57 protein-coding genes and 4 pseudogenes (2 of these 61 cut by a window edge) are annotated in these 55221 nt (G+C 70.3%); 35 read left to right on the forward strand and 26 right to left on the reverse strand.

Features of this window, described 5'->3' with window-relative positions; translation table 11 throughout:
- Both ACFYYF_RS13085 and ACFYYF_RS13090 read left to right on the forward strand, forming a co-directional pair.
- Window positions 1-173, forward strand: partial view of an HSP90 family protein gene (locus tag ACFYYF_RS13085; RefSeq protein WP_388774658.1) — the end only. 1675 nt of this gene lie to the left of the window's left edge; the window shows 173 of its 1848 coding nt (coding positions 1676-1848); its start codon lies off the left edge, out of view; the stop codon is at window positions 171-173.
- A 2-nt stretch (window positions 174-175) separates the two neighbouring features.
- The gene (locus tag ACFYYF_RS13090; RefSeq protein WP_388774661.1) at window positions 176-3100 is read left to right on the forward strand and encodes a hypothetical protein; all 2925 of its coding nucleotides are present in this window, start codon (window positions 176-178) and stop codon (window positions 3098-3100) included.
- Between the two features lie 135 nt (window positions 3101-3235).
- Here the strand turns inward: ACFYYF_RS13090 and ACFYYF_RS13095 are convergent, their stop codons facing one another.
- Together ACFYYF_RS13095 and ACFYYF_RS13100 are read right to left on the reverse strand one after the other, a co-directional pair.
- Window positions 3236-3595, reverse strand: a complete 360-nt coding sequence (locus ACFYYF_RS13095; RefSeq protein WP_388774663.1) for a hypothetical protein — start codon at window positions 3593-3595, stop codon at window positions 3236-3238.
- A 132-nt stretch (window positions 3596-3727) separates the two neighbouring features.
- Window positions 3728-4399, reverse strand: a complete 672-nt coding sequence (locus tag ACFYYF_RS13100; RefSeq protein WP_388774667.1) for a hypothetical protein — start codon at window positions 4397-4399, stop codon at window positions 3728-3730.
- A gap of 326 nt (window positions 4400-4725) precedes the next feature.
- Here ACFYYF_RS13100 and ACFYYF_RS13105 point away from each other — a divergent pair, with 326 nt between their 5' ends.
- Window positions 4726-5274, forward strand: a complete 549-nt coding sequence (locus ACFYYF_RS13105) for an FABP family protein (protein WP_388774669.1) — start codon at window positions 4726-4728, stop codon at window positions 5272-5274.
- A gap of 178 nt (window positions 5275-5452) precedes the next feature.
- Window positions 5453-6349: an NAD-dependent protein deacetylase gene (locus tag ACFYYF_RS13110; protein ID WP_388774671.1), complete on the forward strand. Its 897-nt coding sequence runs from the start codon at window positions 5453-5455 to the stop codon at window positions 6347-6349.
- A gap of 72 nt (window positions 6350-6421) precedes the next feature.
- Here the strand turns inward: ACFYYF_RS13110 and ACFYYF_RS13115 are convergent, their stop codons facing one another.
- Entirely contained in the window at window positions 6422-6643 is a 222-nt protein-coding gene (locus ACFYYF_RS13115; RefSeq protein ID WP_388774672.1) for a hypothetical protein, read from the reverse strand.
- Between the two features lie 190 nt (window positions 6644-6833).
- Between ACFYYF_RS13115 and ACFYYF_RS13120 the strand changes: the two genes are divergently transcribed.
- Window positions 6834-7088 (forward strand): lipopolysaccharide assembly protein LapA domain-containing protein, encoded by a 255-nt coding sequence (locus ACFYYF_RS13120; RefSeq protein WP_361688988.1) that lies wholly within the window; start codon window positions 6834-6836, stop codon window positions 7086-7088.
- A 90-nt stretch (window positions 7089-7178) separates the two neighbouring features.
- On the opposite strand, the gene ACFYYF_RS13125 is transcribed toward ACFYYF_RS13120, so the two are convergent.
- Window positions 7179-7727: a DUF1062 domain-containing protein gene (locus tag ACFYYF_RS13125; RefSeq protein ID WP_388774674.1), complete on the reverse strand. Its 549-nt coding sequence runs from the start codon at window positions 7725-7727 to the stop codon at window positions 7179-7181.
- A gap of 384 nt (window positions 7728-8111) precedes the next feature.
- Between ACFYYF_RS13125 and ACFYYF_RS13130 the strand changes: the two genes are divergently transcribed.
- From ACFYYF_RS13130 to ACFYYF_RS13155, 6 genes are all read left to right on the forward strand, one after another.
- Window positions 8112-10181, forward strand: a complete 2070-nt coding sequence (locus tag ACFYYF_RS13130) for an ATP-binding cassette domain-containing protein (RefSeq protein ID WP_388774676.1) — start codon at window positions 8112-8114, stop codon at window positions 10179-10181.
- Window positions 10182-10287: 106 nt separating this feature from the next.
- Window positions 10288-10953 (forward strand): DUF1707 domain-containing protein, encoded by a 666-nt coding sequence (locus tag ACFYYF_RS13135; RefSeq protein WP_388774679.1) that lies wholly within the window; start codon window positions 10288-10290, stop codon window positions 10951-10953.
- Between the two features lie 99 nt (window positions 10954-11052).
- Window positions 11053-12315, forward strand: a complete 1263-nt coding sequence (locus ACFYYF_RS13140; protein WP_388774682.1) for an MFS transporter — start codon at window positions 11053-11055, stop codon at window positions 12313-12315.
- A 293-nt stretch (window positions 12316-12608) separates the two neighbouring features.
- Window positions 12609-13100 (forward strand): sortase, encoded by a 492-nt coding sequence (locus tag ACFYYF_RS13145; RefSeq protein WP_365481369.1) that lies wholly within the window; start codon window positions 12609-12611, stop codon window positions 13098-13100.
- A 91-nt stretch (window positions 13101-13191) separates the two neighbouring features.
- A complete protein-coding gene (locus ACFYYF_RS13150) occupies window positions 13192-13884 on the forward strand; it encodes a class F sortase (protein ID WP_388774685.1) in 693 nt (230 codons plus the stop codon).
- A gap of 136 nt (window positions 13885-14020) precedes the next feature.
- Window positions 14021-14512, forward strand: coding sequence for a methyltransferase family protein (locus tag ACFYYF_RS13155; protein WP_388774687.1), 492 nt, complete (start codon window positions 14021-14023; stop codon window positions 14510-14512).
- Between the two features lie 92 nt (window positions 14513-14604).
- Here ACFYYF_RS13155 and ACFYYF_RS13160 read toward each other — a convergent pair whose 3' ends face one another.
- Window positions 14605-14808 carry a siderophore-interacting protein gene (locus tag ACFYYF_RS13160; RefSeq protein ID WP_388774689.1) on the reverse strand — a complete coding sequence of 68 codons (204 nt, stop codon included), beginning with the start codon at window positions 14806-14808 and terminating at the stop codon, window positions 14605-14607.
- A gap of 219 nt (window positions 14809-15027) precedes the next feature.
- Here ACFYYF_RS13160 and ACFYYF_RS13165 point away from each other — a divergent pair, with 219 nt between their 5' ends.
- Window positions 15028-16239 carry a GAF domain-containing protein gene (locus tag ACFYYF_RS13165; protein WP_388774692.1) on the forward strand — a complete coding sequence of 404 codons (1212 nt, stop codon included), beginning with the start codon at window positions 15028-15030 and terminating at the stop codon, window positions 16237-16239.
- A gap of 222 nt (window positions 16240-16461) precedes the next feature.
- Complete coding sequence (locus tag ACFYYF_RS13170) at window positions 16462-16743, forward strand: ANTAR domain-containing protein (RefSeq protein ID WP_388774695.1); 282 nt, start codon at window positions 16462-16464, stop codon at window positions 16741-16743.
- Between the two features lie 121 nt (window positions 16744-16864).
- Here the strand turns inward: ACFYYF_RS13170 and ACFYYF_RS13175 are convergent, their stop codons facing one another.
- The 3 genes from ACFYYF_RS13175 to ACFYYF_RS13185 form a co-directional block, all read right to left on the reverse strand.
- On the reverse strand, window positions 16865-17542 hold the full coding sequence (locus tag ACFYYF_RS13175; protein WP_388774698.1) for a GAP family protein: 678 nt from the start codon (window positions 17540-17542) through the stop codon (window positions 16865-16867).
- Window positions 17543-17702: 160 nt separating this feature from the next.
- Window positions 17703-20000 (reverse strand): SpoIIE family protein phosphatase, encoded by a 2298-nt coding sequence (locus ACFYYF_RS13180; protein WP_388774701.1) that lies wholly within the window; start codon window positions 19998-20000, stop codon window positions 17703-17705.
- Window positions 20001-20427: 427 nt separating this feature from the next.
- Window positions 20428-20724 (reverse strand): winged helix-turn-helix transcriptional regulator, encoded by a 297-nt coding sequence (locus ACFYYF_RS13185; protein ID WP_388775694.1) that lies wholly within the window; start codon window positions 20722-20724, stop codon window positions 20428-20430.
- Between the two features lie 153 nt (window positions 20725-20877).
- Between ACFYYF_RS13185 and ACFYYF_RS13190 the strand changes: the two genes are divergently transcribed.
- From ACFYYF_RS13190 to ACFYYF_RS13210, 5 genes are all read left to right on the forward strand, one after another.
- Window positions 20878-21450 carry a carboxymuconolactone decarboxylase family protein gene (locus ACFYYF_RS13190; protein WP_388774703.1) on the forward strand — a complete coding sequence of 191 codons (573 nt, stop codon included), beginning with the start codon at window positions 20878-20880 and terminating at the stop codon, window positions 21448-21450.
- Window positions 21447-22385, forward strand: coding sequence for a PhzF family phenazine biosynthesis protein (locus tag ACFYYF_RS13195; protein WP_388774705.1), 939 nt, complete (start codon window positions 21447-21449; stop codon window positions 22383-22385). Before ACFYYF_RS13190 ends, ACFYYF_RS13195 begins: the two co-directional genes overlap by 4 nt.
- Before the next feature lie 285 nt (window positions 22386-22670).
- Window positions 22671-24428 carry a hypothetical protein gene (locus tag ACFYYF_RS13200; RefSeq protein ID WP_388774708.1) on the forward strand — a complete coding sequence of 586 codons (1758 nt, stop codon included), beginning with the start codon at window positions 22671-22673 and terminating at the stop codon, window positions 24426-24428.
- A gap of 292 nt (window positions 24429-24720) precedes the next feature.
- Window positions 24721-25620 (forward strand): GyrI-like domain-containing protein, encoded by a 900-nt coding sequence (locus ACFYYF_RS13205; RefSeq protein WP_388774710.1) that lies wholly within the window; start codon window positions 24721-24723, stop codon window positions 25618-25620.
- Between the two features lie 196 nt (window positions 25621-25816).
- A complete protein-coding gene (locus ACFYYF_RS13210) occupies window positions 25817-25987 on the forward strand; it encodes a hydrophobic protein (protein ID WP_355774985.1) in 171 nt (56 codons plus the stop codon).
- A 277-nt stretch (window positions 25988-26264) separates the two neighbouring features.
- Here ACFYYF_RS13210 and ACFYYF_RS13215 read toward each other — a convergent pair whose 3' ends face one another.
- Complete coding sequence (locus ACFYYF_RS13215) at window positions 26265-26711, reverse strand: anthrone oxygenase family protein (RefSeq protein WP_388774713.1); 447 nt, start codon at window positions 26709-26711, stop codon at window positions 26265-26267.
- 91 nt (window positions 26712-26802) lie between these two features.
- Here ACFYYF_RS13215 and ACFYYF_RS13220 point away from each other — a divergent pair, with 91 nt between their 5' ends.
- Window positions 26803-27381 (forward strand): TetR/AcrR family transcriptional regulator, encoded by a 579-nt coding sequence (locus tag ACFYYF_RS13220; RefSeq protein ID WP_365481397.1) that lies wholly within the window; start codon window positions 26803-26805, stop codon window positions 27379-27381.
- A 339-nt stretch (window positions 27382-27720) separates the two neighbouring features.
- Window positions 27721-28629, forward strand: coding sequence for an oxygenase MpaB family protein (locus tag ACFYYF_RS13225; RefSeq protein WP_388774716.1), 909 nt, complete (start codon window positions 27721-27723; stop codon window positions 28627-28629).
- 69 nt (window positions 28630-28698) lie between these two features.
- Here the strand turns inward: ACFYYF_RS13225 and ACFYYF_RS13230 are convergent, their stop codons facing one another.
- Entirely contained in the window at window positions 28699-29223 is a 525-nt protein-coding gene (locus tag ACFYYF_RS13230) for a GNAT family N-acetyltransferase (RefSeq protein WP_388774719.1), read from the reverse strand.
- 72 nt (window positions 29224-29295) lie between these two features.
- Here ACFYYF_RS13230 and ACFYYF_RS13235 point away from each other — a divergent pair, with 72 nt between their 5' ends.
- The 3 genes from ACFYYF_RS13235 (at window position 29296) to ACFYYF_RS13245 (ending at window position 31106) form a co-directional block, all read left to right on the forward strand.
- Complete coding sequence (locus ACFYYF_RS13235; protein ID WP_388774722.1) at window positions 29296-29892, forward strand: TetR/AcrR family transcriptional regulator; 597 nt, start codon at window positions 29296-29298, stop codon at window positions 29890-29892.
- Between the two features lie 190 nt (window positions 29893-30082).
- The gene (locus ACFYYF_RS13240; protein ID WP_388774724.1) at window positions 30083-30544 is read left to right on the forward strand and encodes an SRPBCC family protein; all 462 of its coding nucleotides are present in this window, start codon (window positions 30083-30085) and stop codon (window positions 30542-30544) included.
- Window positions 30545-30698: 154 nt separating this feature from the next.
- Window positions 30699-31106, forward strand: coding sequence for a hypothetical protein (locus ACFYYF_RS13245; protein ID WP_388774727.1), 408 nt, complete (start codon window positions 30699-30701; stop codon window positions 31104-31106).
- Window positions 31107-31297: 191 nt separating this feature from the next.
- Here ACFYYF_RS13245 and ACFYYF_RS13250 read toward each other — a convergent pair whose 3' ends face one another.
- Together ACFYYF_RS13250 and ACFYYF_RS13255 are read right to left on the reverse strand one after the other, a co-directional pair.
- Window positions 31298-32314 carry a hypothetical protein gene (locus ACFYYF_RS13250; protein WP_388774730.1) on the reverse strand — a complete coding sequence of 339 codons (1017 nt, stop codon included), beginning with the start codon at window positions 32312-32314 and terminating at the stop codon, window positions 31298-31300.
- A gap of 57 nt (window positions 32315-32371) precedes the next feature.
- Entirely contained in the window at window positions 32372-32773 is a 402-nt protein-coding gene (locus ACFYYF_RS13255) for a hypothetical protein (protein ID WP_388774733.1), read from the reverse strand.
- Window positions 32774-32948: 175 nt separating this feature from the next.
- Here ACFYYF_RS13255 and ACFYYF_RS13260 point away from each other — a divergent pair, with 175 nt between their 5' ends.
- Together ACFYYF_RS13260 and ACFYYF_RS13265 are read left to right on the forward strand one after the other, a co-directional pair.
- On the forward strand, window positions 32949-33623 hold the full coding sequence (locus ACFYYF_RS13260) for a response regulator (RefSeq protein ID WP_388774736.1): 675 nt from the start codon (window positions 32949-32951) through the stop codon (window positions 33621-33623).
- On the forward strand, window positions 33620-35515 hold the full coding sequence (locus ACFYYF_RS13265; RefSeq protein WP_388774739.1) for a sensor histidine kinase: 1896 nt from the start codon (window positions 33620-33622) through the stop codon (window positions 35513-35515). Before ACFYYF_RS13260 ends, ACFYYF_RS13265 begins: the two co-directional genes overlap by 4 nt.
- 25 nt (window positions 35516-35540) lie before the next feature.
- Here the strand turns inward: ACFYYF_RS13265 and ACFYYF_RS13270 are convergent, their stop codons facing one another.
- Both ACFYYF_RS13270 and ACFYYF_RS13275 read right to left on the reverse strand, forming a co-directional pair.
- Window positions 35541-36272, reverse strand: a complete 732-nt coding sequence (locus tag ACFYYF_RS13270) for an SDR family NAD(P)-dependent oxidoreductase (RefSeq protein ID WP_388774742.1) — start codon at window positions 36270-36272, stop codon at window positions 35541-35543.
- A gap of 130 nt (window positions 36273-36402) precedes the next feature.
- On the reverse strand, window positions 36403-36753 hold the full coding sequence (locus tag ACFYYF_RS13275; protein ID WP_388774745.1) for a helix-turn-helix transcriptional regulator: 351 nt from the start codon (window positions 36751-36753) through the stop codon (window positions 36403-36405).
- A 129-nt stretch (window positions 36754-36882) separates the two neighbouring features.
- On the opposite strand from ACFYYF_RS13275, the gene ACFYYF_RS13280 reads away from it, so the two are divergent.
- Together ACFYYF_RS13280 and ACFYYF_RS13285 are read left to right on the forward strand one after the other, a co-directional pair.
- Window positions 36883-37398 (forward strand): STAS domain-containing protein, encoded by a 516-nt coding sequence (locus ACFYYF_RS13280; RefSeq protein WP_388774748.1) that lies wholly within the window; start codon window positions 36883-36885, stop codon window positions 37396-37398.
- A 66-nt stretch (window positions 37399-37464) separates the two neighbouring features.
- Window positions 37465-37827 (forward strand): STAS domain-containing protein, encoded by a 363-nt coding sequence (locus tag ACFYYF_RS13285; RefSeq protein ID WP_388774750.1) that lies wholly within the window; start codon window positions 37465-37467, stop codon window positions 37825-37827.
- Between the two features lie 829 nt (window positions 37828-38656).
- Here ACFYYF_RS13285 and ACFYYF_RS13290 read toward each other — a convergent pair.
- Both ACFYYF_RS13290 and ACFYYF_RS13295 read right to left on the reverse strand, forming a co-directional pair.
- Window positions 38657-38947, reverse strand: a complete 291-nt coding sequence (locus ACFYYF_RS13290; protein WP_388774753.1) for an ANTAR domain-containing protein — start codon at window positions 38945-38947, stop codon at window positions 38657-38659.
- Between the two features lie 610 nt (window positions 38948-39557).
- Window positions 39558-41099, reverse strand: a complete 1542-nt coding sequence (locus ACFYYF_RS13295) for a CHAD domain-containing protein (RefSeq protein ID WP_388774756.1) — start codon at window positions 41097-41099, stop codon at window positions 39558-39560.
- Between the two features lie 424 nt (window positions 41100-41523).
- Between ACFYYF_RS13295 and ACFYYF_RS13300 the strand changes: the two genes are divergently transcribed.
- Window positions 41524-41694: a hydrophobic protein gene (locus ACFYYF_RS13300; protein ID WP_388774758.1), complete on the forward strand. Its 171-nt coding sequence runs from the start codon at window positions 41524-41526 to the stop codon at window positions 41692-41694.
- A gap of 332 nt (window positions 41695-42026) precedes the next feature.
- On the opposite strand, the gene ACFYYF_RS13305 is transcribed toward ACFYYF_RS13300, so the two are convergent.
- Window positions 42027-42395, reverse strand: coding sequence for an STAS domain-containing protein (locus ACFYYF_RS13305; RefSeq protein WP_388774761.1), 369 nt, complete (start codon window positions 42393-42395; stop codon window positions 42027-42029).
- Window positions 42396-42616: 221 nt separating this feature from the next.
- On the opposite strand from ACFYYF_RS13305, the gene ACFYYF_RS13310 reads away from it, so the two are divergent.
- Window positions 42617-43012, forward strand: a complete 396-nt coding sequence (locus ACFYYF_RS13310; RefSeq protein WP_388774763.1) for an ATP-binding protein — start codon at window positions 42617-42619, stop codon at window positions 43010-43012.
- Between the two features lie 160 nt (window positions 43013-43172).
- On the opposite strand, the pseudogene ACFYYF_RS13315 reads toward ACFYYF_RS13310, so the two are convergent.
- Both ACFYYF_RS13315 and ACFYYF_RS13320 read right to left on the reverse strand, forming a co-directional pair.
- Window positions 43173-43602: pseudogene (locus ACFYYF_RS13315) on the reverse strand (ANTAR domain-containing protein).
- A 279-nt stretch (window positions 43603-43881) separates the two neighbouring features.
- Window positions 43882-44337 carry an SsgA family sporulation/cell division regulator gene (locus tag ACFYYF_RS13320; protein WP_388774766.1) on the reverse strand — a complete coding sequence of 152 codons (456 nt, stop codon included), beginning with the start codon at window positions 44335-44337 and terminating at the stop codon, window positions 43882-43884.
- Window positions 44338-44807: 470 nt separating this feature from the next.
- Between ACFYYF_RS13320 and ACFYYF_RS13325 the strand changes: the two genes are divergently transcribed.
- The 4 genes and pseudogenes from ACFYYF_RS13325 to ACFYYF_RS13340 all read left to right on the forward strand — a co-directional run bounded on the left by ACFYYF_RS13325 (window position 44808) and on the right by ACFYYF_RS13340 (window position 48520).
- Window positions 44808-46331 carry a catalase gene (locus ACFYYF_RS13325; protein WP_388774768.1) on the forward strand — a complete coding sequence of 508 codons (1524 nt, stop codon included), beginning with the start codon at window positions 44808-44810 and terminating at the stop codon, window positions 46329-46331.
- Between the two features lie 509 nt (window positions 46332-46840).
- Window positions 46841-47502, forward strand: a pseudogene (locus ACFYYF_RS13330) (formate dehydrogenase); the annotation flags it as partial.
- A gap of 6 nt (window positions 47503-47508) precedes the next feature.
- Entirely contained in the window at window positions 47509-47805 is a 297-nt protein-coding gene (locus ACFYYF_RS13335) for a PRC-barrel domain-containing protein (protein ID WP_388775697.1), read from the forward strand.
- Between the two features lie 241 nt (window positions 47806-48046).
- Entirely contained in the window at window positions 48047-48520 is a 474-nt protein-coding gene (locus ACFYYF_RS13340; RefSeq protein WP_388775699.1) for a hemerythrin domain-containing protein, read from the forward strand.
- A gap of 133 nt (window positions 48521-48653) precedes the next feature.
- Here the strand turns inward: ACFYYF_RS13340 and ACFYYF_RS13345 are convergent, their stop codons facing one another.
- The 3 genes from ACFYYF_RS13345 to ACFYYF_RS13355 are packed head-to-tail and all read right to left on the reverse strand — an operon-like array spanning window position 48654 to window position 50207.
- Window positions 48654-48998 (reverse strand): hypothetical protein, encoded by a 345-nt coding sequence (locus ACFYYF_RS13345; RefSeq protein WP_388774771.1) that lies wholly within the window; start codon window positions 48996-48998, stop codon window positions 48654-48656.
- On the reverse strand, window positions 48979-49365 hold the full coding sequence (locus ACFYYF_RS13350) for a hypothetical protein (RefSeq protein WP_388774774.1): 387 nt from the start codon (window positions 49363-49365) through the stop codon (window positions 48979-48981). Before ACFYYF_RS13350 ends, ACFYYF_RS13345 begins: the two co-directional genes overlap by 20 nt.
- 32 nt (window positions 49366-49397) lie before the next feature.
- Complete coding sequence (locus tag ACFYYF_RS13355; RefSeq protein ID WP_388774776.1) at window positions 49398-50207, reverse strand: SigB/SigF/SigG family RNA polymerase sigma factor; 810 nt, start codon at window positions 50205-50207, stop codon at window positions 49398-49400.
- Between the two features lie 440 nt (window positions 50208-50647).
- On the opposite strand from ACFYYF_RS13355, the pseudogene ACFYYF_RS13360 reads away from it, so the two are divergent.
- A pseudogene (locus tag ACFYYF_RS13360) lies at window positions 50648-50838 on the forward strand (IS110 family transposase); the annotation flags it as partial.
- 139 nt (window positions 50839-50977) lie between these two features.
- On the opposite strand, the gene ACFYYF_RS13365 reads toward ACFYYF_RS13360, so the two are convergent.
- The gene (locus tag ACFYYF_RS13365) at window positions 50978-51568 is read right to left on the reverse strand and encodes a DUF6328 family protein (protein ID WP_388774778.1); all 591 of its coding nucleotides are present in this window, start codon (window positions 51566-51568) and stop codon (window positions 50978-50980) included.
- Between the two features lie 378 nt (window positions 51569-51946).
- On the opposite strand from ACFYYF_RS13365, the gene ACFYYF_RS13370 reads away from it, so the two are divergent.
- The gene (locus ACFYYF_RS13370) at window positions 51947-52150 is read left to right on the forward strand and encodes a hypothetical protein (protein ID WP_388774781.1); all 204 of its coding nucleotides are present in this window, start codon (window positions 51947-51949) and stop codon (window positions 52148-52150) included.
- Window positions 52151-52216: 66 nt separating this feature from the next.
- Here ACFYYF_RS13370 and ACFYYF_RS13375 read toward each other — a convergent pair.
- From ACFYYF_RS13375 to ACFYYF_RS13385, 3 genes and pseudogenes are all read right to left on the reverse strand, one after another.
- Window positions 52217-52605 (reverse strand): annotated as a pseudogene (locus ACFYYF_RS13375) (Ppx/GppA family phosphatase); the annotation flags it as partial.
- Window positions 52606-53594: 989 nt separating this feature from the next.
- Complete coding sequence (locus ACFYYF_RS13380; protein WP_388774784.1) at window positions 53595-54020, reverse strand: SRPBCC family protein; 426 nt, start codon at window positions 54018-54020, stop codon at window positions 53595-53597.
- Window positions 54021-54678: 658 nt separating this feature from the next.
- On the reverse strand, window positions 54679-55221 hold the end of the coding sequence (locus tag ACFYYF_RS13385) for a PP2C family protein-serine/threonine phosphatase (RefSeq protein WP_388774786.1). It continues 696 nt past the right edge of the window; 543 of the gene's 1239 nt are visible here — the last part of the coding sequence; its start codon lies off the right edge, out of view — the gene reads right to left on this strand; its stop codon occupies window positions 54679-54681.

The raw sequence follows: 55221 nt of genomic DNA on the forward strand, positions 1-55221 counted from the left end.
TGGTCCGTACCGCCGTCACCATCACCGAGCCCGAACTGGCCCGCACCAGCGCCGAAGCACTCTACGGCCAGGCCGCGATGCTGTCCCGGCGTCCCCTGCGGCCCGCCGAGTCGAGCCTCATCAACCGTTCCTTCCTCGACCTCCTCGCCCACGCCCTCCGCAAGGACAGCTGACGATGCCGACCGCACCCCAGACCACCGACGAGCTGCTCCAGGCGCTCCAGGAGAACGACCGCCGCCCCTACGGCCGCACGCGCACCGTCACGGCCGAGGAACTGGTGGAGGCGGCCGAGCAGTTCGCCGAGCCCGGACCCCTCATTCACGCTCTCCTCGAACTCCAGGAGGCGTACACCTACGGCTCCGAACCCCGGAAGTCGCCCGTCGTCTTCGCCCGCCTGCTCACCCTGTTCGACGAACAGCCCGACGTCTTCGACGGGCGGCTGCGCCACACGCTGTTCTGGCGGTTCAAGTGGGTGGCCAACGCGCTGCTCGCACTGCCCGAGATACCGCTGGCCAGCCTGCGCCAGTGGCAGAAGGAGATGCGCGACCGCTACGAGAAGGCCGGCCTCGGCCTCCAGCCCTGCTACGGGCAGGCGTACCAACTCGCCGCGCACATCGGCGAGGACACCGCGCTCGCCTTCGACCTGTGGGCGGGACGCCCCCGCACCCAGCTCAGCGACTGCGAGGCCTGCGAGATCTGCGAACGCGCCCTGTACCACCTCGCGGCGGGCGACGACGAGCGGGCTCTGCGCGTCTGGGAGCCCGTCCTGGCCGGGAAGGACTCCTGTCAGGAGGAGCCGGCCCGCTCCATCTCGCACGCGCTGCTGCCGCTGCTGCGCACCGGCGGTGCCGAGCGGGCGGTCGAGCTGCACCTCGCCGGCTACCGCGCCTGCCGCCGCAACCCCTCCATGGCCGGGGAGGTCGGCCGTCACCTGGAGTTCTGCGCGCTGACCGGCAACGAGGCCCGCGGTCTGGAACTGCTCGCCGAGAACCGGGGGCTGTTCGACGAGGTGGAGTCGCCGCGCGAGATGCTCGACTTCCTCACCGGTGCGGAGGTTCTTCTCCGGCGGGTCGAGCAGCTCGGACACGGTGAGCTGCCCGCCGCCGGATACGCGGGCCGCGCCTGGACGGTGGCCGGCCTGCGCGCCGAAGTGGGTGTCCGCGCCGACGACCTGGCCGCGCGTTTCGACGCCCGCAACGGAACCGCCGCCCACACCGGCCGTCGCACGGCCCGCCTCGAACGCGCCCCGCTCCTGGACGCGTTGGAGCTGACCCTGCGCCCCCGCAGCCTGGACGACCTGGCCACGGCCGCCCCGGTCACGGCGCCCGCGGCCCGTACGACCGCGGCCGCACCCGAGTCGGTCGGTGAACTGATCCTTCGAGCCCGGGAGTTGGACGACCGGGGACACCCGGACGCGCCGGCCCTGTGGGCACGGCTGCGCACGCTCACGGCGGCCCGCGACTACGCCCACCCCGACGACCCGGCGGTGGGTTCCCTCCTGCTGCTGCGCGCGGACCTGCTGGACGAGGAGGCGAGCCGGGCAGGCGACAAGGACGACTTCGCCGTCGCCGAGGCCCTGTACGAGGAGGCCGCGGGCCTGTACGAGGACGCCGGAGCGCCGGGCCGGGCGGCACTCGCCCACGCCTGCGCGCTGCTCGCCGCGGCCGGGGGCGTCGACGACGGCGCCGAGGCCAAGGCCGCCGCGCTGACCGCCGCCCACGCGTCCGTCGTCGCGCTGCACGAGGGTGCTTCCGGCCTCGCACCGGTGCACGAGGCCCGCTTGCTGCGGCTGCGGGCGACCCCGCTCGGCCTGCGCCTGCAGACGACGGGGAGCGAGGAGGACGTCGCCCCGGTCTTCGCCGAGGTGGACCTGCTCCTGGCGTTCGCGACGCGGCACGACATCGTCGGGCAGATCTCCGGCGGGCTGCTACTGAAGGCCGGGACGCACGCCCTCTCCGGCGACCTGCCCACCGCGGTCGCCGTGGTCGACGACCTCCTCGGCCGGCTGAAGGCCGACGGTCCCGCCTGGCACCTGCCGCGCGCCCTCGGGCTGCGGGGCCGGCTCCAGCTCGGCCTGCGCGACCCGGAAGCCGCCTACGCGAACCTGGCGGAGGGGCTGCGGCTGGCCGCCGACTGGCCGGCCGCGGCGGTCGACACCAGCCGCCTGCACGGTGACCTGGCCGAGGTCTGCATGCACCTGGGCCGGGCCGACGAGGCGCTGCGTCATCTGACGCGGTCGGCGGAGCTGGACCTCCGTCACGGCAGCCGTACGGACGCCTTCTGCGCGTACAGCAACGCGGCGCAGCTCAGCCTCGACATGGGCCGCATCGAGGACTGCATCGCCCTGCTCGACTCCCTGATGGCCGAACCGGACGTCTCGGCGGGCGAGTTGGACGACCGGCTCCTTGCCCAGCTGCGGCTGACCCGGGGACGGGCCCTGCACGCGGGTGAGGACCTGAAGGCCGCCACCGCCGAATTCGTCGCCCTCGCCGCCGAGTCGGCCGGCTGGGACGACGACCCGGGAAGCCACGCCATGATCGCCGCCGAGGCGGCCGTACTCCTCGCCGAGTCCGGCGAGTTCGGCCGGGCCCGTGAGGCGGTGACCCAGGCGCTCGCCGCTCACGCCCTGGCACCCCGCTACGAACAGCTGAGCAACTGCCTGCGCGAACTCGCCCGCCAGCAGGCCCAGCAGCAGGGCGAGGAGGGCCTGGCCGATGCCCTCGCCTTCCTCACCGACGCCGGGCGGGTCGCCGACGAGGCCCGCGCGGCGGAGTTCGAGGCCCGGGGACGCTCCCTGGACTCGGCCCTGGCCTACGAACACGGGCGGGTCAACGCCTACGCCGGTGCGTACGAGGATGCCCTGGCCGCGCTGGAGAAGGCCCTCGCTCTCCTCGGCGAGCCGGGACCGGACGACGACCGGACCGGCGAGTGGGCCGAATGCGTCCGCTTCACGGGTGCCGTGGAGGGCCTTTACCTGGAGCGCGTCGCCCCCGCCCTCACCCGCCTCGACAAAGCGGTGTCCCTGCTGACCGCCCTGGGCCACCCCGAGGAAGCAGAACCGCTGACGGCGCTGGCCGCCCGACTGCGCGACGAGGAGTGACACCCGGCTGCGGTGCCGGGCATCCGCGCCCGGCACCGCATCCGCATCACCGAGCGTGGCACTCGGCGAAACATCCCCGGCACTCCGGGACAGCGCCGCCTTCGCCTGTTGCTCCCCGGCGGGCGGACAGGTGAACTACGGCTCACCGAGGCTGCCTTCGAGCATCCTGTCCTTGTCGAACTCGCCGTCGTCGTCGAGCCAGCCGAGGTTGCCCATGGCCGCGTTGAGCACGAGGACGTCGTAGTCGTCGCCCTTCACATCGGTGCAGGCGGCTGGCTTGCCCCGTCCGTCGGCCTTGTACTGGGCGACCAGGGCTCGCTGACATTCCTTGACGATGTCGTCGTAGGACGGCCGGCCGACCCAGTAGACGGTGCCGCCGACGGCGAGCGCGGCTGCGACGGCGGCGGCCACGATCAGGTTGCGACGCCTCCCCGGCGACGGCTTCGGTACGACGGTGGGCGGGGTGTCGGGCATCGGCGGCAGATCGTTCGTCATGAGTTCCCCAAGGTTGCGCGAAGCACGGAGGCTAGCGGCAGCGGGACGGCCCGGGTCGCCGATCAACCCGATTGCACCGGAACGGGGAGGTCGCAGATCCGGACTTCCGCGAGACTGCCTCGTTGACGACCGTCACGATCCGCTCGCGGCTCGCGGCCGTTCACCGCGGTACATCAGCCCCGCCGAGCACACCACCACAGGGACGACGAGGGCGGGCACGGACCACCACGGGAAGCCGATCCACGTCGCCGGCAGACCCACCCCGAAACAGACCGCGGTGATGGTGATGAGCAGCCGCATGCCGTACGGCTTCCAGGTGAAGGGTTCGTAGGCGCGAGGCCTCACGAGACGCACCGCGCCGAACACGCACGCCTGAGCCGCGACGAGCGCGGCGAGCACGCCGAGGGCGGCGTTCATCTGGAGCTCGTCACGGGGAGCCTCCGAGGTGTTCTGCCGCACCCCGTCCTTGCTGAGCACCACGATGTCGCGACGCCAGGCGGTCGCCGTGACCCGGTCGCCGGGCGCGAGGCGCTCCAGGAGCGGCCCCGGGTCGCCGAACGACACGGTTCCCCGCCAGGAGTCCGCGTCCTTCAAGGTCGCCTTGTACGAAGAGCTCCTCCCCGAGGTCTTGTTCACCGTCTTCTCCACGACGAGGTGCCACGTACTCAGGCAGTCCGTCTGCCCCTGGTCGCTCGCGCGCGAGGAGCACGCCTCGGCCGCTCGGTAGTCGTCGTAGCGATCCCTGTCGGAGGGCAGCCACCAGGAGAACACCAAGTAGCAGGCTGCCGCCGGTATCAGGGACACCAGGATCAGCAGAAGGCCCGTCAACCGGGCCCGACCCGGCAAGCCCGGGTCGGCACCGTCCTTGTCCGGTGTTCTCCCCGTGGTGTGCGCCCTCGCCCGTACCGTTGTCATCGCCTACCCCCTCCGCCCCAGACTCCATCAGCCGATGACTGGAATACACCCAGGTCGCACGGCAGTCTGCGGTGGGGTCCCGCTTCCGTATCCCGGCAACTCGGCACCCCGGGACACGGCGACAAGCCGCTCCGGCAGGAGAGCCGGCGATCTACGGCTGGACTACCACTAGGCTGCCGGGCGGTACCGGTGCCTCAAACCCAGGAGTGGATGCCATGAACGCCCCCGTCGGGAAGCACCCGTACCCCGATGCACTCGGACCGGACGAGACGCCCGCGCCGCACGCGCTGCTCACGCCGGTGATCGGTCTGCTCGGCACCTGGGCCGGACAGGGGCGGGGAACCTACCCGACGCTCGACGAGGAGTTCGTCTACGCGCAGGAGGTCACCTTCAGTCACGACGGTCGGCCCTTCCTCCAGTACGAGGCGCGCGCCTGGCTGCTGGACGCGGACGGGGCTCCGCTGCGCCCGTCGGCCCGGGAGAGCGGCTGGTGGCGGATGCAGGCCGACGGACGCGTGGAGGCGTTGATCACCCAGCCCACCGGCATCGCGGAGATCCTGGCCGGCGGGGCGGTCGAGGGCGCGGTGGACCTGGCCACGGAGCAGGTGGCACTCGCCCCGACCGCCAAGGAGGTCGTCGCCACCCGCCGCCGCTACACCTTGGCGGACGCCGACACGCTGGACTTCCTCCACGACCTGGCGGCGGTCGGTCAGCCGCTGCAGCACCATCTTTCGGCGCGGCTCCGGCGGACCGGCGAGAGCTGAGACGCTGGGCCGGAGCCGCTTCACCGGGTGGGGTGGGCCGGTGACCGGCGCGGCGCCCGCTCGACCGTGCGTGGCCGCATCGCCCACCAGCCCGTACGTCGCCGTGGTGGCCGACCTTGTGCCGTGGCGGCTCCTGCCCTCCCCGTACGCAATGTCCTCGTATCCGTACCCTGGATGCATGCGCATGCGTCCCACCCTGAGCTGGATCCCCTCCGGGGATCTCCCGCCCGGCACCACGGACCTGGAGCCGGTGGCCGCCGCGCTGCGCACCGGCGGGGTGCTGGTGCTCAGCGGGGCCGGCATCTCGACGGAGTCGGGCATCCCCGACTACCGGGGCGAGGGCGGGAGCCTGCGCCGGCACACCCCGATGACCTACCAGGACTTCACCGCCACCGCTCAGGCCCGGCGGCGGTACTGGGCGCGCAGCCACCTCGGCTGGCGCACCTTCGGCCGCGCCCGCCCCAACGACGGACACCGGGCCGTGGCCGCGTTCGGACGGCACGGGCTGCTCTCCGGAGTGATCACACAGAACGTCGACGGGCTGCACCAGGCCGTCGGCAGTCAGGGCGTCGTGGAACTCCACGGCGGCCTGGACCGGGTCGTCTGTCTCTCCTGCGGCGACCGCACCCCGCGCCGCGAGCTCGCCCGGCTGCTGGAGGAGGCCAATCCCGGCTTCGCGCCGGTGGCCGCCGCCGTCAACCCGGACGGTGACGCCGACCTCACCGATGAGCAGGTCGGGGACTTCCACGTCGTCCCGTGCACGGTCTGCGGCGGCGTCCTCAAGCCGGACGTGGTCTTCTTCGGCGAGTCCGTTCCGCCGTCGCGGGTCGAGGAGTGCCGTCGGCTGGTCCGTGAGGCGACCTCACTGCTGGTCCTGGGGTCCTCGCTGACGGTCATGTCCGGACTGCGCTTCGTTCGTCAGGCGGCCGACGCCGGGAAGCCGGTGCTGATCGTCAATCGGGACGCGACCCGCGGCGACCGGCACGCCCTCACCCGCGTCGCACTCCCCCTGGGCACGGCCCTCACCACCGTGGCCGACCGGCTCGGCATCCCCGTGGACGAGGTCGCGGCCTGAGCCGGACAGCGGGCGTGGCTCAGTGATCGCCCCGCGAGCGAGAGAGCGGCCGGGCGGCGGGATCAGGGCGTTTCACCGGCGCGCGGTCGCGGCACGGGCCCGCCTGCGCAGCTCCAGCCGGGCCGCCGGCATCCGTCCCGGCCCCGTCCAGAACGGATGCCACCACAGACGGGCCGACAGCACCAGCAGACGACGGCGCAGCGCCGTGTTCCCGGCCGGGCGGGACACGGCGAGGGCGTCGTAGGTGCGGCACCAGGCCACTTCCAGTCGGACCAGGTCGTGAGGAAAGGACATGTGTGACACGGACTCCATGCATCCATTAGTTCACATGTTCGATTTACGACTCAAGTCGGCTCTCCGCCGCCCCACGGCGGGCGGGTTGCGGAGTGGGCGCACGGGAGCGGTCCGCCCCCGGGAGGGGCGGCAGCGGCCCGGCACCACCGACCGAGTCGCCCACGCGGATGAACAGCCGGATACTGGCTTCATGGCCCAGAAGACCGCGAAGGCACACGGGCCGTCCACCGTGACGGTCAAGGGGCGGGACTACCGGATACGCAGTATCGGTTTCTTCCTGCTGGCAGCCCTGACGATCTGGTTCATCGCAGCCAATACGAGTTCTGTGACCATCAGGCTCTGGATTCCCGAGGTCACCCTCCCGCTGTGGATCGTCCTGACCGTCACCCTCCTCGTCGGCATCCTCCTGGGGCTGCTGATCGCCTACCGCCGGGCGCGCCGGTAGCGCGCCCCGGACTCCACGGTCGGGTCCACCCGCGCGAGGGGCCTGCCCGGCGGATCATGCCGGACAGGCCCACGAGCACCCGAGGAGAATTCAGCGCTTGAGGGTGAAGGTGAAGTCGCCCGAGACCTTGCCGTTCAGCCGGACCGCCGAGACGACCTTCCCCTCCTCCAGAAGCCGCTCCACCTCGGCCCGCGACAGACCGCAGCCTTCGGCGATCAGCCGCACCGGCCGGACCGGGATCCGCGCCGCGAAGCGGACCGACACGTCGATCACCTCACAGTCCAGGTGATCCGAACCGCCGGTGTCCAGACGCCAGGCGCCGTCCCAGTCGAGGGCTATGCGATTACGGCGCCGCACGACCGGGTCCCGCAGCAACTCCCGCGCCAGTACGGGGTCGTTGTCGTGCATCCGGTCCAGCAGCTCCGGCCGGACCGAGCGCACGTGCGCCCGCTCCAGGATCGTGAGTTTCGCCGTGTCCCCGCAGCCGGCGCAGAGCACGAGGAGCCAGGCGTCGAGGAGTTTGTGGTTCGCGTTGACACGGAATTTACCGTTGGCCCGGAAGCGCTCGGAGGCGCATGCGTGGCATCGGCGGAGAACGGTCGGCAGGCAAGTGGGCATGACGACCCAGCTATTGAGCACAGAGGTACACCGGTTCCAGTGAGAAGTCCGCAGCAAAAGGCAGCACGTCGACGCACAGGCGCGACGCGCGACAGATCAGCGCTCGGGAGGTCTCACACGGTGTACAACGGCACGTCCTTGCCTAGACGAATGGGTCCGGCAGCACGTTAGTCGCGCACCGCGCCGTCGTTCCACCGCTTTTTCGGCCGGGCGATCGTCGGCCACCACGGCTCCCGGCGGCCGATAACCGGCGTATGCGACATAGTCGCGCGCGAGTTGGGCAACCTCCTCGAACGGTGTCGTCCGGCCGACGGCGGGCGTCCCACGCCGACGTGTCCTCCCGCTGACGCTCCTTCACGGCCCCGAGCCCAGGCACGGAACCGGCACGCGCAGGGAGGCGCAGGTGTGAAGAGGTTTTTCGGGAAGGTCCGGCTGGCGGAGCCGGAAGTGTCCGACGCGGAGCGCGAGTTGTTCGGCGGTCCGTTGCGCTACGACATGGGCTGGTCCCAACACGAGCACGCGACGCTCGACTTGACCATGCTGTCGGCCCTCCGGTCCATGCCGACCCTGGTCGGAGCGACCTTGCGCATGGCGTGGAACACGGATCGTCGGGCGCTCATCGCGGTCGGCGTGAGCGAGATCGGGCAGGGCGTCGCCGCCGCGGTCGGGCTGCTCGCCGTCAACATGGTCATGCACGCCCTGCTCGGGGCCGGCACGGCGGTGGAACGGCTGCACGCTCTGATGCCGGGCCTGCTGGCCGCCGCCGCGATCGCCGTCGTCAACTCCGTTCTGGCGGGCTGGTCCACGTCCCGGGCGGGCCGGTTGGAACCGCTGGTGGAGCGGATCGCCACCACCCAGTACCTGGCCGCCGCGGCCTCCGTGGAGCTGGAGGCCATCGACGACCCGGACTTCCGGCGGCTCATCGACATCGCCCAGTACGGCCCCGCGTCCGCCCGCCGCATGATCAGCGCCTGCGTGGCCGCGCTGAACAGCACCATCTCCCTCGTGGCCACGGCGGGGGTGCTCACGGTGCTGCACCCGGCGCTGCTGCCGATGCTCGCCCTGATCGCCGCACCGCGCGGCTGGGGCGCGATGCGTGTGGCCCAGGAACGGTACGTGTCGGTGATGAGCTGGATCGAGCATCTGCGGGCCAGCCGGCTGATCGGCAACCTCCTCACCGAACGCACCGCCGCCCAGGAGGTACGTATCCACGGCGTCGGCCCTTTCCTTCTCAGCCGCTACGAGCGCATGGCCCGCAGCGCCGAGGCCGAGCAGGAACGGCTGGCCTCCGGGAAGGCCGTCACCGAGTGGGTGGCCTCCGCGCTGTCGGGACTCGCGACGGCCGCCACGTACGGAACCATGATCTGGCTGATCATGAGCGGGTACATGAGTCTGGCGGTGGCCGGCACGGCGGTGATCGCGGTCCGGTCCGGGTCGGCGAGCCTGGGCGCCCTGGTGATGAACGTCAACACCCTGCACGAGGAATCCCTGTACGTCCGCGACCACGGGCGCTTCCTGGCCGAGGCGGCCGGATACGCCATCCCCGAGACGGGCGGCCCGGTTCCGGAGCAGGTCAAGCAGATCACGCTCGACGAGGTCTCGTACCGGTACCCCGACCGCGAGGCTCCGGCGCTAGACCGGGTCACGCTCACCCTCCCCATGGGCTCGGTCACGGCCGTCGTCGGTGAGAACGGCTCCGGCAAGAGCACGCTGATGAAGGTCCTCTCGGGGCTGCTGCTCCCCCAGGCGGGGACGGTTCGGTGGGGCGACCTGGACGTCACCGGGCTGGAGCGCTCCCAGGTCTTCGCCCGCGTGGCGCTGCTCACCCAGGACTTCCAGCGCTGGCCAGTCACGGCGGCGATGAACATCCGGATCGGCCGCCCCGAGGTCGAGGCGGCCGACGAAGCCCTGCGGCCGTCCGTCGACTACGCGGGAGCGGGCCCGGTCGTCGACAGACTCCCCGACGGGATGCGGAGCCTGCTGGCCCGCGTCTTCCGCGGGGCCATCGAACTGTCCGGCGGCGAATGGCAGAAGGTCGGCCTGGCCCGTACGCACTGGCGCAGCTCCACCTCGCGGGCGGACAGCATCCTCATCGTGGACGAACCGACGTCCGCCCTCGATCCGGAGGCCGAGATCGCGGCGTTCGACCGCATCCGCGGACTCGCCGCCCCGCACCGCGCCGTCGTCCTCGTCACCCACCGCATGTCCGGCGTCCGCCACTCCGACCGGATCTACGTCCTGCACCAGGGACGGCTGGCCGAGGAGGGCGACCACGACGAACTCATGGCCGCCGGTGGCCGCTACGCGGCGATGTTCACGGCCCAGGCAGCCCAGTACGCCCCCGCTCCCACCGTCCCGCGCCCCGGAGGCCCGGATCGTCGCTCACGGCGAGGCGAGGCCGCCGCCGCGCTCGACGACGGCGACGGCCGCCCGCTCCCGGCGCCCCCTCCGGCCGACGGCTCCTCCCTCACGTGATGGAGCCGGACCGGACCGGGCCCCAGTGTCGCGATATAGCGTTACCCTTCTCCTCGCGCCGCTGCCCGCGTCGCGCGGAGTCGTTCGACAGGATCAGGACGGAAGCATGTCGGGAGAGATCGCCCCCACCGGGAAACCCTCCGGCCCGGGCTCGTCGCCCGGGCTGCGGGCCTCGCACGCCGACCGGGACCGGGTGGTCGATGTGCTGCGTATCGCGGCCGGGGACGGTCTGCTCACCTCGGACGAGCTGGACGAACGCCTGGAAGCCGCCCTGTCGGCGCGGACGTTGGGCGAACTGGCCGCGCTCACGACCGACCTGCCGTCCGGCCGCGCGACCGGAGCGGAGCCCAAGGACACGGTCCGGATCGAGCAGGTCCACAGCGGCGCGGTCGAGCGCGTGGGGCGCTGGGTCGTGCCGCGGAGGCTGGAACTCGCCGTGACGTTCTGCAAGGTGACCCTCGACTTCACCGACGCCGTCATCACGCACGACACCCTGCGCGTCGACGTCGCCATGACGGGCAAGACCCTGACACTGGTCACCCGGCCGGGCATCGAGGTCGACACCGACGGTCTGCGGCTCGCGCACTGCAGGGTCGTTCACCGCCCGGCCGCGGCGCTTCCGGACACACCGGTCACCCTGCGGATCCAGCTGGTCGGCGAGAAGGTGCACGGCCGCGTGGTGGTGCGTCCCCCGCGCCGGACGTTCGGGCAATGGCTGCTGCGCAGGCCCGCGGCCCTTCCTCCCGCCCAGGGCCTGTCCGACAGGCCCTAATCCAGGTGACCTGCGAGGACGGCACTGCTTACCATCGGGCGCTGCAGTTCCTGTCCGCTGTCCCTGATCGGTCGTCTCGTGAAGTCTTTGGTTCCTGGCGTGCTGCGTGATGAGCCGCAGTTCGCCCGCCTGTTCATCGGGCAGTCCCTGTCGGTGCTGGGCGACCGTGTGTCGTTCATCGCCGTGCCGTTCGCCGTGCTCTCGGTGGGCGGGTCCGCCTCCGACGTGGGGCTGCTCGCGGCCGCGGCCCTCGTGCCGATGCTGCTGTTCTCCCTGGTGGGCGGGGTGTGGGCGGACCGTTTCCCGCGGCACCGCATCATGCTGGTGTCGGACCTGGTGCGGTTCGCCGTCCAGGGGCTCGCGGCCGTCCTGCTGTTGACGGGCGTCGCCGAGGTGCGGCACCTGGTGCTGCTGATGATCGTGTTCGGCACGGCCGACGCGTTCTTCATGCCGGCGTCCACCGGGCTGGTGCCCCTGCTCGTCGGCGCCGACCGGCTGCGGGAGGCGAACGCCCTGCGCGGGTTCGTCCAGTCGGCGGGGCTGGTGGCCGGCCCGGCCCTGGCCGGGGTGCTGGTGGCGACGGCCGGCCCCGGTGGCGCCCTGGCGGTGGACGCGCTGACCTTCGCGGCCAGTGCCGCGTTCCTGGCCCGGCTGACCCCTCGCGACATGGCACCCGGGACAGCACAGGCCACACCGGGCGGAAAGTTCCTCGAGGAGCTGCGCGCCGGCTGGACGCAGGTACGCAGTCGGACCTGGGTGTGGTCCGGCATGGCGGCGATATCCGTCTACCACGTCATCGTGCTGCCGTCGGTGTTCGTGCTCGGGCCCGTCCTGGCCGAGCGCGAGTGGGACGGCGCCGCCTCCTGGGCGATCGTCACCGCGGGCTTCGGCATCGGCTCCGTCGTCGGCGACATCTGCGCCTACCGGCTCAAGGTCGGGCATCCGATGGCACTCGCCGCCGCCGCGCTCGCGGTGGGCTCCTGCCAGGCGGTCATCATCGGCTCCGGCGCGCCCGTCGCCGTGATCGCCGTTCTCGAAGCCGTCACCGGCGTCGCCGTCTCCCTGTTCTTCGTCACCTGGGAGACCGCGCTGCAGACACACATTCCCGAGGCCGCGCTGTCCCGCGTGAGTTCGTACGACTATCTGCTGTCGACGGGACTCATGCCGCTGGGCCTCGCGCTCGCCGGGCCGGTGTCCGATTCCCTCGGCGTGCGACCCACGCTGTACGCGATGACGGTCGTCGCCGTCCCCGCGGCGCTCGCGCTCCTGTGCGTTCCCGCCGTACGGCGCCTCCCGGCGCGCGCCCCGGCCACCACCGGCGGCGAGAGCGCCCTCACCGATCCGGAGGCCGCGGTCGCGTGAAGCGGGGACTTCGGTAGCCGATGCCAAGGGGGCGCGTGATCGCGCCCCCTTGGCCCGTTCGGGGATGAAGACCGTTAGCCCATCCGCTTCCTGTGCCGAAACAGCCGCCACCGCGCGTCCACTTCGGGGACCTGCGCAAATGCTCCCCGCGCGAGCGAGCTACGCGGCTGCCCGGGTGACGCGTGGACCGGCGCCTCCTGTTGCGGAGCTGACGGAGCGTCGGTTTTCTCGTCTGTGGAGATCACAGGAGCGCCGAGCGGACAGGTCGGCCACTGCTTTGTCGGAGGATTCCCTTGCGAAACACACACGTTGGCGTCGGTGTCGGACTGCTCCTCGGCGTCCTGGCCCTGCAGAGCCCGGCCGCCGTGGCCGCCGGTGACACGGAGCTCCGTATCGACCCGGGGAGCGCCCAGCCCGGTTCCACGGTCACGGTCACGACCACCGCATGCGGCCCGGATGTGACGTACGGAAAGGGCGAGTCGACGGCGGGGGGCCAGTTCCACATGTTCGGCGGCGACCGCAAGGGCGTGCTCGTGGGTGAGTTCCAGATCCCGGCCGAGGGAGCGTCCGGCACCGACACCGTCACCGTGAAGTGCCCGCCCCGGATCAAGCTCACGGACACGTACGAGATCGCGGAACGGCAGCCGAACGGCGCCATCCACGCCGGGTTCGGCGACGCCCAGGACACCAACACCCAGGTCGCCATGGGCGGCGCGCTGATCACCGCGGCCGCGGCCGGCGCGCTGTACCGGATCCGCCGCCGCTCGCACGGCGCCCGGGCCTGACCCTCCGCCGCGGCCAGCCAGGCCCCGACCCCGTTCCCCGCACGGCGGGGAACGGACTCCATCCGGCTCCCTCCAGGCAAGAGGCCCGACGTTGAAGGAATCCAGGGACAAGGCCGACACGCCGAGGCGCACGTTCGTCCCACCGGTCACGTTTCTGATCGTGGCCCTGGTGGCGGGCATCCTGCTGGTGCTCGGCACGATGGTCGACAGGCGGCCCCCGCAACCCTCGGCCGACCAGGCCTTCCCCACCCCGCCGGCGGGCCTTGCCGCCCCGCCGGCACACTCCGCCGCCCCGCCGCTGCCTCGCTCCGAGCCCGTCCGCATCCGCATCCCCGCGATCGGTGTGAACGCCTCGCTGGCACGGCTGGGCCTCGACAGGGCGGGGGCTCTGCGGCCCCCGCCCGACGGCGACCCCGGTGTCGCCGGCTGGTACGGCGGGGGCACGGCACCGGGTTCGCGCGGCACGGCGGTGACCACGGGACACGTGGACACGCGCGACGGAAGCACCGGGGTGTTCTACCGGCTCGGTGCCGTCACCAAGGGCGAGACGATCGAGATCGACCGGGCGGACGGCCGTACCGCCGTCTTCACCGTGGACGCCGTGGAGGTCTACGACAAGGACCGATTCCCCGACAGGAAGGTCTACGGCCCTTCGGGCCGGCCCGAACTGCGGGTGATCACCTGCGGCGGCGGGGCCGGCGACGGCGGATACCGCGGCAACGTCGTGGTGTACGCGACCCTCACCGGCGCGCGGCACGACAAGAGCGGCGCCAAGGCGGGGTAGCGCGCCGTCCACCCGTCCCGGCCTCGGCGGCGGGGGCGACGGCGGGTGCGGGGGCGACCAGGGCCGGTGCGGGTGTCCCGGCGAACCCCGTTCCACACCGGTTTACACCACGGTGCGCCGCGGTCATCCTGGCTGAATGCGCAAGTCGGCCGCGGCAGTGGGCAGCTCGGTGTTCATGGCGCTTGCCCCGGGGACGGTGGCCGGTCTCGTCCCCTGGTTGCTGACCGGCTGGCAGACCGGTCACGGGTGGTTGCCGGTGCGCGTGCTGGGCGGCGTCCTGGTGGCCGCGGGCGCCGCAGTGCTGGTTCACGCGTTCGTGCGCTTCGTGGTCGAAGGGCTCGGCACGCCGGCACCGGTGGCACCGACCGAGCACCTGGTGGTCGGCGGCCTGTACCGGTACGTACGCAATCCGATGTACGTGGCGGTGGTGACGGTGATCGCCGGGCAGGGACTGCTGCTGTCCCGGCCGGTCCTGCTCGCGTACGCCGCGCTCGCCGGGGCGGCCATGTGGGCGTTCGCGACGCGGTACGAGGAGCCGACCCTGCTGTGCACGTTCGGCGCTGAGTACGAACGCTACCGCCGGGCCGTCCCGGGCTGGCGCCCGAGGCTGCGCCCCTGGCGGGGCTGATCATCCGACCCGGCTCCGCGCCTCGATGGACCGGCGACCGCTCCTCCCTCCGTTCGCCGGCCCGCCTCCGCTGGTAGAGAACGGCCAGGGCGTCACCGGGCTTGGCGTGGCAGGCAGACGGCCGCGCCGCCCTCGATCTCCCCGTCGGGTCCGCGGTGCACGACGAAGTCGATGTCCATCTCCGCCCCCTCGCGGCGGAAGTCGGCGACCGTGTGGTTGGCGCAGTGCGGACGCTCGTCCTCGGGAATGGCCAGGTACGGATGATACCGACGCGTCCCGGTGAACTCGTTGACCATCCGGCCCGCGCTGCCGAAGTGACGTGGTCGTGGGAGCGCGGGAGCGCGGCAACTCCGGGGTTCCAGCCGCATCCTGGCGGTCCGTCTCCGCGCTCACCGGCCGCGCGTCGAGGGACACTTCGGGCCATGCCTGGCATTGCGCCTTGCTCTTGGCATCCGTTCGGCGCGAAGGTGAAGCAGCGGCCGTCAGCGGCCGACGCTCCGGGAAGGACGGGCCGCATGTCTCAGGAACACGCGGTTGCCTCGCGGACCGGCCGTCGGGAGCTGAACTCGACGCTCGGGGTACGACGGGTGACGCACGGCGCCGACGTGATGTGTCTGTCCGGCATCCTCGACACCGAGGGCGCCGAGCTGCTCGGCCACGAACTGACCGCGCACCTTCGGACAGCGGGCCCGCACCGGCGGGTGATCCTCGATCTGACGGGACTGCGGCTGGTGAGCGCGGCCGGCATCCATGTGCTGGACAGCCACACACGTCACCTGTCCGACACCCCGATCCTGGTGATCGTCTCCACCCCGCACGTGCGGGAGATCTTCACCCTCTCCCCGGCTCCCGGCCTGCACGTCTGCCCGACCCTGGACGCGGCCCTGGCCGAACTGCCCCCGGCGGCACCGCGCCATCCCGTCCACATGGCGGACGGACCCAGGGACCGGGCGGACGACGTCATCGGCCCGCGCGCGAAGGCCCGTATCAGCGCCGTCATCGGAATGGCCCAGGGCATCGTGTTCGAGCGCTACGGGCTCACGGGCTCCCGAGCGGCATGCGACCTGTTGCGCGAGACCTCCCGCCTGCACAACGTCCCGTTGCGCGTCCTCGCCTCCGCCGTCGTCACCGCCCCGCGCCCGGCCGCGGGTTCGCCCGAGTGGTTCCCCGGCCGCCTGCGCACTCCCCCGCCCTCCCCCGAGCTGCTCGACATCCCCGAGCAAGGGGCGTACGACCTGCGGAAACTGCTCCGTACCCTCGTCCTGCAGGTCGTCACCGCCGCCGACGCGGACGGCGCGGAAGTACATCTGGTCGACCACGCGCTGGGGAACTCCCTCGTCCTGGAAGCCCACTCGGGTCTCGACGCCGCCTACCGGGATCGCGTGGCGCAGGTCAGCGAGCCGCCGGCCGTGTGCGCACGGGCCCGCCTGCTCGGACAACCGGTGTCCGTCACGGACGTCACGACCGACCCCTGTCTCGTCGCCGCCGGGGAGGGCCGCGGCGCGCCGGCCGTGGGCGGCCGCGCCCTGTACGCGGTGCCGGCCCTCGCCGAGGACGGCACCTGTGTGGGCGCCATCACCGTCCACCACGCGCGGCCTGGATCGTGGCTGACGCACGGACAGCTCACCGCGCTGCGGACCCTCGCCGACGACCTGGCGCGCTGGAACTCCTGGTACCGGCGCACGGTCGTCCTGGACGCGCTGGAACACCTCCACGCCCAGGGCTGACCAGGCCGAGAACGCTCCCGGAGCCCGAGCCGGCCCGGGTGATCCGCGTCTCTGAATGGCTCGGACGGAGCTTCCACCCGCCGTAACCGGGGCATGCGGGCAAGGACATGGACAAGCGGACATTCACGCATCGGAGACCAGACCGCGGAGGAAAGGGTGGCTGGGGGCGACGAGGTGGACTCAATCTCTTCGACGTCGTTGGAAGCGTGCGTCGCGGCGCGCGTGAGGGAGCTGGAGGGAGAGAACATCCAGCTCCAGCAGGCGCTGCGGTCGCACGCCGTGGTGGACCAGGCGATCGGCGTCGTGCTGGCCCTGGGAGGGCTGACGCCGCACGAGGGATGGGACGTGCTGCGGGCGATCTCGCAGCGGACGAACATCAAGCTGCGCAGCGTGGCGGAACTGCTCATCGAGTGGGTCAGGACCGAGGAGCTGCGCGCCGACGTCCGCGCGGAGCTGGAACACCAGCTCGCCCGGATCCCCGCACACCGCCAGACGGACACGTGACCCCCGCCGCCGTTCCCCACCGGACACCGGCGGACGGCCGTGTGACTCCTTGACGGGCTTCCCGGCCGGTGGTGCCGCCGCGGGCCGCACCACCGGTCGCCGGCCCGGTCCGGCGGACGCCTCAGCGGTCGAGGCCGGACAGGCCGTCACCCAGGATCTTGGCGCCCAGGAGCAGGAGCACGATCACCGTGATCACCGTGCTGTTGGTGACCATGAACTGCCTGATGCCGTCCAGCACCGACGCGGCACGCCGTCCTCCGACGAGGTGGAGGCCGACGGTGCCGAGGACCGTGCACGAGGCGATGAGGACGTAGACGGTGACGGCGACGACGAGACCGACGTCGTGCGCGCCGGCTTCGACGATCGACGTGGTGGCCGACGCGGTCAGGACGAGATTCTTCGGGTTGGCTCCCGACAGGAGGGCGCCCAGGAGCAGTGCCCGTGGGGCGGTGGCGTCGTCCAGGGAGGCCATCCAGCGCGGCTGTTCCGTCTGCTCACCGGCGCGCGGACGTTTCCACCACGTACGCACCCCGAGCACGATGAGGGCTCCGCCGGCGAGCACCCGTCCCCAGTCCGCGACCGCCGACGACGTGCTGTCGGGGTCGTCGGCCCCGCCGAAGAGCAACGCGATGAGCGTCGCCGCGATCGTGAGGCCGGTGATCCATCCGGCCGCGAAGAGCAGGCCGTTGCGCCGGCCGTGCGCGCCGGACAGGATCAGGATGATTCCGATCAGAGGGAAGGGACTGAGCGCCACCGCCAACGCGGCCGGCAGCATCGCCCCCATCGCCTGGCCGAGCACGGGCTCCCCTTCCACGTCGTGCGCCGGGGAGGGCACCTATCGCCGAGGTCATCCCGATGCTGCCCCAGCGGGGACTCTCGCGCCTTCCGGACGCGCCCACGTCACCCGTCTGCAGATCGGAGGCGGGACGCGGAGGGTCCCGGGCGTTCGGTCGCCGGCTTCAGGCTTCGTCGGCCTTCAGCAGCAGTACGGCGATGTCGTCGGTCGGCAGGCCGTGGGGCCAGGAGTGGAGGATGAGCTTGTCGACGAGCCGGGCCGGCCGTGACGGGCTCGCGAGGAGTTGGGCGAGTGCGCCGGTCAGCCGGTCGAGGTCGGTGCCGGGCACCTCGACCAGCCCGTCGGTGTACAGGGCGAGAGTCGTCCCCGGCGGCATCGGGACCGTGGTGATCGGGTACGGGAGGTCGACGCCGATGCCGAGCAACGGACCGGGATCGATCTCGAGCACGCCGGGGCGCTCCCCGGGCCGGTGCAGCAGCGGCGGCACGTGCCCCGCGCTGGCCAGGCCTATCTGCCCGCGGGCCAGGTCGATGTGCGCGTACAGACAGGAGACGAGGAGGTCGGGTTCCAGGTCGGCGAGGACGCGGTTGGTGCGGGCGAGCACTTCGTCGGGCCGCGCGCCCGCGGTGGCGTGGACGGCCGTACGGACCTGTCCCATGAGCGCGGCGGCCGCCACGTTGTGCCCCTGGACGTCGCCGATGACGGCCGCCGCGGTCGTGTGGTCGAGCCGGATGAGGTCGTAGAAGTCGCCGCCCACGTCCACGCCGTGGCCGGCGGGAAGGTAACGCGCCGCCACGTCCAGGCCACTGAAGGTGGGCAGGCTGCGCGGAAGGAGGGCCTTCTGGAGCGTGTGGGCCAGGGCGTGCGTGGCGTCGTAGAGGCGCGCCCGGTCCAGGGCCTGGGCGACGAGGCCGCCCAGCGACGTGAGGATGGCCCGGTCGTCGGCGGTGAAGAGGTGGGGACGGGCGTAGGTGAGGATGCAGCAGCCCACGGGGCGGGAGTCGCTGATGAGCGGGAGGAAGGCCCATGCCTGCTTTCCGCTGATCCGTGGTGCGGCGGGATAGTCGCGGGCGAGTTCGCCGGGGTCGGCGAAGAACAGGGGGACCCCTCTGAGCAGTGCCTCGCCCGCGGGGGTCAGGCTGGTGTCCACCGGGAGACCGTCGAGGCTCTCGATGACCTGCCGGTCGTAGCCGTGGTGACCCATGATCCTCAGGCGTCCGGCGTCGGCCGCGGACAGGATCATGCCGTCGGCCCCGAACGCGGGCAGGATCTGCGCGGCGATCAGGTCGACCACGTCCTGCACACCGACGACGTCGGTGAGGGCCGCCGCCAGGTGCACGAGCTGGTACAGGCGGCCGACGGACGCCCCGGGCGTGGTCGCGGCCGCCGTCGTGGGCGGGTCGCCGGACCCTGAGCGACGTACGTCGACGCGGACGCTGATCCCGCTGGAATCGGGGTGGAGATCGATGTCGAGCCAGGTGTCCGGCGGCCGCAGGACGGTGAAGCCGACGGGCTCACGGCTGATGACCGCGGTGCGGTAGTGGTCCTCGACGAGGACCTGGTCCATCCAGGGCAGGGACTGCCAGGGCCTGGTTCCCAGGAGCTGGCTGACGTGACGGCCGAGCAGGGAGGCGGCCCGGCTGGTGATGAAGGTGATCCTGCCCTCCAGGTCGAGGGCGACGAAGCCCTCCGGCAGCCGTTCCAGGAGATCGGCGGGCGCGTGGGCGGACAGGGCGAAGTACTCGGAAGCGCCGTCCACGGGGATCATGTGCGGCTCGTCCGGCGGTACGAAATTCCTGCCGGTGTCCTCGATGATCCGGGCGACGCGTCTGCCGAGGGCGGCGAGGTTCCCCATCTCCCGCGGCGAGGCCCGGCCCGAGTGGTCGGCCGGCCAGGTCAGGAACAGCGCACCCCAGGAGCGAATCCGGCCGGAGAGCGGAGCCGCCGCGAAGGCGTAGCGGTAGGGCAGCGCCGCCGCGGTCTGCGGATAGGCTAGGGCCATCTCCTCCTGCGAGCCGACCCACACGACCCGGTCCTCACGGAACGCGTCGCCGACCGGCACGGACGCCGTCGCGGGCACCTGCAACCAGGACGCGGCGACTTCGCCGGACAGCCCGCACGCCACCTTCAGGCTCAGGAGCTGCCTGGTCTCGTCCACGAGGTAGATGCCGCCGCCCGAGGCCCCGGTGCGACGGACGGCCAGCGCCAGCGCGTCGGCCAGGGGCTCGACACCGCTCGCCTTCACGGCGGGGCTGGGCTTCCCGACGGGGCTGCTCGGCGTCCCAGCAGTGCTCCTCGACGTCCCGACAGGGCTCGACGTCCCGACGGGGCTCGGGTTCTCGCCGGGGCTCGCCTTCTCGTCATGCGCTCCGCCAGGCTCCGCGGAGCCGCCCGGCCCCTTCCGTCGAAGGGCCTCCGCGGCACCGCCCGGCTCCTCGGCGGGGATCGGCTCAGTTGCCATGATCGACTCCTTGGCGCGGCCCGGACTCACCCTTCACGGAAACCGTCGGCACAGCGGTGCGCTGCCTCCGCAGCCGCACTCGACGGTCCGGTTCGCGTGCTCCTGCGTCCTCACACGGCAGCGCCGTAGCCCTGGGCCGGACTACCCGTCCGGCCACCAGGTTCGCGCGATGTCCTTTCGGACCTCGGGACGCGGACGCCGCTCCGCCTCCTCGGACACACGGCGACTGGGCTCGGACTTCCTGTCGGGCTTCTTCTGCACTGTCTCTCGACGCATCGTCCCGCCTCCCTCGCCTCTCCCAGGTTCCTCAATGCGATCGATTTAGGCACATTTCAACCGCATTGCTCAGATGTGAGCCTTCACCTGTTCGCGCGCCCTGTCCACCCACGGCCCGCAGCGCCGCCCGAAGGTCACCGATCCGAGCGCTTCACGGCTCGACGGGAGCGTGACCGTCCTGTTCCTGCTCCTCGGCCCAGGCCGCCGCCCAGGCGTCGAGGGGACGAAGTGCGTCACCGAGGGCCGATCCCAGCGGGGTGAGTTCATAGCCGTCGGCCCCACTGGCGATGATCCCGTTCGCCGTGAGCTCGCGGAGGCGCTGATAGAGGACGCTGGACGACAGCCCTTCGCACCGCGCCAGCAGCGCGCGGGCACCGAGCGGACCCGCGCGCAGCTCCCAGAGGACGCGCAGCGCCCAGCGGCGTCCGAAGAGGTCCATCGCGGCCATGATCGGGCGCCCGGTGGTCGAGCCACGGACCGACGTTCCCGGCCGAGGTGTGGACATGGCTCTCCTCGATTCTGCTTGCGTTTCGTTATTCGAAACACTAGCATCGGCGACCGCGCGTTTCTTATTTCGAAACAACGCCTCTCGGGAGAGCCGATGCCCCGCATAGCCCCGCTGGAGCCGCCGTACACCGACCAGGCCGACGCTCTGTTCGCACGCATGATGCCCGGCGGAGCCCCACCGATCGGACTGTTCCGGATGTTCGCCAGGAACCTCCCGATGACCGGCGCGATGCACGGCTGGGGTCGCTACGAGCTGGGCCGGCAACTGACGCTCACCGCACGGGACCGCGAGATCGTCATCGACCGGACGTGCGCGCTGTGCGGCTGCTCGTACGAATGGGGCGTGCACGTGATGACGTACGCCGAGCGGGTCGGACTCACCCACGAGCAGACCGCGTCGCTGGTTCACGGCGGTCCCTCCGACGCCTGCTGGACGTCCGAGCGGGAACGGCTGCTCATCCAGGCCGTCGACGCGCTGCACGAGCACTCCGACATCGACGACGCGCTGTGGGCACGGCTCGCGTCGGTCTTCGACGACCTCCAGTTGCTGGACCTGCTCCTGCTGTGCCGCTGGTACCACGCCGTCAGCTTCGCCGCGCGGGCCGCGCGCCCGCCGCACGAGCCCGGCGCACCGGACTTCGCCGACTTCCTTCCCGGACCTCGGTGACTCGCCGCCCTTCCCGGCCGCCCGCCGTCCCGCACGACGTGCCCGTCGGGATCGTGCGCGCGTGCCTGCGCGACGGCCGTGGCGGCAGTCCGACCGCGGTCGTGGACGAGCGGCGACCGGCCGGAACCGACAGTCCGCTGACCGATGCCGAGCGGCGCCGCGTGCCCGCCCGGTCCGGCACCTCTCACGCCGTCTTCCTCTCGTACGACCCGTCTCCGGGGAACGATCACGCGGACGTACGGCCCGTCGTCTCGGCGCGCTTCTTCACCACGGAGGGGGAGTTGCCCGCGTGCGGCCACGGCACGGTCGCGGCCCTGGCCTTCCTCGCGGCGCACCCGGGCCACGGGGAACACCGGGTCGACGTGCGGGTGTCGGGGCGAGTCATCGAGGGGCGCGCGGTCCACGGGGCGTCGGCGGGATCCACGGATGTCACCTTCGCGGCTGGACCGATCCACCTGCGTGAGCCCACACCGCGGGAACTCGCCCTGCTCCTCCCGGCCTTGCACCTACCCGCGACCGTCGCGTCGGAGGCTCGCGTGGCAACACTGGGGCGCCCGCGACTACTTGTCCCCGTCAGCGCCCGGTCGGTACTCGCGGCCCTGACCCCGCACCCCGCCCGGCTCGCCGCCGCGTGCGACCGCCTGAGCCTGCTGGGCTGCTTCGTCCACCACTCCCCCGGGCCGGACACGGACCGGGTCACGGCCCGCATGTTCGCCCCCTCGATCGGCGTGCCCGAGGACATCGCCAACGTGAACAGTTCAGCGTGCCTGGCCGCCCACCTGCTCACCCGTCACGGCACGCCCCGGATCGAGGTCGACATGGGCGATGCTTTGGGCTGCCCCTCCACCATCACCGCCACGGTACGCAGTACCTCACCGGGTGCAATGGTCGACATCACCGGTGCCGCGAGGATCGACCGCGTACAGCGGCCCTGATGTAGTGTGCGCCGTTCACCCCGGCCCGTCGGAGCAGCCGGACAGCGTCGGTGCCGACACCTACGACCTGTTCCTCACGAACTAGGTCCACCTGATGGCGTGCCCGACCCACTGCGACCTGGGGGCGGTGTGGCCGGTGCCAGAACTGACCGGCGCATCCTGCCACTCGGCGAGCCACAGGATGGAATCCACGTTGCCGCTGAGGTGCGGGGCATCACGCCGTAGACTCCGACCGGGAACGCCGACGGCGTCTGGCCGTCGCGCGCCCTTTCGGGGAGGAATCGCATGCAGGACCCTTCGGACTCGATGGAAGTCGCCGAGCCTGAGGAGAACGGCCCTGGCAATACAGCCGATTCACCTGTTGCGAACCAGTCGGTGTCCGACTCGATCGATGCGACGATGGCGTCCACCATCCTGGTAGAGGTGCTTCCAGGGGTGGCACTCGTCGCGGGTGAGGTCCCGCCAGAACTGAAGCCCGATCTCATCGACTTCGGAATCGTGCCGGCTGCCGACCGCGAGCAGATCTCAGCCATCCTCAGCTCGATCGGGAATGCCGCGACCGTGGTCGGCAATCTCGGAAACGCATTCGCCGGAGTGCAGGGGCTCTACAGGATCGGCGACACGGCACAGGCCCTCCTGAAGAGCGGCGCGACACTCGCCGCCAAGGACGGCGGGTACCTCGGAACGGTGATGGTTCCTGGCCGCTTCCTGCATCAGGCTCGCTTCTACCCGGTGACCGCGGTGAACAAGGCGCGGACCGCGGCCTCGATCGGGCCGGCGCTGGCCATGGTCGGCCTTCAGATGATGCTGAGTGAGGTCTCGGGCCTAGTCAGGACCAACCTCGTGGTGACAGGCCAGGTTCTGGCGGACCTCCGCAAGAATCAGTGGGCCGAACTGACCGGACTCGTAGCCTCCATCGATCGCGCGGTCGACCAGGCGCGAGAGATCGAGTCGGTCCCGGCGTCGTTGTGGGAGGACGTCGCGGGCAGTGGAGCGCTGCTGCAGAAGCAGCTTGAGCTTTACCAGGGGAACGTCCGCGACCACGTCAAGCAGCTCGGCCGGCCCGACGCACGCAGCCATCGCGAGTATCTCCAGACGAACGCCGAGGCGATCGCGTTCGACGCCCACGCCCTCTTGTCCTCCCTCAAGGCGTGGACCGGATATCACGCGCTCCGCGCCGCCAGAGCGAGAGCCGCCGGCCGCGAAGACACCGCCGAGGCGCAGTATGCCGAGGTCATCGCGCGTGACACTCGCGCCGAGTTCGACGCCACGCTCTCCGAGGCGACGAGCCTCGTCAACGCACTGACACGGGAGCTGCGGATCAGCAGCGAACTCCCGGGACCCGACGCATGGCCGATGCCAGGAAAGCGGAAAGAAGTGAAGGCGGCCCGCGAAATCTCCGCCCGTCTTTTGGAGATGATCGAGCCTCTTGCCGACTCCCTTCAACCGCCGGCCCCTCCGCTCGAGGCTCCGGGGGTGGTATGCGCACCCGAGTCGATGGATATCGAGCCCTACCTTCGCATCCTGCGATGGCTCATCGATGCCGAAGAGACACTGTGTGTCCTCGGGTTCGCCGACCAGTTCGACGCCCTCGGTCCCCTTTCCGCGATCGTCGGCGGGGCGAAGGAGAAGTTGGCGGCGGCACGGGACAAGGCCTCGGCAAAGACACTGGTCGCCGTCACGGATCGTCGCGTCATCACGGCCAGAACAACCCCGTTCCTCGAACAAGCGGAGATCCAGCAAGACATCTCACTCGACCTGGTGCGATACGTCCGAGCGACGACCACACAGGACAAAAGCGCTCGCTTGGCCATCGATCTCATCACGCGCGACGAGAACCTCCGATGGCTCTTCCAGACCGAGATCGACAACACGCAAGTGAACGCGCTCGCCGCCGTCCTGGCCGAAGCGATGACCATCCCCGACGTCGAACGCGAAGAACTTCAGCGGCGCGGGCGTGCCGGCATCGAGGCGGCCGACAAGGGCGAGAACACCGGCACGGAGCCCACCGAACCGACGCAGCCTCTGGCGACCCGTTCCTGACGGATACCGCACTCGCCCCGTTCGCCGACCGAATCTCCGCTCCTCGGCGCACGATGTCGCGTTTTTCGACGTCCGGCAGGACCACGGGGACGCCCGGCGGTACGGGGTGGCCACTTCCGTGGCGAGAGGGCCGTCGGTCTCGGCGGCCCGCAACGTCCCGTGCCGGGCCCACGGCCCAGGTTCCTCTCCGCCCCGGCGGCCCCTCCCACCCGACCGGAGCGGGCACAGGATGTCGGGTGCGGCAGGCTTGGTCCTTCCTAACGTGGGTGATCGAAAGGGAAGGAGGCCGGGATTGCTGGATCGGTTGAACCAGGCCATGGAGCACATCGAGGAACACCTCGACGGTCGGATCGAGGTGACCGAACTGGCCCGGATCTCGGTCACGTCGGAGTACCACTTCCGGCGGCTCTTCTCCTCGCTGGCGGGGATGCCGCTGTCGGAGTACGTCCGACGCCGCCGGCTCACCGTCGCGGGGGCCGAAGTCCTGGCCGGGGAGAAGACGTTGCTGGAGATCGCGATCCGCTACGGCTACACGTCGGGGGAGGCTTTCGCCCGGGCGTTCCGCGCGGTGCACGGCGTCGGCCCCGGCGAGGCCAGGCGCACCGGCGCGGCCCTGAACTCGCAGGCCCGGCTCTCCTTCCGCCTCACCGTCGAAGGGAACAGCACCATGCGGTACCGCATCGTGGAGAAGGAAGCATTCCGGGTCGTCGGCAGGAGGGCCCGCGTCCCGCTGATCTACGAGGGCGTCAACCCGCACATCGCGGAGCACATCCGGAGCATCCCGCCGGAGACGATGCTGCGGATCGCGGGGCTCTCGGACGGCGACCCGGAGGGCGTGGTGTCGGCCACCGTGCGTCTGCCGGACGGCCCGGGCGGCTCGAGTGACTTGAGCGGCTTCGAGGAGGGCAGCGAACTCGACTACTACCACGCCGTGGTGAGCACGGCCGCCGAAGCGCCGGAGGATCTCGACGTGCTGGACTGTCCGGCGGGCACCTGGGCCGTGTTCGACAACACCGGGCCGTTTCCGCAGGCGCTGCAGCAGATGTGGGGTGACGTCGCCGCCCAGTGGATGCCGTCGAACCCGTACGAATACCGGCCGGGCCCCGAGATCCTTCGGACCCGCCCGTCGCAGGACGACCCCGGACACTCCCACTCGCAACTGTGGATCCCGGTGACCCGCGGGACCCCCTGAGGCGGAGGATGCGCCGGCGACCGCGACCGTCGTAAGGCCGGACCCGCTCAGGCGGGTGTCCTCATTACCCCGAATCCGAAACTCGAATCCGGAATTTCCGCTGTGAATTCCTTGGCAGCGGGATCCGCAAGAAAGCGAGATTGCCAGGTATGGGGATCGGCCCGCCGGGCATCCGATGCCACGGAGGTTGATAACTATGGTTCCCGTTCTTCTCGTTCTTCTGCTCGCGCTGATCCTCTTCGGTGCCGGTTTCGCGCTCAAGGCGCTGTGGTGGATCGCGGTCATCGTGCTCATCGTGTGGGCACTCGGCTTCGTGATCCGCCCGACGGCGAGCGGCGGCCGGCGTGGTCGCTGGTACCGCTGGTGACTCTCGCCGACCGGCGATATCCACGGGTGGGCCCCGGAGCTTCGGCGCCGGGGCCCACCCGTTTCCGCTCTCCGTATCCGCATGGCCCGATCGCGGTCGATCTTCAGTTTCGGGGTACCGGGAAGGCGGTGAAGCCACCGAATTCGATGGCTCTCAAAGACCTCGAAGAGACCGACCCCAAAGCGGGGCTTGCAGGAGAACTTCTCCGGCAGGCCCCGCTGCACGTGCGCCGCCGTCAGGAGACGGTGGCCGGACACCGCGTGTGTCCTCGGAAGGTTCAGGCGAGGGCAGAGACCAACAGGGCGAACGCGGCGATGATGACGGCGACGCGGACGTAGTGGAATCGGTCCCAGCGGTTCATCTGCTGCTTCCAGTCGGCGGGCAGGCCGTCGGCGGTCCACGTCTTGACCCGGTTGTTGATCGGGACGAGCAGCAGGATCGACATGACCACGCTGAGGATCAGCAGCCCGGCGGCGGTGACGACGAGGCCGGCGCCGTCGTGGTCCCACCCGGCGATGACCCAGATCACACTGAGGACGAGCGAGCTGATGTACCAGACCGGCATCACGGCGCCGAGCAGTCGGGCTCCGTGGGTGCGGCCGCGCAGGCCGTTGTCGCCGGGGAGGGCACCGAGGATCGCGTTGACGAAGAAGGCGACGGAGAACTCCACCCCCACCATCACGCCGACGACCACGGTGGTGAAGACCTCGAGTGCGTTGAGCATGATGACCCCTCCTGGGATCTAGCGCCGCTAGATGTTGATGCAACGCTAGACCTATCCCCGCTTGCTTGTCTAGCGGTGCTAGGATCCAGTCATGTCGGTACAGGAACGCAAGGAGCGCGAGCGGGCGAGCCGCGAGCGCCTCATCGTGGCGACGGCCCGCGAACTCGCGGAGCAGCAGGGCTGGGACGCGGTCACCACGCGCCGGCTCGCCGAGCGCATCGAGTACAGCCAGCCCGTCCTCTACAGTCACTTCCGCGGCAAGCGCGAGATCATCGGCGCCGTGGCCCTGGAGGGCGCCTCCGAGATGGCCGCGGCACTGCGGGCCGCGGCCGCCACCGCGGACGGCCCGCGCGCCCGGGTCACCGCCCTCGCCCGCGCCTACCTCGACTTCGCCGAGCGCAACCCGGCTGTCTACGACGCCCTGTTCCAGCTCGACGGCGGCCTCGCGTTCGCGCACGAGGACACTCCGGAGCCGCTGAAGGACGCCTTCGCCGCCCTGCTGGAGAGTCTGGGCGAAGTCGCCGGAGACGGCGTCCACCCGGGGCTGTTCACCGAGGTGTTCTGGGCGGCCCTGCACGGGCTGGCGACCCTGACCCGGGCGGGACGGCTTCCCCCGGGGGACGCCGAACGGAGAGCGGAGCTGCTGGTGGACCGGCTCGCCGTGACCTGACGCGCCGTCCCGCCGCGTGGGCAGGCGGGTGGGCAGCCAGGCGGATGCCTCGCGACCCTGGGACTCGACGGCCCGCCCAGGGCATCGACTCTGATCACGCCCGCCCACGCAGTTCAGCGTCGACCGGACCCCGAAGATCGCCGACGAGAACGGTCCCTCCGACCCAGCCGCGGATCGCCGGAGTCCGGCTCCGATCCCGACGGGAGAACGCCGGAGACCGACTCCGGCGCAAGGGCCGTACAGGCGGGGCGTATCGTCGAGACCAGCGACGATACAAAAGCTATTCACTTGTTCCGCCCGGGACCTCGACACCTGGACGGACCAAGGGACGGGGGCACCATGCCAGGCCTGCCGAAGGCATCCGGACCCGTAGGCGGCACTCGAACGCCGCCACCCGAGCCGGTCCCGTTCGCACCGGGCTCCGTCCTGTGGGACATCGCGGGTGACGTACGGATGCTGCTGGCCCTGCCCGCCGCCCTGGTACTCCAGGTCGCTCACCCCGCCGTCGGCGCCGGCGTCGACGACCACTCGGTCTTCCGCACCGACCCCTGGGGCCGCGCGCAGCGCTCGCTGAACTCGCTCCAACTGTGGGTCTACGGCGGCGAGCAGGCCTTGGAGGAGGGTCGCCGGCTGCGGCGCCTGCACCGGACGATCTCGGGCACGGACCATCACGGCCGCGCCTACCACGCCCTGACCCCGGCCTACTACGCCTGGGTCCACGCCACCGCCTACCCGGTCTTCCTGCGGGCGGCGGAGTGCCTCTCCCGTCCCCTGGACGAGGACGAACAGCTTCGCCTCTACGACGAACTCCTCCGGCTCGGAGACATTCTCGGCATCCACCGCCGCGACATGCCGCCCACTCCGGAGGCGTACTGGCGGTACTTCGACTCGATGGTCCGCGAGGAGCTGGAGGCGACGGTCGTCGTCCGGGAACTCCTCGACCCGCGCCGCCCCGTGACGCTTCCGGACGGATCGCCCGCCCTGCTCCGCCGCATCTGGCCCGTGCTGCGCCCGCCGCTGGCCCGGTTGAACGTCTTCGTCACGACCGGCCTGCTGCCGCCCGCGGCACGGGAGCGGCTAGGCCTGAAGTGGAGCGCCCGGGACGAGCGCCGCCTGCGCCGGTTCGGCGCGGTCGTACGCAGGACCGTCCCGCTGCTCCCGGAGCGGCTGCGCTACCTCCCCCTCGCCTACACCGCGCGCCGCTCGGCGGCCGCACTCCCCTCCCCCCGGACGCCCGCAGCGGGGTGATCAGGGACTCGGAGCGTCGGAGCGTCCTGGGGCGATGATCCGTCGCGGAGCAGCCTTCTGAAACGGTCCTCAGGCGACAGACGCGGCGGCGAGTTCGAGGGTCCAGTGCTGGCCTACGAGATCGCGGCCGAAGTCGTGGTGGGGCTCCTCGTCGGTGAGGACGAACCCGAAGTGCTCGTAGATCCGGCGGGCGGACACCAGGTTGTCGGTGGTCCACAGGGTGACCTGCCGATAGCCGGCCTGCCGGGCGAAGTCGAGGGACTGCCGCACGAGACGGGTGCCAAGGCCGAGCCCCCGGGCGGCCGGGGTGACGAGCAGGACGCGCAGTTTGGCCACACCGGGGCGGTCGCCCGCGACCAGGAACACGCAGCCCGCGCGTTCGCCGTCGATCTCGGCGATCCAGGCAGCCTCCGTGACCGGGGAGTGTTCCGTCGCGTAGTCGCCGACGATCTTCGCCACCAGGGCCTCGAAGGCGGTGCTGAAGCCGAACTGCCGGTCGTACAGCTCTCCGTGGGACATCACCACCCAGCCCAGGTCGCCGGGACGGTCGGCGCGGCGGATCACGACCTGCCGCTGAGGGACTTCCATCGACATCGCACACTCTCCGAGACCATCGACCACTGAACGTTACTGACACGGTCGTGTCAGTTGGTCTAGGCTAGGTCCATGCCCCCGAGAACGGCAAACCCCTCCGCACGCCAGACACAGCTGCTCGAAGCCGCCTACACGTACGTGCTCGCCCACGGCCTTGCCGATCTGTCACTGCGCCCGCTGGCCGAGGCCATCGGCTCCAGTACGCGTGTGCTGATGTTCCTCTTCGGCAACAAGGACGGACTCGTACGGGCCCTGCTGGAACGGGCCCGCGCCGATGAACTGGAGCTGCTGGCCGTCCTCCGCCGGGCCGACCGCCCTGTCGGCCTGGCGGAGGCGGCCGAACAGGTGTGGACGTGGCTCGCCGTCGGCGAACACCGCCCGCTGCTGCGGCTGTGGGCGGAGGCGTACGCGCGCTCCCTCGTCGAACCCGCCGGCCCCTGGGCCGGATTCGCCAGGGCCACCGTGGACGACTGGCTCGACGTCCTGGCCGCCTGTCAACCGCCGCCGGAACGAGACGGCGAGGACGGTGCGGCCCGTCGTACCCTGACGCTGGCGGTATTGCGCGGGGCACTGCTCGACCTGCTCGCCACCGACGACGAGCCCCGGGTGACCGCCGCCGTCCACCGGCACCTGGCACTCCTGCGGCGCGAAAACCGTGGCACCGCGTGACGGCAGTGCGACGGCAAGTCCTGTACGTCGCCCAGGACTTCGGGTCTGGGTGCCGCGAGAAGACGGCTCGCGACTCCGTCGCGTGATGGATCCGCTGCATCCGCTCGGCGCTCCCGTCGAGAAGAGAGGCAGGTGGACCGCCCGCACTCCTGGAAGGCATCCGCCGCGGTCCGCGTGAAAGGGATGTTCCATGGTCGAAGTCGAACGCACGCTCACCCTGCACCACCCCCTGCCGGAGGTGGTGGCTTACCTGGCCGACTTCTCGCACGCGCAGGAATGGGACCCGGGCACGGTGAGTTGTAGTCCGGTCCGAGCCGGCGCACCCATCGCCGAGGGTGCCGAATGGGTCAACGTCTCGACGTTCCGCGGACGGCGCACCGAACTCCGCTACCGGCTGGCCCGGTTGGAGGATCGGCGCCTGACCTTCGTCGGACGCAATCGCACCGCCACCTCCACGGACGACCTGACCTTCCGCGAGGAGAACGGAGCAACCCTCCTCACCTACCGGGCCCGCATCGAGTTCCACGGCCTGGCCCGGCTGGCCTCTCCGTTCCTGCGCGGAGAGTTCGAGCGTCTGGGGGACGGGGTGGTCCACCTGATGCCACGAGCGGTGGACAGCCACTTCGGCTCCGGCGGGGACTCGGCGGACTGACCCCGGATGTCCTCCGGCCGGACGGGCTGCGCGTGGCCGAGGAGTCGGGTGTGATGACCGGCCGGTGTGTGAGTACCGGCCGGTGTTACTACTCGGGTGGAGATGAGTATCCGGACTCTCCTGCCTGTTCGGGTGGCTCCAGAACACTGGAGCCATGGACAGAGAAGCGCGGAAACGAATCTCCCAGGCGCCGGCAGTGCTCGTGCTGGCCGGGCTGACGGCGGCGGCATGGGCGGGCTGGCTGGGCTGGGACCAGCAGCGCGACGTACAGGCCGACGGCTCGACGACCGGCCCCTATGAGGCGTGGCAGGTCATCGGTCTTGGGCTGACGCTTCTGGCGCTCGTGTACTGGGCCGCTTCCCGCGCGTACGTGTCGGCCGCGGTCGTCGGCACGACCGCCGGACTGGCCGTCGCCGCATATCTCGACTGGTCGGACGACAGCAGCGGACTCTTCGTCATCGGCGTGGGCCTGGTCGCCATCGGGAGTCTCGTGGTGACGGGCCTTCTCTCGTTCCTGATCACGTCGTGGAAGCCGAACACCGGACACAACCGGACCGCGTGACGGAGCGCCCCTTCGGGGATGCCTGTCCCGACCGGCGTCCAGAGCGAAGCCGGGTCCGGGTCCCGCGGCCGTGGGACCGACCCGCAGCCCCTGGACCGGGCTCACTGCCCCTTGACCGGGCCCACAGCTCTTGGACCGGCCCCGTCTCACGTGCGGGGCCGGTCCAAGAGGTGCGCGCCTTGTGCTGCGGATCAGCAGCCGACATGGAAGTCGACGCTCTTGTCGGCATATTTGATGGACAACTGGAATCCTCCACCGGAACCGGTGTAGGTCCCGCGCACCGCGATGGTCTGCCTTCCCCCGGCCGGAACCGAACCCGACGGGGGGTCGACGGTCACACCGGCGAGTGCGTCGGAGCCGGTGGTGCCCGCGGTGTCGCCGAGGGCCGCGCTCCACTCGACCGGGCCGTCGGACGCGAGGACGGTGACCGAGCCGTCGAGAGTGGCGCAGTCGGCGGGGTCGATGCCGGTGGAGCCGTCGTCGGAGAGGGTTGCCTGTTCCAGGGGGTCGACCGGTGGCGTGGTCGTACCGGTTCGGGCGGTCAGGTCCACTTCGGAGGCCGGGCCCGGGGTGTTCTGGTGGATGACGAACCTCGCGGTGTACCGAGCCAACCCGTCGGTCCGCACGGCCCAGACCCTCAACCTGCAGTCCTGCCCCGGCGGGATGACCTTGTACTCGCAGTCGTCGCTCCGGTGCCAGGCGGCGGCGCCCTCCCCCTCGAACGCCATCGAGGTGAGCCGCAGGTCCGCGCTGCCCGTGCTCCTGATGGTCACCTCCTGTCGGCAGTCCTTGCCGACACAGGGCAGCTCGAGCGAGGCCGGGGACACCTCGGCGTCCGCGTTCTTGTCGATCTTCCCTGGACCGGGGTGGGAGATGGGTATGGACGGGAGGTCCAAGTCTTCGCGGTACTGGTCGTACACGGACCGGACCGTGGTGGCTCCCCCGCCGTCGGAGGGTCCGTGGGCGAGCGCGGACAGGGGCTTGCCCAGTGATGCCTCCAACGTCGTGATCGAGGCGAAGGGGATGGCGAGAGCCACCAGGGCGAGGACCACCTTGGCCGATCGGGCGGCCAGGGCGGTCGCCGCCATCACCACGCTGGTGCCGGTGATACCGGCGAACGCGGCGAGGTCGCCGAAGTGTGCCAGGACCGCGGAGATGATCAAGCCGACGACGGCCTCGGCGAGCTGGGTTCGGATGATGCGGCCCATGACTGCCTTTCTGCGGGGGCTCGGTGAAGGGGTGTGATCCGTGGCTGCCCAGCGCCCTTAGGTGAGCGCCGATTCCGGGACAGTGCGGGAGAGGACCAGTGCGGTCGCGACGACGGTGACCACGATCAGGACCGCGACGACGGCCACCACCCACGCCGCGACGCCGGTGACGAACAGGGCCGGGAGCGCGGTGATCGCCGACAGGATCCGGGACCCCGCGACGATGCGGGAGCCGGTGCGGTTGGCGGTGCGCCAGGTGTGGACGACGGCGACGACCGTGATCAGCCCGAGGACGACGTCGGCGACGAGGACGCCCGCCGGCGGCCCGGGCTCGCCGCTGTCCGGTGCCAGGAAGTCGCCCGCGCTGGTCATGTCGAGCAGCCCGAGTGCGGCGGCGAGCCCGAGGCCCACCTTGTTCTTACGGCTGAGTGCGGGCCGTACCTCTTGCGTCGGGCTCATGTCGGTTCCCCCATAAGGGTGTTGGGGCCGTCGAGGCGACTGCCGGTGAACCGACTATCGCGGCATGCCCCGTTGACGCGCATCGTCAGGAACTCCCTTCCGCCCGGGCGGTTTTCCCGACCCCCAGGGAACCTGAACCCTCCCGGCCGGGAGAACGGTCGGCCATCATCGGGACATGACCTCCCCCGCCGGCCCGATCCGGGTCCTCATCGCCGACGACCACCCCGTCGTACGACGCGGTATGAGCGCGCTGCTGACCTCGCTGGACGGCGTGGAGGTGGTGGCGGAGGCGGCGAACGGCGAAGAGGCCGTGCGGGAGGCCCAGTTGACCCGCCCCGACGTGGTCGTGATGGACATCCGGATGCCCGCGCTCGACGGCGTCGAGGCGACCCGGCGGATGACCGCCGTGCTGCCGGACGTGGCGGTGCTCGTGGTCACCATGTTCGAGGACGACGAGACGGTGATGTCCGCGATGCGCGCCGGCGCCCACGGCTACCTCCTCAAGGGCGCCCAGCAGGAGGAGATCCTGACGACCCTGCGCGCGGTCGCGGCCGGACAGTACGTGATCACGCCCGGGGTCGCGGCCCGCCTCCTCGGCCGTCTCTCCCCCGCGCCGGCGTCGGCCGTCCCGTTCCCCGAACTGACCGACCGCGAGCGGGATGTGCTCGACCGCCTGGCCCGGGGATACACCAACGCCCGGGTGGCGGCCGACCTGTCGCTGGCCGAGAAGACCGTGTCGAACCGGCTGTCCGCGATCTTCCTGAAGCTGGGCGTGAGCGGACGGACCGAGGCGGTGATCATGGCCCGGGAGCAGGGGCTGGGCGGCGGAGCGGCGGAGGCGGGACCGTGACGGTACGGGCTCGGAGCGCCTGTGCCCTGTTCGCAGTTCTCTCGGCCGCGGACCTGGTCACTCTCGCCGTCGCACCGCCGCCCAGTTCCTCCGAGCAATGGGTGATCTGGGCGGTGATCGTCGGCACGTTCCTGGCGGTCTGCTGCGGGACGGTCGCCGCCCGGCTCCCCGGCGGGGCCGCGGTTCCGTTCCTCGGCGCCGCCGCGGGCGGTCTGCTGGCCGCCCCGCTCGCGCTCGCCGCGGGTGCGCACGCGCTCGCCGTCGTCCTCGCCGTCCTGGCGGCGACCGTGAGCCTGCCTCTCGCGGGCCTGCGCGTCGTACCGAAACGGCCGCCCTCCCGCCTGCTGCTCTGCGCCGACGCGGCCGTCGTCGTCACCGGCGCCGGATGCGCCCTCGCCGCGGCGGCCGACCTGAAAGCCGCTCAGGTCCCGGCGATCGTCGCCGCCGGGGCCGCGATGCTCGCGGGCACATGGGTGCTCTTCGAGCTCACGTCCGGGGACGACCGGCGCCGCGTTCTGTGGCTGGTCCTGGGTGCCGCCGCGACGACGCTGGCCGGCATGTTCCAGTTCGCCGTCGAGAACTCCCTGCCCGTGGGCCCCGTACCCTCCGCCGTCATCACGAGTGCGGTGTCGCTGCCGCTCCCCCTGACCGTCACCGTCGCGCTCATCGCGCCGCGCCGGGCCGACGTCCGGGTCGTCATCCGCGGGGCGGCCGTCCTGATCGTGATGCTCGCGCTGAGCGCGGCGGTGTACGAGGGGGTCGCGGCGGTCTGGGAACTGGTGGTGGGGACCCGGCCCGGCAAGGGCGTGCCGGCCCTGCTGGCGGCCGCGATAGCCGCCGGGTACCAGCCGGTGAAGCGGCAGGTCGAGGCGAGCATGGACGAGATGCTGTTCGGCAGGTCGGCGGACCCGGTCGAGACGCTGACCCGGCTCGGTACGGATCTCACCGCCGGCGCCCCGCCGCCGAGGTGGCTGCGGACCCTGCGCTCCACCCTCGGGGTGCCCGGCATCGCCCTGCGCCAGGACGGGACCACGGTCGGCATGGCGGGCACCATGGACGACGGCCACTGCACCCAGGTCACCCTGAGCGCGGGGGCCGATCACGTGGGCGATCTTGTGGTGTGCCTGCCGCCCGGACACCTGCGGCTGCCCCAGGCCGCGACGGCGGTGCTCGAACTCGTGGCGGTGCCGCTCGCCCAGGCCCTGCACGCGGCGCGGTTGAGCGAGCAACTGCGCGTCTCCCGCGGCCGGGTGGTGACGGCGCTCGAAGAGGAACGCCGCCGGATGCGCCGGGATCTGCACGACGGACTCGGTCCGGCCCTGACCGGCATCGCCTACACCGCCGACGCCGCCGTCAACCTCATCGCCGCCGACCCGGAAGGTGCCGTGGAGACGATGCGAGGGCTGCGCGCCGACGTCGGCGACGCGATCACCGAGATCCGCCGGATCGTCTACGGCCTGCGGCCTCGGGCCCTGGACGAACTCGGCCTCGTCGACGCCGTACGCCAGCGCATCGCCCCGCTGTGCGCCGCGGACGACCGGGCCCTGACGGTCACGATCGACGCTCCCCCACGGCTGCCGCCGCTGCCGGCAGCGGTCGAGGTGGCCGCGTACCGGGTGGCGGTGGAGGCCATGACCAACATCGCCCGGCACTCCGACGGCACCACCGCGCACCTCACCCTGCGGCTCACGGACCCCGCGCGTCTGCGCGTGACCGTCACCGACAGCGGCCGGTGCACCGTGCCCTGGACACCCGGTGTGGGCATCCGTTCCATGCACGAACGCGTGGAAGAGATCGGCGGCACCCTCACCATCGACACCACCCCCGAAGGCGCCACCGTCATCGCCGAGTTGCCGCTGGTCATCCCTGCGGCGGAGCCGCCCTGGAGCTGACCGCCGAAAGCTCTCTGGACAGACCCTAGAGGCCACCGGCGACGCGCAGGACCGCTCCGGTCGTGTAGGAGGCGTCGGAGGACAGGAGCCAGGAGACGGCACCGGCGATCTCCCCGGGCTGTCCGGCCCGGCCCATGGGGATGTGGGCGGCGACCTTGGCGGGGCGCTCGGGGTCCGCGTGGAAGTCCGTCCAGACGGTCCCGGGGGCAACGCAGTTGACGCGGATGCCCTCCGCGGCGACCTCCTTGGACAGTCCCACGGTCATCGCGTCGACCGCCGCCTTCGCCGCGGCGTAGTGCACGTACTGACCGGGGCTGCCGAGGGTCGCCGCGGCCGAGGAGGTGTTGACGATCGCTCCCCCGCCGGTGCGGGACATGTCGCGCACGGCGCGACGCGCGCACAGCAGGTAACCGAGCACGTTGACTTCCAGCGCCTGGCGCATGCCTTCGGCTGCCGCGTCCGCCAGTCGCCCGTTGGGACCACTGATCCCGGCGTTGTTGACCAGCCCGGTGACAGGACCGAGCTGCCGCGCGGCCGTGTCGAACAGCCGGTCGACGTCGTTCTCGTCCGCGGTGTCCAGCCGGACCGTCAGACACGCGCGCCCGGCGGCACGGACGGCGGTGGCGACCCTCTCGGCGGCCGAGCCGTCCGAGCGGAAACCGACGACGACGTCGTGACCATCGGCCGCGAGACGTTCACAGATCGCGGCACCGATACCCCTGCTGCCGCCCGTGACGACGGTGACTGGTTGCTGCATCGAGGACTTCCCGAGCTCCGACAGGATCAAGACGATCAGCCATCGTACGGCGCGGGACAGCGTTCAGCCCGACAGCCCCGATGCGGGCAGCGTCGCCGCGTGGTGCCGTCACTCCGCGGCGGGGTCTCCGTCACCCGGATGCTCGGGTGGACTCGCCAGGCAGCACCGCCCGGCTGTCTTCGTCATGGATGAGCAACGAGAGGAGCGATGCCACCGTCAGGCCCTGACCGGCTTCGGTCGGATGACGCAGAATCTTGGCAGGGTCGATGTGGTAGCTGTTGCCGCGCCCCTGACGAACGTGTGAAAGGTACCCGGCCTGCTCCAGATCCGCGATGATCTTCTGCACCGCCCGTTCGGTCAGCCGGCACCGGGCGGCGATGTCGCGGACGCGCGCGCTCTGATTGTCCGCGATGGCCGCGAGCACGCGAGCGTGGTTCGTCAGGAACGTCCATCCGTTGTGTGACTCGGGTACCCCATCCATGCCACAAGTCTACTGAACAAGGATGCGCGCAACAAAAAACACGTACTGACGTTCACGTATCAATTGACGTATGTTGCCTTCCTGGGGGAACGTTGGAGTTGACCACACGAACGCATGTGGGAGTGAGCCATGCAGGAGCATCCGTACGAGGGTGGGCCCCTCACCACGCCGAAGCTCCCATACCCCGATCCACGCGGGGCCACGGTGCCGCCCGCCCCCGGCCCGAGCGGCATCCCGACCCTGGTGGCAGTACAGGGTGAACTCGACTTCGTCTGGGGGCCGAAGGTCCGGGATCGGCTGGGCGAAGCCCTCTCCGCCTCGGTGGGCGGCCTCGAACTGGATCTCGCCGGACTCACCTTCTGCGACTGCTCCGGCTTGAACGTGCTGCTGGAAATCCGGCACCGCGCCGAAAGCCAAGGCAAGACGGTGACCATCCGGGCCGTCAGCGCCGCAATGGCAAGACTGCTCGAACTCGTGGGTGTACAGGATCTGTTCGGGTCCCATCGGTCGCGGTCGGCGAATCCGCGGCGCCGCGAACCCGTCACCGCACCACGGCAGCCACGAGTCGGCGTACAGCGCGAACACCCCAGCCGGAAGAACCGCGTCTCCCCCGGCCCGACGGGCTCGCGCGACCACCGGCTCTGACGATACGCATGCCGATGAGGACGGAGTGCCGGGTTGTGCCAGTCGTCAAGAACGTTGGGAGCCTTCGTGGACACCGAGAAAGCGCACGGGCCGCAGCCCTTGAGGGTGGACTCCACCGCCTGCGACGGCATCACCGTGGTGACCGTTCGCGGTGCGATCGACCATGCCACTGTCGGCCCCCTGGGACAGGCTCTGGAACCCGGCGGACTCCTCGGCCGGCCTTGCGTGATCGTCGATATGCGGCAGGTGTCCTTCATGGACTCCAGTGGAATCAACACCCTTCTCGCCGCCCATCGCGCACTCACCCGGACGGAAGGATGGCTGCGCCTGGTCGACGTTCCCGCCGCCGTACGCCGCACCCTGGAGACCGTCGGAGTCGACACTCTCATCCCCTGCTACCCCAGCGTCTACGAAGCCCGCGCGGCTTGAAGCAACGCCGACGAAGCTGCCCCGGCGAGGGTGGGGCAAGGTCTTCACAGGGAGACTGCGGGAGATCAGGAGGGACGAACTGACCGACCGGGCGGCGGCCCTCGAGGCACTACGGCGTACTCGCCCTGTTCCCCGCTTCGCTGGTCCTGGTCTCCGTGATGGGCATCACCGGCGTGTCGACCACGGACAAGGCCCTGGACAACGTCGGACAGCTCACGCCCGACTCGGCGCGCGACATCCTCACCAACGCGGAGCACGGCGCGGCGGCCGGGCCGCACGGTTCGCCCGGCCCGGATCGACGGCCCGGCAACGGTGTCGCGCGCACAGGGGGCTGGGTCATCGACGGGGGTGCCCGTGCTCGGGATCCTCATCAGGAGTGCTCCAGTCCATGCCACGGCGTGGCGGATTCTCGAGCTCCTGGCGTGCCCGTGCCGCCTGCTGCGGTGAGGGCCCAGGGCCGGATTGCCGGCGCTCGGCGGAGCGCCGGTGGCCCAGGACGAACGCCGCGAGCAGGATCGCGACAAGGAGGACGCCCACCGCCAGCCACAAGGACCCGGCAGAGGAGAACGCCAACAGAGTGTGCGGTTGGGTGGCCATGGACGCCGAGTGTCCGGAATGGGCTGACATATCCAGTCCGGGTGAAAACTACGCTCGGATCGGCATCTCTCCGCCGCTCCGTGCCCGAGCCGGCCGTTGCGGCGGAAGGCCCGGCAGCGCGGCGCGGCTGACGTGTTCGGCGACGCCACGGAGGGCGGGAGAAGCTGCCGGGCGCCGGTCGTGCCGCGCTGTGGTGAAGGGTTCGCATGACCGGGATCAGCGGTCGGGGTGCTCACTCAGCCGGTGGACCGACCGGGCGAGCCTCGCGAGACTGGTGCCGGATGGCTTCCTCCAGGGCGATACGGATGCCGAGGTTGAGTTCGCCGCTGGACACCCAGGCCGTCACGAGGCCGGCGATGCGGCGCAGTGTGATGTGGCTGCGCTGGGCGACCTCCGCCAGGACGGCCCGCGCCTGATCGGCGCCCAGACGCCCGATGGCCATCACGATCCCCACGGCCTGTTCCTCCGTCTCGGACACATGGCCCTGCTCCCGCCTGCTCTGCCTGTCCTGCAGCGACACCACCTCGCCGCTCCTCGCGGCAGTGTGCTGAGGGCCCGCCACACGGGCTTCGGGGTGGTGGTCTCGGTCTTGGCCGGGGGGCAACTGCTCAGCCATCCGCCGTCGTCGCCTTCTCCCGACGGGCCGCCGGATCGCCTTGTCGGCGGCTGTCGCGCCCCGCCGGGATCCGCAAGACGCCGGCGCCCTCCCCCAAGAAGCCGACGTAGTCGATCGCATTACCGCAGACCATACTGAATCGCTCCCGAAATATGGGGTCGGGTTCGAACCGGACCCACGTGTGGACCAGCCGTGGACGTGAGTCAGTGCGAGCCGGTGTAGGCCCGGCGACCGGACGTCATGGCGGACAGGCACGGCACAGCGCCCTCCCGCCACCCGGAGCACGACGCTGTGGGTGCCCTGAGACCTCCCTGCCAAACACCCAGTGCCTGCCTCGGCATCACCGCGGGGCAGATCATCACAACCAGCCTGCATACCTCGACGCGAAGGTGGCACCTGCACCGCCACGGCAGAGTAGCCGACGATCGCGGCGGTTCCTCCACTCGGATTTCCACTCGTCGAACATCGGAAGCCGAGAAGGACGGCGGCACGCCGGGCATCACGCTTCCTGGGCCGCTCAGGACCGGAAGGCCTTCTTCCGGGCTGCAGCGCGGACCCTGGCCCAGGCCTGCGGAAGCTGCCGTTCCCGGGCGTCCGCCGCTGCCCCCTCACGGCCGTGCAGGACGCCCCAGGTGAAGCCGGACTCCCCCGCCGCGTGGGCGAGGACCGCCAGCCGGCGCAGGACGTCCCGCGTCACCACACTGTCGTGCTGGGCTCCGCTCACCCGCTGCACCGCCTTGGCCCGCTTGCCGAGCCGCCGTACCGGCTTGCCCAGAGCCGGGCGGGCCGCCTCCGCGGCGTAGCGGAGCCTCTTGGCAGTCTTGCGGGCGTCGTGGATCGCGGTGTCGCGTTCGGGGCCCGGCGCCATCTCGAGCGCCGATTCCATGCGTCCGGCCAGGCGCCGGTACTCCTTGCGGAGCGCCTTGCCGAGGACCTTCCGGGGTTCGCCGGCCGCCTTGACGGTGCGCAGCGGTGGCGCTTCTTTGAGGGAGGTCAGGCCCTCCAGCAGGTTCAGGTAGCGAGGTGATGCGAGCGTGTCGAGTGTGCGGCGACGGGCGCCGGTCCGCTGCTCCACGTCCCATGCCGTGAGCCGTGCCTCGACCGGGCCCAGGACCAGTTCGCCGGGCAGTTCCCGCACGCCCGAGGTGAGGCGCTCGCGGAGTACTTCGTGGTCGCGTTCGACGCCGAGTTCGTTGGCGAGCCACTTCAGATCGCGGCGGATGGGGTCAGTGGCCTTTCTGTCCAGGACGGAGCGGTAGGACCGCAGGCAGCTGCGCAGGCGGCGTGCCGAGGTGCGCATCTGGTGGACGGAGTCGGGCGCGTCGCGGCGTACGGCGGGGTCGAGGTCTGTGAGAGCGTCGACGAGTCGGCCGATGTAGGCGAGCACGTAGTCCCCGGCCGATCCCGTCGCGACGGCACCGGGGCGCGCGGCGAGCGGGTCTTGCGGGAACATCGCGGTCTCCGTCAGGGCGTGGACCACCTTGGACGGGCTCTGTGCCCGGTCGAGACCGTGCCGGCGCAGCACCTTCTCGACGCCGTCCAGGAGGGCCGGGTCGCCGTCCTCTGCGAGTTCGACCTCCATCTCCGTCCAGGCCGCGCCGCGTCCGCGGTCGCGGAGCGCTTCCGCGGACACCTCGTCCGTGCTCAGCTCTGCCAGGACCTCGCCCCGCGCGTCGAGGAGATGGTGCAGGGAGCGGCTGGAGCGGATGCGTATCACGGGTCGCAGTGCGGCACCTCGGGTGCGGGAGAGCACGAGGTCACTCAGTTCCGCCGGAACATCCTTCGACCTCAGCGGGACCCGGATCTCCTCGCGGCTGTCACCGGCGAGGGGCAGTTTCAGGTGCCAGCCGGCGTCGGTGCCGCCCGTCCTGCGGCGCAGGGACGCATGGGCGTGAGTCAGTCGCAGGTCGTCGCTGTCGTAGTAGACGGCGTCCAGTTCTTGCGTTCCTCCGTCCGTCACAGAGGCGATGGGTCCTGCACCGGCCAGATCGCTCAGCCAGGAGACGTCGCCGTCGGGCGCCACGTATTTGCGTTCCGTCTCTCGCATCGAAAGGGCCATGCCCATCGGGTAGCCCGATCCCGGGAGTCAAACCCTCGGGCGAGGACCTGCGCTTCGGCGGCCAGGTTCTTGGCCGGCCGCCGCCGCTCCATTGGGAGGACGGACGTAGCCGGTGCCGCATTCGGCGGTCCGGGTCCGCACCGCCGACTTCTGCATACCCAGCACGGGTGCGTGACAGCGGTGACCTTCTCGACCCTGCCCTTGACCTGCTCACCCTTGGCCTGAGCCTTCTCGTCCGCGGCCACCACCACGCACCCTGTCTCACTGGACGTCAATATGCTCCTTCCGCTCACCCCGCGTTTCGCTTCCACACCCGAAGTCCCTCACACGGAATGGCACGACCACGACCTCCGTAGGCAAAACTTAAGATCGCAGGAATGTAGATCGACGGGCCGGGCACAAGGGGCGGCGGAGGTTGATAACCATGGTTCCCATTCTTCTCGTTCTTCTTCTCGCTCTGATCCTCTTCGGCGCCGGTTTCGCACTCAAGGCCCTTTGGTGGATCGCTGTCATCGTGCTCGTCGTATGGGCTCTCGGGTTCGTCATCCGCCCGGCGGGCAACGGTGGCCGGCGCGGCCGGTGGTACCGCTGGTAGGCAGCTCTGACCCTCATGAAATGTGGGTGGGTCCCGGAGCAGTTGCTCCGGGACCCACCCACATTTGACGGCCTCGCCATCACGGAGACGAGAGGGGCGGGCCGAGTGAGACAGTCCCACCGGGGTGGTCGGGGACGGCGGCCGGAGGCCGGGCGTGACGCCGGGAACCATGACCTCCAGCACGGCCGCTCCGGCCGCCGACGTCGCCCCGAACAGACGCAGCGGCGCCGTCGCGAGACCCTTCCGGCTGATGACAGACCCTTCCGACCGATGACAGCCGAGCACTTGCGGTCAAAAGCCGGCTCGGCACTGCCCCGTCGTCGGGGAGCCGGTCAGATCGTGAAGGCCTCGGCGAGGGTGGGACAGCAGGCGATGATCGTATCGAGGCCGACGACTTCGACGACTCGTCGGACCGGCTCGCTCAAAGCCGCCATACGAAGCCGACCACCCGCCGCGACGGCGTCACGATTCGCCGCGATCAGGACGTTGATGGCGCTCGAGTCCATGAAATTGACGGCGCCCATATCCAGTACCGTCAGCGCCGACGCGCTGTCCCCCTCGACGCGCAGAGCCTCGCGAAGTGTGCCGACGTTGTCGGCATCGATTTGGCCGGCCACAGTCAGGACACGTATTCCGTCGACAGTCGTCTGCGTGATCGACAGGGGCGCAGGCTGCCCTTCTCGATGGTGAATGTCTGCCACGTACCCTTCAACGAATCTCGTCACGCCCGGTCATCCCCCCGGGGGGCCCCTGAAGAACCGCATCATAGGGACCACGCGTCTCCGTGGCTGTGCCACAGGTAACGTGCCGGGCAGTGCATGGCCGATACCGGGCGGGGTAAGCGACGAAAACATGGAAGCGGGCGGAGATGGGTCATTCATCTGAGGACAGCGAGGGCAATCAGGTGGGGGCGCCTTCGCCGATGAAGGCATCTCTGCACTTGGACATGGACGGCACCCGCATCGCGCAGGCGCGCCACCTCGCCGTGTCCTTCCTCTCCAACGTGCGCGACGAGCACAGCATCGCGGTGGCGGACTCGACCATGGAGATCGTCCAGCTGATCGTGAGCGAACTGGTCACCAACGCCCGCAAATACGCCCCCGGCCCAGCCCTCCTGCAGATGCAGGTCACCGGCGCCGCCCTGCGCATCGAACTGTGGGACAGCAACCCCCTGCCTCCCGCCGTGAAAGCCCCGGACCCAAGGCGGATCGGACAGCACGGGCTGGAGATCGTCACCGCCCTCGCTCAAAACGTCATCGTCGAAGCGACCCCGCCCGGTAAGCGCATCATCGCCACCGTCATGCTCAACACGGCATAGCGGCCGCAGTCCGACTGGGCAGACACCCTCCCGGATTCCTCCTGGATGGCGATTTCGGGCCGCCTCCAGAAGCAGCCGCCACGGGCCCACGCAGTCGGGCTGCATGGCCGAGATCGGGGCCGGGTCAGCCGGCTCCCCACCAGCCCAGGGGCACGCCGCGTCAAGACAGGTTGCCTGTCTCACACACTTGGCGGGCCACGTCATGCAGCTTGATGTTCTTCTCCTGGGAGTAGCGGCGCAGCACGTCGAACGCCTCGTGCACGGTGATGTGGTGACGGCCCATGAGAATGCCCATGGCCGCGATACGAAAGACCCTCTCGCTCTCGCGGGCGGCATCCGAAGCACGGGCCTTCCTGCAGGCGTTCCTGCAGTTGGCCGCTGTCGACGACGACTTGCGCGGTTGGGGCAAACGATTCGACGCTCCGACCACGCAGGATCAGTACCCCTGCGGCGTCGCAGCCGGCCACCAACTCCGTGGCCGATCCGGTGATCCGCTCCAGGGTCGCGTCCACCGACGGCTGCGCCAGCAGATCCCGGGCCATTGTCGCCATCTGTCGCGCGAACCCACGCACTCCACCGTCTCCTTGCATGCCCTGTGCTCGGCCTCCGCTCCGGCGAACGCTTACTCGTTCCGGGGCGAAAGCCGCCGGCGCGTGGACAGGGCTGAACGAACGGGCCACCCTGGATCGTTGAGCTGGGAGGAATGCGCCGCGCGGTCGGGAAATCGGGGAGACAGGGCACGACTCCCGGGAGGTCTCTTCTGGCGCACCCCGTTTCGGACTCAGGCTTGGTGACGGGCAGGCGAAAGACGGCGTTGAGGCCGGAGGACTCGCCGGCGGGCGCGGGACGCCGGACTCCTCCGAAGGGACCTATTCATCCGCGTCGAGGATGCAGCAGATCGTTTGGTCCAGGAACAGGTACCGAGCCTCGGATCCGCGAGGAATCAGCCGGAGGGTCTCGTTGAGCCATGCGGAGAGGACGGCCCGGCAGACCTCTACCACCACATGATTCGACGCGGGTCCCAGCCGTATTCGGATCACGTCCTCGCCGCCGGGACGGGCCACTGGCCACATCGCGACGTCACCCCAGCCGTCGTGCCGGCGCAGGCCCTCGACCAGCTGTTCGCGGGAGAGACTCCACTCCGCTTCGATCCCGGAAGCGTGCAGGGTCATCACCACGGCGAACGCCTGCTCCGCCGAATACTGAAAGGTCACGTCCAGCTCGACCGGCGGCCGGCCGTCCGAGACGAGTGAGGCGCGGTGCATCAGATAGGTGAACAGGAACGGATCCGTCTGCCGCAGGGAAACCGAGATGAACGGGGACAAGGGAGCCTTTCGGACACCAGAGGGAACCAGGGACGGCGGCCCTCGCCATCCCGGGGCCACAACGCCTGCGGTCCCAAGCGCATCGACCGAATACCCCCGACCGCGAAGGGCAAAACGGCCCTTCTCCGCGGTCGCCCGCAAACGGACCGAGCGGTGAATACTCGCCTGACGTCAGGGATCTCCATGGGCTCGCACGGAGCTCGTCCGGCCGTCGTCGACCCGGCATCTGCAATCGCTCGGCCGGATCACGGAGTGGCGAGCTGCAGAACGGTTCTTTCTACCGTTTCATGAGTGTTTTGCTCCGTCGATGGCGGGTTACCCGTGTCTCGCTGCCGGATCAGGGCCGCAGCGGCTCGGCGGTGCCGCCGTGAGCGTCCGGCTCCCGGCGGCGAGGTCCCGGGATCTGGGCCGAGGTCCAGGGCCCGGATCACAGATTCGTACCCGCAGGCACCATCGAAGGGGAATCGAGAATGACCGACGCCACACCCAAACCGACCACCACCGACGCGGGCATTCCGGTGGAGAGCGACGAGCACTCGCTCACTGTCGGCCCGGGCGGCCCCATTCTGCTGCAGGATTCGTACCTCATCGAGCAGATGGCCCAATTCAACCGCGAGCGCATTCCAGAGCGTCAGCCGCACGCGAAGGGCAGCGGCGCGTTCGGTCGCTTCGACGTCACCGCGGATGTCAGCGCTTACACCAAGGCCGCAGTCTTCCAGCCCGGAACCAGTACCGACCTGGTCACCCGGTTCTCCACCGTCGCCGGTGAGCGGGGGAGCCCGGACACTTGGCGCGACCCTCGCGGCTTCGCGGTGAAGTTCTACACCAGCGAAGGCAACTACGACATGGTGGGCAACAACACCCCCGTGTTCTTCGTGAAGGACCCGATGAAGTTCCAGCACTTCATCCGCTCCCAGAAGCGCCGAGCCGACAACAACCTGCGTGACCACGACATGCAGTGGGATTTCTGGACCCTCTCCCCCGAGTCCGCCCACCAGGTCACGTGGCTGATGGGCGACCGCGGCATCCCGCGCAGCTGGCGTCACATGAACGGCTACACCTCGCACACCTACATGTGGATCAACGCCCAGGGCGAGAGGTTCTGGGTGAAGTACCACTTCAAGACCGACCAGGGCATCGAGTTCTTCACCCAGCACGAGGGCGACCAGATGGCGGCGGTCGACACCGACTACCACACGCGAGACCTCTTCGAGCACATCCGTGACGGCGAGTATCCGAGCTGGACTCTGTACGTGCAGGTGATGCCGTACGAGGAAGCGGTCGACTACCGCTTCAACCCCTTCGACCTGACCAAGGTGTGGCCGCACGGCGACTACCCTCTGATCGAGGTCGGGCGGATGACTCTGGACCGCAACCCCACGGACAACCACGCGGAGATCGAGCAGGCCGCCTTCCAGCCGAACAACCTCGTCCCGGGCATCGGTCCGAGCCCCGACCGCATGCTGCTGGCGCGGCTGTTCTCCTACGCCGACGCGCACCGCCACCGCATCGGGCCCAACTACCAACAGTTGCCGGTGAACGCCCCCGTCACTCCGGTACACACGTACTCCAAGGACGGGGCGATGGCGTACCGCAAGACGAGCGACCCCGTCTACGCACCGAACTCGAAGGGCGGACCTGCGGCGGACACAGCCCGTTTCGGCAATCCCCCGAGCTGGCACGCCGACGGTGAGATCACCCGCGCCGCCTACGTCTCTCATCGTGAGGACGACGACTGGGGCCAGGCCGGCACGATGGTGCGTGAGGTCCTGGACGACGCGGCGAGGGACAGGCTCGTGGACAACGTCGTCGGCCATCTGCTCAACGGTGTCACCGAACCGGTGCTCCATCGAGCGTTCGAGTACTGGTCGAACATCGACAAGACGATCGGTGAACGTATCGAGCAGGGGGTGCGTTCCAAGGCCGACGAGAAGGACCCCAAGGCCTCGGAGCAAGGCAACCCCGCACGTCGAAGCATGCAGGGCAAAGCCTGACATGAGCAGGGGATCCGGCCTGCGGAGGCCCGCGCGGTCGCCGCCGGCCGGGTCCGACGTCGACGACAGTCCCAGCGTGTCCACCACTTTCAGAAAGCGAAAGTGAAGAGCGCGCTCCAGATCATGGCCGCGATGGGCGTCGACGATCCGGGCGGCCTGCGCCCGTCGATGCTGCTCCAACCGGTGGACCCGCACACCTTCCGCTTCTGCGCCGAGCTCCATGAATGGCTCGACAGTGTGCGCTTGGCGTTCGACGCCCCCCGGGCCGGTCGTGCTGGTCGTGCTGACCAGCACGGAGGAGGCGGCGGTGACGGGCAAGCCGACCGTGGCGCAGGGCTGGGGCTTCGCCATCGCCAAGGTCAAGGAGATACTTTCGAGCCACCAGCCACGGCAGCTGACTGCGTCGCGACGCGGCGATCGGGGCGGAGCAGGAGGGCGACGACTGCACGTGGTCCGTCGCGCACGATGACGCAGGCCGGGGTGGGCAGCCAGTGGCCCTGGCCCCGGGGGAGCCGGTCGCCGCGCACGTGCTGGCCGAAATCAACGGCCACGGGCCGGACGGCGCGCCGCTGTCCCCCTACGCGGAACTGAAGGACGACGGTTCCACCCGCTGCGGCTGCTGGATCCACTGCGGGGTCTACGCGGACGATATCAACCACGCGGCCCGTCGCACGCCCCACACCGAACAGGACCATGTGGCCGCCGACTGGGCCAGGGCGTGGCCCGCCAACCGGCGCATCCTCTACAACCGCGCCTCCGCCGCACCCGACAGCACCCGTGGAGCGATCGCAAGGCATACCTGTGGTTGGACGAGGAAACGCGGGAGTGGACCGGGCGCGACGTACCCGAATTCGTGCCGGACCGGGCACCGGACTACGTTCCCCCCGACGACGCGACCGGCCCTGACGCCCTGCGCGACGACCCCTTCATCGTGCAGGCCGACGGCAAGGGCTGGCTGGACGCGCCCGCCGGCCTGGAGGACGGCCCTCTGCCCACCCACTGCGAGCCGCAGGACTCGCCCTTCCCCAACGCCCTCTACCCCTCCACCGCGCGCTCCCCGGTACGAACTCCTGCCGCGCGAGGGCAACCGCTACACCCGAGCGGCGTCGAACCGGGTGCCGAGGTCTACCCGTACATCGGCTACCAGCCGACCACCGGATACACCGCCGGTACCGACCTGACCGGATACAAGGTCGAGGCCACCGACGGCAGCGTCGGTAAAGTCGACAAGTGCTCGGACGACGTCAACTCCGCCTACCTCGTCGTCGACACCGGCGTGTGGATCTTCGGCAAGCACATCCTGCTCCCCACCAACACGGTGACCAGGGTTGACCAGGAAGAGCTGAAGATCTACGTCGACCTCACCAAGGAACAGATCAAGGAATCCCCCGAGTTCGACAAGGACAAGCACACCGGCGACGCGGGCTATCACGAGCAGATCGGCAGCTACTACCAGAGCCATCGCCCGATGTAACCTCAGCGGCAGTCAGAAGTGGGGCCCGCGGACAACACTCCGCCGGCCCCACTTCTCGTGGACCCACGACGCTGAGGGCACAGGCCCTTCGAGGCCAGGGATGCGGTCCGGGGCCCGTACGGCCCAGCCCCCTCACCCTGGGAGCCAACAGCAGCAGCCCCAGCCCTCATCGGGAGCTTTCGGGGTTACAGAGCATTGCCGGACGCATACGCCTCCGGAAGGGACGATGCGGATGACACCCGTGGATGGGATCGTGCTAGTCAAGGAAGACCACAAGACCGTGGAGAAGCTGCTCAAGCAGTTCGAGAAGGCCGGCGACAACGCCCGCGCAGAGAAGCGGAAGATCGCCGACCAGGCGATCGAGGAACTCACCACCCATGCCTGGATCGAGGAAGAGATCTTCTACCCCGCGGCCCGGGAAGTCGCCCCCGACACCAAGGACCACGTCCTCGAAAGCATCGAGGAACACCACGTCGTGCTGTGGATGCTCTCCCAACTCAAGGTTCTCGACCCCGCCGACGAGCGGTTCGACGCCAAGATGACCGTCCTCATCGAGACCGTCCGCCACCACGTCGAAGAAGAAGAGAAGGAATGGTTCCCCGAGGTCCGCAAGGCCATGGGCCGCAACCGTCTCACCGAACTCGGCGAGCAGATGGAAACCGCCAAGAAGACCTCACCCACTAGCCCGCCGGCCGTCCCCAGCGCGGAAAAGTAGCCCGCGCCGCGTTGGCTGCAGGGCAGCGGAACTGAACTGCCCTGCACCGCCTGGCAGACCAGGAAGTGCTGAACAGCCCCGTGGTGCTGTCTCCGGACGGCCTCAGGGAACGCGAGGCATCTCGGGTCGGCCGTCAGGCGGCAGCGGCATCCGCAGTTCTGACGGCGGTATCGACGCGGGCGTGCACCACCAGGCCCCCACCCGGAGCAGCGGCCTGAGCCTGCAGGATGCGACGGGCAGGAGCACTGGGCGTCGCCACCGATATCAGCACATCCGATTGCCTGCAGCTGCGGTGAACCTCAGCAACCGCCTCGATCACTTCATCGGGCACCACTGTTCCAAGAACGATGACCGCGGGTGTGGGATCGTGCACGTGGATCAAGTCGCTGATCAAGGAGGCCAGATGGTGCTCTCGTGAGCTGGGTGCGTCCTCCACCGTAAGAACCAGGACGTCGTTCTCAAGCCTGTGGGACAGCATGGCCCCCTCCATCCCGGGAGTCCGGGGCACCACCAGGGGCCGGTTCCGGGTGTGCTCGGCGCTGTTCGCGGATCGCCTCTTCCAGGGCTATGCGAAGTCCCAGATTGAGTTCGCCGGTGGTCAGCCAGGCGGTGAGCAGTCCGGCGACGCGGATCGGCGTGAGACCCGTGCGATCAGAGACCTCGGACAGGACCGTTCCAGCGTGGCCGGCGTCGAACCTCCCCAGAGCCATCACCACACCCGTCGCATGCTCAACCACGGCCTGCCGCACCCCATCATGCTGGGGCTGCGCCACCTGCGGTATCTGTTCATTCTCCGTGCGGGCCGTGGGCTGCTCGCCGTGTCCGTGCGTCAGCAGATGACTCATCAGCTTTCCCTCCTTCTCTTCTGGGCTGCCGGTCACCGCGCCAGAGCCTCTCGGCGTACGCGGGCGCAGCTGGCGGAGATGAGGCGGGAGACGTGCATTTGCGAGATGCCGAGCTTTTCGGCGATACGGCCTTGCGTCATGTCCTCGAAGAAGCGCATGTAGAGGATGGTCCGCTCCCGTTCGGGAAGCCGGCGCAACTCCTTGGCGGCCGCCATCCGGTCGACGACGGTGTCGAAGGAGGAGTCGGTGCCGCCCAGGGTGTCGCCAAGGCTGTATCCGTCGTCGCCTGCGCCCACTTCCACGTCGAGGGAGAGGGCGCTGAAGCCTTCCATGGCCTCCATACCAGCACTCACCTCGTCCTCGGTGAGGCGGGCGTGGGTGGCAATCTCCGGGATCGTCGGCTCGGCCGGGCCGGGCTGCTGGCGCAGTTCGCGGCGAGCGATCCGGACACGGTTGCGCAGTTCCTGGACACGGCGTGGAACTCGCACGGCCCACATCCGGTCCCTGAAGTGACGTTTTACCTCGCCGGTGATCGTCGGGACGGCGTAGCTCTCGAAGGCGCCGCGAGCCGGGTCGAACCGGTCTATGGCCTTGATGAGACCGAGGGCTGCGACCTGGCGCAGATCCTCGATGGCCTCACCTCGGTCGCGGAAGCGGCCGGCGATCCGGTACGCCATGGGCAGCCAGAGACTGACCAGCTCATCGCGCACGGCATCCCGCTCGGGTCCGTCCTCCAGTTCCACCAGCCGGATGAACAAAGCATCGGATTCGGGTGAGTCGTCAGAGTCTCGGCCTGCCGCAACCGCGGTGCGCGGACGGGCTGCGAAGTTCTTGGTGGGCACGCGGGGATCCCTCCTGGACGGCACGTCCGGGCGGTGCGCAAGAAACGCGGGGCCCGGACGAGGGTGAGTGGGACATGTCGCACAGAGAAGGGCTCCGCAGACCGCGGAGGAAGCCGCGGCCGCACGGATCAACTCCGCTTGGCTCGCGCCTCCGGTCCGAAGCACACAGCCCGCCTGCCCCGCGTCCACACCCGCAAACAGTTCGAGCGACGCCGCCCGTCCCTCGGATGCCCCAGCACCCTCGCAACAACGCGCGTGAGCCCGTTGTCGGCACGGCATTAGCCGGTCTGAACTGGTGGACGGCGAGATGAAGTTGGCGTCGGCGGAAATGAAGGGCTCCAGGGCGTAACACTTTTCACACCCCAGCTCCGCCCATCTTGCTCGCCTGACGACCGCTTCTCAGCTCCGCCGCCTGCATCGACATGCTCCAGCGTCACGCGATGCCCCACATCCTGCGGGCGATCGACGGCGAGGACGAGACGATCGCCGAACTCGAAATGATCGTCGGCTCGACGACCTGGCCGGCGAAGCCACCAGGGTCGCCAGCCGGCTCCACGACCTGCTGACCCAGATAAACCCGTCGCTGGAACGGGTCCTCGGGTCGCGGTTGCAGCACCCGACCTACTACGAACCCCGGCCGCCCGCAGTCGGCTGACCCTCGCCGCCGCGCCCGCGCCCGCACGATCAGGCTGAGGTGCTCGTGGGCGGTGGTGCACGGCGGCTCCAGGATGGGACTCACGCTGGGGGCCGTCGGCGGTGGCCGGGTTCCGTCAGCCGGCGGGTTCCTCCGGCACCGTGGTGTACCGGTGCCGTGCCCACAGCGGCAGCGCGGCCCAGCACGCGAGGTACCAGGCGACCACCGTGCCCACCAGCCAGGGCACGAAGCCGTCGTGCGTGGCCACCCGGAGGATCAGGAACAGGGCGGAGGTGAGCGTGGCGACCAGCAGCGCCAGGCCGAGGAAGATGAGCCGTGCCGCCCAGCGCACCGCCTGCGCCTTGATGCTGCGGCCGGAGATTATCCGGTGGAAGGGGACGGGCGCGATGAGGGCGCCGGTCGCGGTCGCGCCAAGGACGACCGTCGTGATGTAGATGAACCGGTTCGCGTGCGACAGATGCGCGAAGGCCGGGGTGAACGCCACGCTCAGCAGGAAACCGAAGAGGATCTGGACGCCGGTCTGCGCGACCCGGATCTCCTGCATCAGTTCGTTCCACCGCCGGTCGGCCCGCTCGGCCTCGGACTCCTCCCGCTGCGCCTCCTCGGCACCCTCCGCCCGCCTCACTTCCGCAACCCCGCTGTCCGACACGACCCCTCCCAGGCTTCTCGTCCCTGTGAGCGAGCGGATACCCACGTTCGCCGCCATCGCGCATCCCGAATTGGCTTTTTCTTGACCTCGCATTGGGAGGCGCTATACATGGGACTGAGCGTTCGCGGCGTGCGCCCCAGACTGAAAATGCGGCGAATCCGTCCGTCCACTCCGACAGCGGCAGCACCGACATCGCGATGAAGCACCCGCGCCAGGGCGGCAAGACGTCCTGGAACCGTCACGGTTCGGACGGCAGACTGGCCGCCGCCTGCAGGCGAAATACGCCGCCATCCTGTCGGACCACTCCCAGTGGACAGGGCGCGCGGTCCAAGGCATCCTGCTCGCCGACGGACAACGAGCGGGAAGACTGGCGGGTGGGACGCCAGCTTGCGGGGACTCGAATGTTGCCCTCATCCCGAAAATGAGAAGAGAGGGATGGGGTCGAACACGTCCAACCCTCAGCAGCCGCAGCAGCGGCGCAGCCGTGAAAGTGGTGCCACCCCGCAGGACAGCGGCGAGCTCAACGCGCGTCAGGCCGAGGAGACGGGCCAGGGCCACCCTCATGGCACGGACAAGGGGAACAAGGGCGGCGGAGACGGCAGCGGTGTGCCGCCGGACCAGCAGGCCGATCACTCTTGAGCCGCCAGGACCGTGTCGACGAAGGGAACTGGAGGATCCTCAAGCCTGCCGGATCGAGTCCCCCACCAGCGGCCCGGCCTGCCATCCCATCCAGCGGCGAGCCGCCAAATAGGTCAGCTCCGCCTCCAGCTCACCCGGCGGGGTGCATGGCTGGGCCCCGCTCCCCTCCCCAGCCGCACGCATTACCTGCGTGCGGTTGGGGGCCGGCGCACCACGGCGGTCGCGAACGCCAGCGGCTCGGCCGCGTCGCACTCCCGCGCGGTGCGGGCCGCCGCGGACACCGCCTTCACCAGTAGCCCGGTGGCATCCGGGCCAAAACAGCCGTCGGCCCCGGCCCGCTCGGACAGTCGCAGCTTCCACTTCACCGTATGCACCGGCAGCGGCACCCCGGCCTGCACGTCCGCGACCGCCAGCCGCACCGTGTTCGACCCCGCGTCCACCACGCTCACCCGCATACGCCCCGGTACCCAGCATCTGCAGACCAAGCAAAGCCGCGCAACGTGGCTGGCGAGTGCACCCCGGAAGACAGGCCAGGAGAGCGCTGGACCTAACGCCCTGATCACAACAGCAGGAGCGATGCACCCGCGCCAGAACACGGCAGCCCCGCTTCTTCTTGGCTCATACCTAGGAGCGGCAAGCGTGCCAGGGCGTCATCCAGCAGACCCCGCAGCGCAAGGCGGGCTTGATCATTGTTGTACAGCGACGGTGGTACCCCAGGTGGGACGGGGGGTTCGCCATCGCCGGTCGATACGTCCTGCATCGTCATACCCTGAGCAACGAGACACGCCCCCGCCTCCGCTTGAGCCGAACGGGTGCGCCGCAGCAGTCCCCATCAGGTGGACGTCACCCCCGACTCCGTCCAACGGTAGGCCGGCGCCTCGCTTTCCGGATAGCTGAGCGCTGGCGCTCCGGCTCCCGAAGTGCTCATAGTCGACTGCATGGGGCCGGTCTGAATGAACTACTGCGCGCCCGCTACTTCGCCACCGATGCCGGCACCGCGTTCTATCCGGCTGCCCCGGGGCGCCAGATGATTCGCCTACTGAACATCACCGGCACCAACACTGCCTTCTACGCCGTCCCCTGTCTGCCGGCGCCTACCGCTGTATCCCCTTGCTGCTTTCCAGCTCTAGCAGCAGACGGGCCTCGTGTTCACCGCGCGGACCAAGGCGGCGCAGGTGGCCCGCCGCGGACGCGGCGGTGAAGCGGGCTGCTCAGGGCACTCGCCCATTCGTGCGACGTTACGGGCACGCACAAGCTGCCGCCGCCCGGCGCTGCGCACTTCAGCCCGCCTTGACGAGATCGCCGGGCTTCCAGGTGTCGGGCCGTGGAAAACGCTCGCGGAGGATGTCAAGGACCCCAACCCGCCCGCGCAGGTTGACGAAACCCGTAGGGGCACCCTCGAATACCTCCGGGGCGCGTCCGATGTCCGCGGGTGGCAGAGACATCACGTGGCAGCCGCGGTTTCGGCGAGCTTCTGGAATTCGCCAAGGTCGTAGTTGGCCAGGACCGAGTCGAGGTTGGTGAGTGCGCCGAGGTGCTCCACGAATCCCTTCGGGTCGTACTCGATCTGCAGGGCGACCCGGCTCGAGGTGTCGCTCAGCCGGTGGAACGTCACAGCACCCGCGTGGTGGACACCCTGGGTGGTGTGCCAGGCGATCCGCTCCCCAGGGATCACCTCGGTCAGTTCAGCGACGAAGTTCTTGTCCGCGCCCGGCAAGGACAGCTGCCAGGCGAACCGACGTTCGCCGAGGGGCTCCACCAGACGCACGTGGCTCAGGAAGGCCGGCCACCGGGTCACATCGCTCCACAGATCCCAGGCGACGGACACGGGGGCCTGGATGTCGACGGTCTCCACCAGGGAAGCGGACACGCTGGTACCTCTCTCTTGCTCGGCCCGACGCCGGGGCGGCGTCGGATCATGGAACTCGGCTACCCGCACCTGTGCGGCCCATACGAAACTCCCCTACTCTCCCTGGCCAGTGCTCACCCGGTTCATCGGTTCCGCCGGTTCGGCAGGCAGAGCCTCGGTGCATTGCCCCACCGGCCGGTGCTCCCCAAGGCCTGCAGCCTTCGCTGTCGCCTCCGAGGAGCTGGACGGACACCTCGTCCAGACTCAGAGGTGCCAGCCCGCACCGGTGCCGCCCCTCCTGCGCCGCCAGCACGCGTGGGTACGGGTCAGCCGCAGGTCGTCGCTGTCGTAGTAGCCGGCATCCAGTCGCTGCACCCCGTGCTCGCCGCATGGGCCAGCAGCCCCGCGCCGAGCAGGTCAGCTACGCGCCGGGCCGCGCAGCCTCGGATGGGCGAGCAGCCGCCAATAGCGTTGCCCGCTGCCCGTCACAGACCGGACGCCGGTGGCGTGCCCTGTACACGCCACCGCGCGGCCTGCCGTGGCAGGGACGAGTTGGTGCGTGTTCACCGTGGACAGACTGCCGGACGATCCAGCCATACTCAGAGCGCTGACCCGCCCCGTCGGTGCTCCGCGAGGATGCGCCACGGTACCGAGGCGCCGCCGGGCTGTGACGCGTGAGTCATAGCCGGATGACGACCAAGGCAACGTCGTCGCGGGCGCTGCTGCTGACGCCGAGGTCCACGAGCAGGGCGTCGGAGAGGCGTTCGGGTTCGTGGCGGACGTGGCGGGCGAGCGCGGTGGTGAGGCGTTGCAGGCCGATGTCGATGTCCTCCCCGGGGCGTTCGATGAGGCCATCGGTGTAGAGCACGAAGGTGTCGCCGCGGGTGTAGGGCAGGTCAGCCTGGGGGTGGGGGACGGGTTCGGGGCGGGTCCCCAGCGGAGGGTCGGTGGCCTGGTCGAGAAGGTCGAAGGTGCCGTCCGGGTGGACCATGATGGGGGGCGGGTGGCCGGCGCTGCTATACACGATGCGGCGTGCGCGGGGGTCCACCACGGCCTGGACGACAGTGGTGGCCAGTGCACCCTCCACGTCGCGCGCATACAGGCTCAGGACGTCCAGGGCCTCTGCGGGCCGTTCCACGGCCCTGACCAGGGCGGACAATGCGCTGCGGAGCATACCCATGACGGCTGCGGCTTCAAGTCCGTGGCCGACGACGTCGCCGAC

This window comes from Streptomyces sp. NPDC001914 (assembly GCF_042891215.1).
Taxonomy (GTDB): domain Bacteria; phylum Actinomycetota; class Actinomycetes; order Streptomycetales; family Streptomycetaceae; genus Streptomyces.

Coding starts and splice junctions, on each gene's coding strand:
- ACFYYF_RS13120 (WP_361688988.1), top strand. CDS start 6,834: ATGGCCCAGAAGACCGCGAAGGCACACGGGCCGTCCACCGTGACGGTC.
- ACFYYF_RS13190 (WP_388774703.1), top strand. CDS start 20,878: ATGCCCCGCATAGCCCCGCTGGAGCCGCCGTACACCGACCAGGCCGAC.
- ACFYYF_RS13090 (WP_388774661.1), top strand. CDS start 176: ATGCCGACCGCACCCCAGACCACCGACGAGCTGCTCCAGGCGCTCCAG.
- ACFYYF_RS13300 (WP_388774758.1), top strand. CDS start 41,524: ATGGTTCCCATTCTTCTCGTTCTTCTTCTCGCTCTGATCCTCTTCGGC.
- ACFYYF_RS13370 (WP_388774781.1), top strand. CDS start 51,947: ATGGGGTCGAACACGTCCAACCCTCAGCAGCCGCAGCAGCGGCGCAGC.
- ACFYYF_RS13350 (WP_388774774.1), bottom strand. CDS start 49,365: ATGAGTCATCTGCTGACGCACGGACACGGCGAGCAGCCCACGGCCCGC.
- ACFYYF_RS13110 (WP_388774671.1), top strand. CDS start 5,453: ATGCGCATGCGTCCCACCCTGAGCTGGATCCCCTCCGGGGATCTCCCG.
- ACFYYF_RS13240 (WP_388774724.1), top strand. CDS start 30,083: ATGGTCGAAGTCGAACGCACGCTCACCCTGCACCACCCCCTGCCGGAG.
- ACFYYF_RS13105 (WP_388774669.1), top strand. CDS start 4,726: ATGAACGCCCCCGTCGGGAAGCACCCGTACCCCGATGCACTCGGACCG.
- ACFYYF_RS13095 (WP_388774663.1), bottom strand. CDS start 3,595: ATGACGAACGATCTGCCGCCGATGCCCGACACCCCGCCCACCGTCGTA.
- ACFYYF_RS13235 (WP_388774722.1), top strand. CDS start 29,296: ATGCCCCCGAGAACGGCAAACCCCTCCGCACGCCAGACACAGCTGCTC.
- ACFYYF_RS13250 (WP_388774730.1), bottom strand. CDS start 32,314: ATGGGCCGCATCATCCGAACCCAGCTCGCCGAGGCCGTCGTCGGCTTG.
- ACFYYF_RS13345 (WP_388774771.1), bottom strand. CDS start 48,998: ATGCTGTCCCACAGGCTTGAGAACGACGTCCTGGTTCTTACGGTGGAG.
- ACFYYF_RS13260 (WP_388774736.1), top strand. CDS start 32,949: ATGACCTCCCCCGCCGGCCCGATCCGGGTCCTCATCGCCGACGACCAC.
- ACFYYF_RS13215 (WP_388774713.1), bottom strand. CDS start 26,711: ATGCTCAACGCACTCGAGGTCTTCACCACCGTGGTCGTCGGCGTGATG.
- ACFYYF_RS13230 (WP_388774719.1), bottom strand. CDS start 29,223: ATGTCGATGGAAGTCCCTCAGCGGCAGGTCGTGATCCGCCGCGCCGAC.
- ACFYYF_RS13210 (WP_355774985.1), top strand. CDS start 25,817: ATGGTTCCCGTTCTTCTCGTTCTTCTGCTCGCGCTGATCCTCTTCGGT.
- ACFYYF_RS13310 (WP_388774763.1), top strand. CDS start 42,617: ATGAAGGCATCTCTGCACTTGGACATGGACGGCACCCGCATCGCGCAG.
- ACFYYF_RS13115 (WP_388774672.1), bottom strand. CDS start 6,643: ATGTCCTTTCCTCACGACCTGGTCCGACTGGAAGTGGCCTGGTGCCGC.
- ACFYYF_RS13365 (WP_388774778.1), bottom strand. CDS start 51,568: ATGGCGGCGAACGTGGGTATCCGCTCGCTCACAGGGACGAGAAGCCTG.
- ACFYYF_RS13270 (WP_388774742.1), bottom strand. CDS start 36,272: ATGCAGCAACCAGTCACCGTCGTCACGGGCGGCAGCAGGGGTATCGGT.
- ACFYYF_RS13185 (WP_388775694.1), bottom strand. CDS start 20,724: ATGGCCGCGATGGACCTCTTCGGACGCCGCTGGGCGCTGCGCGTCCTC.
- ACFYYF_RS13275 (WP_388774745.1), bottom strand. CDS start 36,753: ATGGATGGGGTACCCGAGTCACACAACGGATGGACGTTCCTGACGAAC.
- ACFYYF_RS13155 (WP_388774687.1), top strand. CDS start 14,021: ATGCGCAAGTCGGCCGCGGCAGTGGGCAGCTCGGTGTTCATGGCGCTT.
- ACFYYF_RS13220 (WP_365481397.1), top strand. CDS start 26,803: ATGTCGGTACAGGAACGCAAGGAGCGCGAGCGGGCGAGCCGCGAGCGC.
- ACFYYF_RS13325 (WP_388774768.1), top strand. CDS start 44,808: ATGACCGACGCCACACCCAAACCGACCACCACCGACGCGGGCATTCCG.
- ACFYYF_RS13245 (WP_388774727.1), top strand. CDS start 30,699: ATGGACAGAGAAGCGCGGAAACGAATCTCCCAGGCGCCGGCAGTGCTC.
- ACFYYF_RS13200 (WP_388774708.1), top strand. CDS start 22,671: ATGCAGGACCCTTCGGACTCGATGGAAGTCGCCGAGCCTGAGGAGAAC.
- ACFYYF_RS13295 (WP_388774756.1), bottom strand. CDS start 41,099: ATGGCCCTTTCGATGCGAGAGACGGAACGCAAATACGTGGCGCCCGAC.
- ACFYYF_RS13165 (WP_388774692.1), top strand. CDS start 15,028: ATGTCTCAGGAACACGCGGTTGCCTCGCGGACCGGCCGTCGGGAGCTG.
- ACFYYF_RS13255 (WP_388774733.1), bottom strand. CDS start 32,773: ATGAGCCCGACGCAAGAGGTACGGCCCGCACTCAGCCGTAAGAACAAG.
- ACFYYF_RS13135 (WP_388774679.1), top strand. CDS start 10,288: ATGTCGGGAGAGATCGCCCCCACCGGGAAACCCTCCGGCCCGGGCTCG.
- ACFYYF_RS13180 (WP_388774701.1), bottom strand. CDS start 20,000: ATGGCAACTGAGCCGATCCCCGCCGAGGAGCCGGGCGGTGCCGCGGAG.
- ACFYYF_RS13225 (WP_388774716.1), top strand. CDS start 27,721: ATGCCAGGCCTGCCGAAGGCATCCGGACCCGTAGGCGGCACTCGAACG.
- ACFYYF_RS13280 (WP_388774748.1), top strand. CDS start 36,883: ATGCAGGAGCATCCGTACGAGGGTGGGCCCCTCACCACGCCGAAGCTC.
- ACFYYF_RS13160 (WP_388774689.1), bottom strand. CDS start 14,808: ATGGTCAACGAGTTCACCGGGACGCGTCGGTATCATCCGTACCTGGCC.